This window comes from Vibrio comitans (assembly GCA_024346835.1).
Classification (GTDB): domain Bacteria; phylum Pseudomonadota; class Gammaproteobacteria; order Enterobacterales; family Vibrionaceae; genus Vibrio; species Vibrio comitans.
In genome coordinates this window covers 1,960,399-2,018,069 of sequence record AP024866.1, presented here as the reverse complement: position 1 = coordinate 2,018,069, position 57,671 = coordinate 1,960,399, and the positions used below count along the sequence as shown (strand labels likewise).

The window sequence follows — 57,671 nt, the reverse complement described above, 5'->3', positions numbered from 1 at the left end:
ATTAGTCGATGAGAATCAATACGAAAAATAAAATCGAGAAAATGAATATGACGGCAAGAGGGAGTTGCAAGTGCAAGGAAGAGCAAAAGGGGATAGGTGTGCTTTTTGAGTGTGAACTGTTTGGTGTGGTGACCCTTCAGTGGGCTCCATAATTGGTGCTGTAATCTTGAAAATCATAAAGATGTCCTGAATAAAAAGACAATCCTTTGAAACAAACATAGTAAATCCTGAACTATGTGATCTCGAACTGAGATAACTTCATCTTATAGAGGACGATGAGGATTGCAAAGGATAGATAGTTAACCGGCCAAATAATCATCGGCATAATCATGGTCTGCGATGCAAACATTGTTTTCAATACAAGAAACGCTTGTTAACACAATTCTGACTTGAATAATTGATCAATTAATATACAATTCCGGTCTGAATCTTAGCCTTACATATGACAAAAAGGGATAATAGAACGTCATGGGTAAGCGAACATAAATTTCTATTTGTGAGTAGTATAATTGCCTGTGAAATCGTTATTTTTATTTTTGTCGGCACTAATGTTGTCGAGTGCAGTAACCGCAAAAACCGTCGAAAAAACATCTCAAGTTAACAAGATTGAAGACAAGTATCACACCATCGGTTTAGAAGGTGTGATGGACTTTGATTTGTTCAAAAATGCTTATCTGGCATATGAATCCACCGAGGGTGCGAAAAAGCCAGTACTGACTATTATTGATTATCAGCGTCCGTCAACGGAAAAGCGCTTCTTTGTTATTGACCTTGAAAAAGAAAAGTTAGCCTTTGAAACCTATGTAGCCCACGGCGTAAACAGCGGTGGTAAAACAGCGACTGAGTTTTCTAACATTATGAGCTCTCGGCAAACCTCGCTAGGTGTTTTCTTAACCAATGAAACCTATTACGGTAATCATGGTTACTCTTTGCGCTTAGATGGTGTGAGTGAAGGGTTGAATGACAAAGCAAGAGATCGCCATATTGTTGTGCACGCAGCAGACTATGCGACCAAAGAGTTCATTAATAAGCATGGTTATCTTGGCCGTAGTTGGGGATGCCCGGCACTTTCGCCAGAGGTGAATAAAAAGGTCATCGATATGATCAAGGGCGGTAGTGTTATTTACGCAAGTGCGTAATACTGCGCTCTTTTAGATACAGACCTAGATTGTGTAAGCCTGTCGATTCTATCGGCGGGCTTCGTTGTTTTTTAAGGCTCTGTATCGGTATTGATTCAACCTAATTGACGTCCATTTTCTCAACATGCAATGAGTTTACGAGCAGTTTTAATTCACTCGTTCAATCAAGCTCATAATCAGGCTTTTTAAGTTGATTGTTATGTTATAACATTTCGGCAATTCTACTATGCACGATATTTCATGAAACACTTTAGACTCATTGCTTTGGCTATTGCTATAGTCGCTTTTACGCTTGCTTTGTTACTACCTGAAGCACTGCAATCAACACCCCAGAACAAGCAACCGATCGAAATCTTGATAACGCCAGCACCTGAGGTTGAGCGTGAGCAAACGCCTATTCGTGTTCATTACTTCGTTAAAGTTGGCGATACCCTTAGTGATATCTTCTCTGCGTGGGAGCTACCCTATAGCAACCTACAACAGGTGTTATCAGCGGATGAGATCCCACTGCAACTCGATACGATAAAGCCAGGGGATCACCTTGAGTTTGTTATTGACAGCACAACCAGGCAGATTCTATCTCTGACCTACCATATCAGCTTGGTTGAACGTGCGACTTATACTCAAATCGAAACCGGTGAGTTTGATTACAACTTTATCGAGGAGCAAGGTGAGTGGAGAGAAACTCTGTATTCTGGCACCGTTGAAGGTAGTTTCTCATTATCGGCTCACAAGATTGGCTTGAGTTCTAATCAGATAGCCAATATCACTCGTGTTTTGCACGATAAAATTAACTTTGCTCGTGAACTTAGGGCGGGTGACCGGTTCGATGTGTTGATCAATACACAATACCTAGATGATCACCCGACAGGAAATAGTGAGATTAAGGGCATTTCCTTTAAGTTAGCGAAAAAAGAGGTGGCGGCCTTTTTGGCTGATGACGGTCGTTTCTATGACCGAGAAGGAAATAGCTTGGAGAGGGCGTTTAATCGCTATCCTGTTAATGCACAGTATCGTCGAATCACCTCGTCATTTAACCCTAGGCGCAAGCATCCAGTGACGGGTCGCATTAGCCCTCACAACGGAACGGATTTTGCGACACCCGTCGGAGCAGCAGTGTATTCAACTGGCGACGGAAGGGTAGTTGGAGTGAGGAATCACCCTTATGCAGGAAAGTACCTTGTTATCGAGCATAACAGTGTTTACACCACTCGCTATCTCCATCTTGACCGCTTCTTAGTTAAGCGAGGTGATTATGTTGAGCGTGGGCAAAAGATTGCTATTGCCGGAGCGACAGGACGGTTAACGGGCCCCCATTTGCATTTTGAAGTACTGGTGCGTAACCGCGCGGTTGATCCAATGAAAGCCGATCTACCGATGGCAAGTTCCATCTCAAAAGAAAACAAACAGTCGTTTGCTGCGCGAATTGCTAAGTTTGATAACTTAACTATCTAGCACTGAATCCTCTTTAATTAGTGGCTTTTATTTGTTTTGATGGATTTAATCATACATAAGTGATTAATATAGGGTTGAAGATTCAGGTATGATTCCAATACTTTCAAAGATGCATGTAAATTACTCTATATGACTCAACTATCAATAACACAGCGATGCTCAGCACCGTCAACATTGACCCTAGTGTTGTTGACAGGATTAGCTGCGATGGCAATGAGTATCTTTTTGCCGTCACTGCCTCATATGGCTGAGTACTATGACGTCGGCTATCCCGTCATTCAGCTCTCTATTTCTGGCTACATAGCTATGACTGCGGTCGTTCAGCTTTTTGCAGGTCCTTTATCGGATAGATATGGGCGCCGGCCTGTCGTGCTAGGGGCTATCGTTGCGTTTTCATTGGCAACATTAGGTTGCCTATTGTCCGAAAACATCTGGCTATTCATGCTATTTAGAATGCTTCAAGCTGTGGTTGTTACTGTGGCTATCATTGCGCGAACGGTAGTGAGAGATGTTGATTCTGGGCCACTGGCAATGCGCAGAATGAGCTATATCATGATGGGAATGTCTCTAGTTCCTATGATTTCTCCGACCCTTGGCGGTTTCTTAAGCGAGTATTTTGATTGGCATGCCGCCTTTCTTTTTCTGTTGGCATTTGCGTTGATGGTTGGTGTGCTAGCGTATTTCGATATGGGGGAGACTGCACAACAAATAAACCAGTCGTCTAATACTCGAAATCAAGGATTTAGAACTCTTATTAAGGATAAGCACTTTGTGAGTAACTCACTGGTTACCATGCTGTCCAATGGCGCGTTTTTGATCTTTCTATCGGCAGGGCCTTTAATTGCGACCAAGCACTACGACTTGTCACCGTCTTCGTTTGGCTTATATTTTGCCCTGACCCCAGCAGGTTATTTTCTTGGAAACTATCTGACAAGCCATTTAAGTCAGACCTTTTGTTCAAAAGTGCTGATAAGAATGGGCAGTGGGGTTGCTGCCCTTGGTCTTATAGGCATCATTATTATCGCCAATTGCGGCGCTGACATGCCAAGCGTTTTCTTTGGTTTGATGTTTTTCGTTGGCCTGGGAAATGGATTGATTATTCCTAGTGCGACCATTCGAATGCTGAATGTTGCTCCGACATTAATTGGTTCAGCGTCGGGTTTGGGCGGAGCCATAATGACCGCTGGTGGTGCTTTATTGTCTCTTTCATCAGACATCGCAGTTTACCCAGATTCAGGTATATTGCCGATAACCAGCGTATTACTGGCCTGTTTTGTTGGTGTGCCGTTAATTTTATCCATGCAAGATTAGGTAAACAAAAGGCTAGCGAATGGCTAGCCTGAATGGATTGAATCGAAACGAGTGTCCGTTTGTCTGTTTATGAGTTAGATAATTCGCTAATGCGATTTTTATACATAGATGCTAGAACCGCACTACTCATAATCGTGACTAAGAAACCTAAAGACCAAGTGGTTGCTATCGCATATTCTGTGCCCACCAACACCATCTTTATACCAATAAAGATCATGATGATCGAAAGCGCTGGCTTGAGGTAAATAAACTTATCCAACATCGCTTGCAATACAAAGTACAGAGAACGCAGCCCAAGGAGCGCAAACACGTTGGCCGCCAGTACCAAGAAAGGTTGCTGTGTTACCGCAAAGATTGCAGGTATTGAATCCAAAGCAAACATCACATCCATCACCGCAATGACTCCCACCACAATCAGCATTGGTGTGGCAATCCATTTACCCGCTTGTTTGAATACCAAGCTGTTACCTTGATAGTCATCGGACACTGGTAGGAATTTGCGAATCAACTGTTCTGGGTAAGGATTTATTTCTTCCTCTTCGCCTTTATCGCGAGCCAATTGAATACCTGTCCAAATCAGGAACGCTGCAAATAGGTACAATACCCAGTGATACTCTGCCAGTAGTTTAGCGCCAATAACAATCATAACGGCACGCAATACCAGAGCACCAATAACACCCCATAGTAGCGCTCTAGGCCGCAAGTGTTCCGGCACCTTGTATTGAGTGAAGATGATTGCAAATACAAATAGATTATCAACGCTTAAGGACTTCTCTAATAGATAGCCGGTTAAAAAGGCTATTGTTGCTTTCTCAGAAGAGTACACACTGTGCGGTGCATAGAAATCCCAGAAAAAGTAAATAGAGGCAGCAAATACAAACGCCAACACAAACCAGAAAATACTCCAACCAAGTGCTTTCTTCATGGTTACTGAGCCACCGCGAGTTTGGTAGATGTCCAGTGCAACTAGAACAAGGGTCAGTAGACCAAAGACGCCATACATACTCAGCGACTCTTGCATCGGAGCAGAGGAACTTAATTGGGTAGCATTTAGAATAGGGGACATATTTCCTCCTGAGCAGAAGGACGGGTTTTAGGTGACCTTCCGCAAAACATAAAAACCAACAGGCATACGCGGTATGCTGCTGATCAATGAATGCGTTGGTCTCGTTGGAGTGACTGGATATCAACCAATCACCTTTACTTACCGGTTAAACATGCGCTTAACGGGATGACGATAAGTAAACTTGCGCTAACTACTCCCCAAAACAGGGCCATCATAGGCTTGTTTTGGTCAATAGCCAACAAAAAGTATTTGTGGTTAGCGTATTAAATTTTTGTTTGGTGACGTCCCTCAAACTAAAAGGAATGACAGAGTCACTCTTTAAGCGGAGGCTTTTTTGTTATCTTGCTTGCCATCTTTTTTAGAGTTAGTTAACGGCAACACACTGAATAATCGGTATAATTTTTTCTCCTACTCACCATCTGAAAAATTGAATGAAAACACCTACTGCAAAAGATATCGCAGAAGCTGCCAATATTTCTATGAGCACGGTGTCACGCTATCTCAATCGAACAACTCCTATTGCTGAGCAGAAAATAACGGCCATTGAACGGGCTATATCAGAGTTGGGTTTCATTCCTTTAAATGCCAAGCAGAAAGTGGTGAAAACCAAAGAGAAACTGATTGGTTTAATGATTCCGACATTCGATAGTTCCTTCATTAGCAGCACTTTAGATGGCATGGATCCTGCGATTCAAAATAGTGCCTATCGTCTTGTCATCGAGACGAGCCATTGGGATAAAGCACGAGAAGCGAATGTGATTCAGCGGATGCTTAAACAAGGGGTTGAGGGACTTATTGTTCTTGTTAATAGCTTGTCTGAAGCTGAAATAAAGGTGATCGTTGGTGAGTTGCCCGTTTTGGTTGTTGCTGGTGTAAGCGAAGGTATTTACCCACATATAAGTATTGATAATATCGCTGGTGGACGCTTAGCTACCGATCATCTTATAGGACTTGGTCATAGAAATATTGTTCATCTTTATAGCGGTGAGTTAGGCAATAAGGACTCATTGCAACGCAGCATTGGTTATCGAGAGAGCCTTGAAAGTGCAGGAATAGATCATGATGCGAAGCTGAGTTTAGATGGTGGCTATAGAGCTAGCCGTGCGTCCCGAGCAGTGCAATCATTGATTGATCAAGATATTGAGTTTACAGCAGTTTTTGCGGCTAATGATCTTAGTGCGTTAGGGGCAATTAAAACCTTGCTGCAAAATGGTATCAAGGTGCCAGAGCAAGTATCAGTGGTTGGCTTTGATGATTCGCCAGCAGCGTCCGTGTTCCTACCGAAACTGACAACAATAAAGCAGCCCTTGCCGGAAATGGGAAAAATGGCCATACAACAGATGATGGCTATGATTGCAGGAAAAACGGTGAGCTTTCCTGCTTTAGAGTTAGAGCTGATTGTCAGAGGCAGTACCGATAAGGTTGCCCTTAGTGGCTAACAATCTTCTCTTTGTTTGTCCGTCTTCTTGTTTGAATTACCGCATATCGATCCTAGCCACAAACCCATAATGCATCGTGAAACAAACTCATCAATAAGCACCTTAAGTCTTTGTTTTTAATGGTTAAATTTCATGAAAGATACTGGCGGTTGTACCTCTCACTATTCATAGCATTTTGAACAAATCTTCTTGCAGATAAATATAATGATTTCAGTTAATTAGAATACCTGCAGTCAAAAGCAGCATTGTGGATAGAGCAGAAAACACATTGAAAATAATGCTCTATTCGATGCAGTTTGATTTGTGCGTGTCTAGATAGTCTTAACGGTCTTAAGGGAAGAAATAATGAATCGAATTGCTAAACTGGGTAGTGCGTTATTGATGAGCTCTGTCCTTATAGGATGCACATCAAGCAGCAGTGCTCCTGCAGAAAACCAGAATGTGAATCAAGACACCATGGCAGCATCGGGTAAACTAAATACCTCTGATGTGCCTTTGTATGGCGCAGAGGTTTACAGCAAAGATAAGGTGAAGTTTGGAAAGTTTGTCGTTCGAATGAAAATGGTGTCAAACCCTGGTGTCGTTTCATCGTTCTTTACTTATGACAATGAGTCTTGGCAGGGTGGCATACCTTGGCGTGAGATTGATATTGAAGTGATCGGCAAGAACCCAAATCAATTCCAAACCAATTTAATCACCGGTGACTCAGTAAATCGAATCCACTCTGAGAATATTCATGAGTTGGCGAATATGGATGAATTTCATGAGTTTACCGTTATTTGGACACCAGATGAGATCAGTTGGTTAGTCGATGGTAAAGAAGTCTACACAGAGCGAGCTGAAAATTCTCAGCAGGTTATTGATATGCGCTCTGCTCCGCAAAGCTACCGTATGAATCTATGGATATCAGAAGCAGCTGAATGGGTTGGTAAATTTAATAAGGAAGATTTACCTCTGTATCAATACGTAGACTGGATTGAATATCATAGCTATGAAAATGGCGAATTTGAGCTAGATTGGCGCGATGACTTTACCTCTTTTGACAGTGAGCGTTGGGGCAAGGGAGATTGGGGCTTTGAATCCAACCTCGTTACCTTCGCACCAGAGAACGTGATCATCAAAGATGACATGCTAATACTTGGCTTAACGGCAGGTAGCAAAGGCATTAAATAGCGCCGAATCACCACCGTTTACTTAGATCTTTTGAACACCGCTTTGCCCCTTTGGCTTGGCGGTTTTTTTATCTAACTACCTTTCCTAGAGGTACTGTCTCTGACAATGAGCTCTGCGGGTGGAAATAAAGGCTTACTTGCATTGTTACTCATTATGTCGCAGATATGACTCAGCGCAATCTCACCTATTTCATATAGAGGCTGACGTATGGTGGTTAAGGATGGCGTAAATATCTCAGAGGTATAGAGGTCGTCAAATCCAATGACAGATACTTGCTGCGGGATGCAGATATCATGTTCTTTTAGTGCTTGAATGACTCCATAAGCACTTAAGTCATTGGCAGCAAAGACAGCGCTGAATGAAATCTCATCATTGATAAGCTGAAGAACGGCATTGTAGGCGGATTCAGAATAGTATCCGCCATCGATAATGAGCCTTGGATCGACTTGTAACCCGGCCTCTAGCAAGCTTTGTTTGTACCCATCAAGTCGGTCTTGCGCATCGGGTCCTTCGGTCAAGCGACCATGGGCATGAACGATCTTGGAGTGCCCTAGCTGTATTAGGTGGTTAGTGGCAATCTTTCCTGCAATCACATTGTCGATCTTGAGTATTGGTAGAGAGCCTTTGTCTGAGCCTGCGACAACGAGTATGGGAAGTTCACCGACTAAGTGTTTGATCTCATCTTCATTGAGTAAGCTGACTACTAATATCAGGGCATCTACACCCAAGTCGAGCATCTGCTTAATGATCTTCTGCTCTCGAACCTTACTAAAGCGTGAGCTCTCAATTCGCAAGCTATAGGCGCTACCTTGAGCGCAATGATTCATGCCGTTTAAGATGCTCGCAAAGTAAGAATTATCGAATGTGGGCACCACCACACCAATCCTCATGCTACGAGCTTTGTTGCCAGAGTGTTTTGTGGCCTTTGCGCTAAAGCCGAGTGCCGATATAGCCTGTTCAATAGCTTGGACTTTTTGTTTCGCTATGTATCCCGATTGGTTGTTAAAGCGAGAAACTGTACTCACGGAAACGCCTGCAAGGCGGGCAACATCATAAACGGTAGGCTTTTTCATACAAATAGGTTGATGGCAGGGTTTGAATTGATAGTGACGTACTAATGTATCTTATCGCTGGATAGAAAGTCTTTGATTGTTCTGATTTTTATCTGATTTGCGAAGGTCGTTTATCTATTGGCACAGATAAAAAAGCACCAGAGAATTTCCTCTGGTGCTGGGCTTTTTTGCCAAGCTAATTACGCTGGATCTAGCTCCTTACAAACGCGCTTTTGAACCAGTGGAGGGGCTGGCTCGTAGTGACTGAGGCTCATGGTAAAGGTACCTTCTCCGCCAGTCATTGCTTTAAGTCTTCTCGAATAATCTTGAAGCTCATTGAGAGGCGCTTTAGCCATTATTAAGGTATGGTCAATGCTGATACTCTCACTGCCTTCTACAAGCCCTCTGTTCCCTGCAAGATCACCCGTTACATCTCCCACGCTATTGATTGGAAGCTCTAGAGTGAGATCCACAATTGGTTCGAGAACTATAGGGTTCGCATCCGCAACAGCTTGAAGAAAGGCTTTTTTACCTGCGATTACAAAGGCAATTTCTTTCGAATCAACGGAGTGGTGTTTACCGTCAAATACCGTCACTTCGATGTCTCGTATTGGGTTACCGGAAATTGTTCCTTCATCCAAGCCTTGACGCACTCCTTTTTCAACCGCAGGGATCAGTGAGGTAGGGATGGCGCCACCCACCACTTTATTGACGAATCTAAAGCCTTCACCACTGGCAAGGGGTTTGACTTTTAGCTTCACCTCACCAAATTGTCCGGCACCGCCACTTTGTTTTTTGTGGCGATATAGCGCTTCTGCTTCACGGGTAATTGTTTCAAAGTATTCAACACTTGGCTGGGAGGTATCGACTTCTAGTTTGTAAACCTTGGCCATTTTCTCAAGTGCGACCTTAAGGTGAAATTCGCCCTGTCCAGAGAGTAAGGTTTCGTTACTGCGGTGGCGGTGTTCAATCTTCAAGGTAGGGTCTTCACAGGCGATACGTTGTAGTACCTCTCCCAACTTTTGTTCGTCACCGCGTCTTTTAGGTTTTAGGCATAGCGAGTACATAGGGCTTGGGAAGTCTAAGGTTTTTAAGCTGACGCCATCCTCATCATGAGAGTCGTGAACAATTGAATCAAAGTTGAGTTCATTGACCTTAGCGATTACGCAGATATCTCCGGCCCTAGCATGGTCAATTTCATTACGAGTTTTGCCTTGCAGTTGATAAAGATGTCCAATCTTAAACGCCTTGTTGCTTTCATCGATAAAGAGTTGGCTACCGGTATGCAGGTCTCCTTGGAACACTCTTAAGTAAGCCATTTTCCCCATATACGGGTCAACACTGACCTTGAATACATGGGCAACAGTGTGTTCTAGAGTTTCGCAGTTCACTGGAGTCAATTTGCCGTCTTTCTCCAGCAGAGGAGGGTTGCCTTCATTAGGCATTGGCATGAGCTCACTTAGAGTTTTAAGCAGCAATTCTAACCCTGCGCCTGTTTCAGCGGAGACAAAGCAAATAGGGACGATATGCCTTAGGCGCATCGCTTCTTCAAATGGGTCGTGTAATTGTGCTGCGGTTAGCGAAGAACCTTGTTCTAGGTAAACCTCCATTAGGTCCTCATCTAGCTCTACCACTTGATCAATTAAGGCTTCGTGGGCGGTTTCAACAGCTTGAATAGAGGTTTCGATAGCGTAGTCAGGCTCAAAATAGCAATCGACAACATCGGTTCCATCTTGGTTTGGTAAGTTTAGTGGTAAGCAGTTACTGCCAAAGGTTGTTTGAATCAATTCAAGAAGTTCCGGCAACTGCTTTGCGTGTATGTCTATCTTATTGACAACAATCATCTGGCAGTTATTTCGCTGTTTAGCGAAATCAAACAATCGGCGTGCGGTTTGATTAATCGGGGTATTGGGGTCGATAACAAGCGCCGCGGTTTCTACGGCAGGGAAAACGCTTAGGCTTCTTCCTAGCAATTCATTTTGCCCAGGAGTGTCAATAACATTGAGACGATGTTTTTTGTAGCTCAGGGTGACAGGGGTGGCTTCGATACTGTGCTGATAATAAATGGATTGCTCGTCAAAGTCGGTGACAGTATCACCTCGATCAACACTACCAAGAGCATTGGTTTCATAGCAATGAAAGAGCATCTTCTCCACTAATGTAGTTTTACCCACACCGGCTTGACCGGTAAATACGATGTTCCGAATACGATTGATAGGCATAGTGGCCTCCTTGCAAGATTCTTTTTAGGCATCCTCAAATAAGGGTGTTGAGAATTAACTTAGGCAACAGAAGTTTGGGGCGGGATATCCCGCCTTGTCGTCTTCCAAGTCATCTTGCGAGATAGGAGGCGCATAGGCCGTACTCAATGGAAATTGAACACTGTTATAGCATGAACAATTTCATTAAAGATTGGTGTGATCAGCCTAGTTGTTAAGCAGTTTTCAATTTAATCTAAATCAATGTTTGATGAGATAATTTGCTGGTCGATGCGCGTTAACCCCTTGTTTAGGAGACGAACAAAAAAGATGGGGCTGAGAAGGAAAGTAAAGGGCAGGAAAATAGATACGTTATAGAGTAAACTAGTAAGCCGTATTTACGCTAAACAAGCAGATTCTAAGAAACTTATGCAAGACCCTCGCGAACACTCTACATCGGAAGCCATCATTAAACATGCCACTGCTAAGTGTAAGCAAAACGGTGGATTACTGACTGAAAAACGAAAGAAGATTCTTTTGTGTCTAACCGGATCTCAAAAGGCGTTGTCGGCCTATGAAATCACTGATCTTTATAAAGAGCAGTTTGGGGAGAGTATGTCACCGATGTCGGTTTATCGTATCTTAGACTTTCTTCAAGAACAGGGCCTAGCGCATCGTCTGCAAATTGCGAATAAATACATCTCATGTATGCACATTACTTGCTCTCATAGCCATGAAGCGGCGCAGTTCTTGATCTGTTCTAATTGCTTTAAAGTGAAAGAAGTAAGTATAGATTCAGCTCTTATCAACGAGCTAAGACGAAACGTTGCTGACGCTGGCTTTGTATTTGCCAGCGAGCAGCTTGAAGTGAATTGCCTTTGCGAAGATTGCAAAGCGCAATAGCGGCCGGTTCAACCTTTATAGATTCCTGATATTGACCGACGTTTCAACGCTGTCCCTTGATATTGAATGATTAGCTCTCGCTAAATTATTCGCAGCGAATGCTATCTTTAACACCAGAAGGTACAGCCAAGTTTTCACACTTAGGAATAGTGCGCGCTTTGCCCTCTTGAGCGTTATTCGTTTCGATGTAGTGGTCTACATCACCCGTACCTTCTAACTCAATGAGCGCTTGATTGTGCTCAACTGCATGAATGGTTGCTTGTTGCTGAGACTTGAGTGTTGTTACGTGCGCTTCACTTTTCACAACGTCAGTAGACTCTACTTGGTTGTTAGTGCTTGCTACCGCAGCGCCAGCAATAAGCGCAGACGTAATGATGCTTATTTGGATGGTTTTGATAATCTTATTCATAGGGTATCTCCTAGTTAAACTTCATATGCCCTGCAAACGGCTTGCAGTGTTTTGGCGTTGACGGAAGATTACCCTGTTGGTTAAAAAATGTTTAATCGCTGACGCAGGATAGGATCCTACAAAAAACGGCCCGAAGGCCGTTTGTGATTTTTATTTCCAAATTCAGCTTGTTCATTCCAAATAACAGTCTTTTCGATCATCGAGCCACAGTTCATGTCGCTTCATAACCTTAGAAAATAGAGAGCTTTGTAGGTAGCTATTTAGCCAATTTCGCAGGTTGGGATAGGGGCCTTGACGAAAACGCTGTTTTTCAACTTTGGCGAATTTGCGCATAAAAGGGAATAACGCAATATCCACTAGGCTTTCATTTTCTGAAAACAAAAAGGCATGCTTGGCCAACCTTTCCTCAAGTGAAATTAAGTAGTCTTCACACGCTTGACGGCATTCATTCAGGTTGTCGTTGTGGTAGCGTTTAGCGCAGCTGTAAGACTCAAATAAAGGGATAAAAGTGTACTCAAACTCGGCAATGAAAGAGAGCATCAAAGGTAATGCTTGAGGGTCTTCTTGGTATAATAGGTCATCAGGATCATCTTGTTTCAACGCCCAGAGCATAATATCTAGGCTCTCCTCTAAGACGAGGGTTTGGTGTGTCTCTTCATGTTGTAAAACCAACACAGGTACACTCCCTTTAGGGGAAGCGATCAGCATTTCCTTTGGCTTGTTGTCGAGTTTAATTGCTCGGATGAACACCTTTTGCTGGGCTTTGATAAGCGCTGTTCTTGCTCTCATAGCATAGGGGCAATGTTGCAAAGAATAGAGTATCGGTATGCATTTCATATAGTTAAGTTTAGTAAAGAAATTGCTCAATCTACCTTTTCGCTGCAAAGTTTTGTCTTACTATGAACACAACTAGAGTTTTATGAGTTAGCAAGCTTGACTAACTATTCACCAACTCGTTAGTATTAGCGCACCATTTCTTTCGGAGATTACGCCAATATGAATAACTAAACCTGTCATCCATTTCTCATTTTATTTTTGGATTTACAGGGTTAGTAGGCGTAGCTCACTTACCGATATTTCGTTGTACCAGACATTAATCTAGCTTCTTCACGCTCGCGTATTTTGGCATCGATCTCATCTCAAAACTGCATTTATAATTGCACTTGCTGCGACTGTTGTCCCTGTCTTACAGGAGGCAAATTATGCCAGTACTACAGGCTAGTAATATTAGCCATCAATTTGATAACGGCGATACGCCATTGCAACACCTTTCTTGTTCTATGAATCAGCGCCGTGTCGGCATAGTCGGGCGCAATGGCGTCGGAAAGTCGCTATTTGCTTCTATATTGAGTGGGGAGATAACGCCATCTGATGGCAAGGTTAGCTTACCTTCTTCACATGCAGTTTATCGCCAGCAACCTTCAGAATTACTCTTAAGCGACAGCACCATAGCGCAGTTTTTGGGCAAAGATAAAGCGCTTGAAGCACTTGGTAAGATTGAAGCAGGTGACAGCTCAGAGCACTGGTTCGAACTCGTTGCAGATCAATGGGATCTTGCTCTTCGACTGCAGAGCCAGTTGCAAGAGATAGGTTTGCCCCCTCGGGTGGATGCACTTTGCTCTGTTCTCAGTGGAGGGCAATTAGCGCGATTACAGCTTTGGCAATTGTTCGAGAAAGATGTTGAGCTTCTCATTCTCGACGAACCCTCAAATCACTTGGATGCAAATGCCAAACAATGGTTGATTGAATCTATGCGCTCTTTTAATGGGGCTATTCTACTCATCAGTCACGACCGTGAATTGCTTCGTGAAATGGAGGAAATCTGGGAGTTATCTGGCCTAGGTCTTACCGTGTTTGGTGGTAATTATGACCACTATGCTGAGCAAAAACGCTCGGAGTTAAAGGCTGTAGAGCGTCATCTAGCGAACGTGCACAAGCAAAGCAAACGTTTAGAGGAGCAAGCGCAGCGTAACCGCGAAAAGGCAGAACAAAGAGCGGCGCAGGGCAATAAACAGCGGAAAGAGGGAAGTCAGCCAAAGATCTTGCTGGATGCGAAAAAGGATCAAGCAAGCGCTCGAGCCTCAAATCGCAGCAAGAATGAGCAGCTAAGGCAAGCTCACTTGCACGATAAAACGCAAACATTGAAATTAAGAAAAGAGCAACTGGAGAGTCAAAGGCTATACCTTGCCGATAGCCAAAGTGGCTCACGGAAGGTGATTTCGCTGCTTGAGGGAGTACTGCCATTTAGTTGTGAAGAGCCTGTTACATTGCAAATTTGTGCGGATGATAAGGTTCATCTCATGGGGGGGAATGGAAGTGGTAAGTCGACGTTATTGAAGACATTGCTTGGTGATTTAGCACTTAAACAAGGCGAGCTGCAGATTAATACGCCGGTGTATTATCTCGACCAGCACTTTGGTGGCATTGATGTCGAACTTTCTATATTTGACAACTTAATGCAGCAATGTGCAGGTATGCAGGAAAGTGATGCTAGAACCTTACTGGCAGGTATTGGGTTTCGCCGTGATAGCGTATTTCGCTTGGGCAAGGCGCTCAGTGGTGGCGAGAAGATGAAGCTTGCTATGCTGATTGTGAGTCACCAACCAACGCAGCCGTTACTCTTACTTGATGAGCCTGACAACCACCTAGATCTTGATTCCAAGATGATGTTGGCTACCGCACTACAGGGTTATAAAGGAGGGTTTATTTTGGTCAGTCATGACCAAGACTTCTCTAAAGAGTCAGGGGTAACTCGGCAGATCCATCTTTAAATATAGACTTATCTAACATGGGACTAAATTCCCTAACATGGATAATAGAGGCAACAGGAAGTGTTGCCTCTTTTTTATTGGCTCTTAAATGTATGTGTAGAGTGATTTCGGAACGATTTGCTACAGTGATAGCTAATAGGTTTGATTATCAGAGTTTAAGAGGGTGCGCATGCTAGAAAAGGACAATACAGGGCTTATCGTTGTTGATGTTCAGGGAGAATTAGCTCGGCTAGTGCATGATAGTGAGGCTTTGATTTCCAATTGCATGAAGTTAATTAAAGGTGCACAGGTATTGGGCTTACCTGTGATTGTACTCGAGCAAAACTCTCAGAAACTAGGTTCTACAGTTGAAGAGATTGTGGCGCTTATTGATGACTTAAAACCGATAGAAAAGTGGGCTTTTAATGGCTGTGAATCGGCTAACTTAGTTGAAGTAGTTAAAGCTCATAACCTAGATACTTGGTTGGTCTGTGGCATCGAAGCACATATATGTGTGTATCAAACCGCAATTGGGTTAGCAGGGCTTGGGTATAACGTTGAACTGGTCAGTGATTGCGTTTCTTCTCGCACTCTAGAGAACAAGCATCTAGGGATCACTCGGATAAAAGAGAGTGGCGTTGCAGTGACAGGGTTAGAGATGAGTTTGTATGAACTCGTTGGGGATTGTAGAGCTTCAGAATTTAAGTCGATCTTGGACCTGATTCGTTAGTTGCGCCTCTGCATGGGCGACATGAGTGGTGCTAATAAGAAACGTAAAAAGGATTGGCAAAAGCCAATCCTTTATTATTCAAACTGTGCTTTAGATTAAGAGTAATCAGAAGCGTAAGTTTCTTCATAAGTGTGTGAGTAAAACTCAAACAAGTTACCAAACGGGTCTTCTAGGTATACCATTTTTTGAGGCTTGTTATCGTCTTCTGGGTGGTAGCGCATGATGTCCATACGAACCTTACCGCCGTATTGCTCTGTACGTGCAATTGCACCTTCAAAGTCGTCAGTTTGTAGACAGAAGTGGAAGATGCCCAGACGAGAGAAATCAACTTCGTGACGCTCTTGGCGTTCTTTCATTTCGAACAATTCCACACCAATGCCATCGGTAGTAACAAGGTGTGCGATGTTAAAGCCTTTAAAGCCTTCACCGAATACAGCGATACACATACGTCCGATAGCCGTTTCGCGCTCTTCGATAACTTTAGTGTTGTTCATTACGATTTTTAGGCCTAGCGCTTTGGTGTAAAACTCAACCGCTTTGTCCATATCGCCAACCATGATACCTACGTGATTCATTTTCATAATCTGCTCCAATCTCTTAGTAATTAGTTTCGTGTTTTGCGTCGATGGAGAGAGTATATGGAAATCAACTTATCACCTGAAATTATCATATCTTATTTAAATGATAAATTTTTGTATGGTTACCGGGTTGTCATGAAAGTGATAGTGCGACAGCGATAGTCGCGCTACGTAATAATCGTTTATGAATTCAGTGATTGGAGTTCGACTCAGTGAATATGCTCAAGCCAGTGATTCGTTGAAGTCATAATAATAAGAAGCAATTTCTTTAAGTAATCCTTGTTGATGGATGCACCCTACTTAACAGGATGTATAGAATGAGTTAAGCCAAAGCTTTCTTTTGGTCGCCTTTAGAGAGGAGCTCGTCCTGCAAGTGAGCGTAAAGCTTTCAGTATTAATGAGTTAAAGTAATGATCTGTATCTATAATTTGCAGTCAATACTGCACTCGACTTCTAGCAATCAGGTATTCACATGTATCTCAGTACTTCTTTTTTGACAGAAACATTCACGGTACTAGGAGCCGTTGCTTTTGCGTTATCTGCTGTTTTGGCGGCCAACGAAAAGCGTACAGATGTTTTTTCGGTGGTCGTGCTGGGCGTAGTGACCGCTGTGGGTGGAGGAACGATACGAGATTGCTTACTTGGTGTTCCAGTGTTCTGGGCAGAGGCCTCATTTTTTATCTGGATCGCGATTATTAGTAGCTTAATAGGCTTTGTTTGTGTGCCGTTATTGAAGAGGAGGTTTGTTAATCGCTTGTATTTGTATATAGATGCGATTGCGATTGCGATGTTTTCAATACAGGGCGTAGAGAAAGCGTGGGATCTGAATTTTGGTTTGCCTTTAGGGCCAATCATTATGGGGGTAACAACCGCTATTGGTGGCGGGGTAGTACGTGACTTGTTGTTGCAAAGGCCTACGCTATTTCTCAATAAAGAACTGTACGCGATTCCCGTAGCGCTAGGGTGCAGCCTACATGTGACTGTATTGGCGTTGGCACCTTCGCTCTCTTATATCAGCTCCGTGTGTGCTATTGCGGCGGTAATATACATTCGCTACCTTTCCATCAATAAGAGTATTGAAGTGCCACAATGGGCCGTGTTCAAATAATGCCCCAAATCATAAAATCCATTGATTGTTTTGCTGTTGTAGGTAATGGAATAAAGGGGTAACTCCGGGTTTTAACGTCTTTCTGACACTCCTTTTTGCAGAGTGGGTATGTTGCGCCGAGACTGAAATCGATAGCACAACAACATGACTAATACAGCTTCTGACAAGGGTAGACACTCTCTTTCACCTCGAAAAATCATAGTGGGTGTCACTCTCATTCTCGCGGCCTGCTGGGGAACGTTCCATTACAGCGCCTCGCATATGGTGCAGCAGCGCTTTTCTGGCCCCTTATTTGAATTGCCGACCGTGGTTTATGCGAGGCCAATGACCCTGAACATTGACTCATTGATGAACCCACAAGAAGTTATCGATGAGCTCAAGATACTCAATTATCAATTAGTCGAGAAGCCCACGCACAGCGGTGAATATAGCGTTTCTGGAAGTAGCATTACTTTTGTGCGTCGCCCGTTTGAGTTTGCCGATGGATTCCGTGATTTGCAGCGGGTAAAAGTCGTTTTCAATCGTTCACGTATCCAATCGATGATGGATGTTGATAGCGGAGTGGGGTTAGGTGTGTTCCAGCTAGAGCCTAAAATGATGGGGCTAATGGGGGACGATGGCAATCAACATCGACTTTATCAGTCTTGGAAGGAGATGCCTGAAGGGTTGGTTCAAGGGTTGCTATTAACAGAAGATAGAGCGTTTTTTGAGCATGACGGCATTTCTTTCACTGCGATAGCAAGGGCATTCTTTACCAATGTTAAGGCGGGACGAACAGTCCAAGGTGGTAGCACGTTAACCCAACAACTGACAAAGAACCTGTTTCTTAGTAGTGAACGCAGTTTGAGCCGTAAGATTCGAGAAGCCTATATGGCGCTATTGATTGATTCCCGTTTTAGCAAAGACGATATTCTTGATGGTTATGTGAATCAGATATATTTGGGACAGCAAGGCGCAGACGCAATTCATGGTTTTGAGCTAGGTGCGCAGTTCTACTTTAATCGACCATTGAAGGAACTAAGGGTAGATCAACAAGCCTTGTTGGTTGGCTTAATAAAAGGACCGTCTTATTACAATCCTTGGCGCTTCCCCGAGCGAGCCAAGTCACGCCGTAATATTGTGCTTAAATTGTTGGCAGAAGATGGGCACCTTGAGCAACAAGAGTATGACGCGGCTATTAAGCGCGACCTAGATATTCAAGTACGTGGTCATGTTAATCTGCGTCGTCCTGCCTATTTCGATTTAGTCTCCCAAGAATTAGATACCCTATTGCCGAACAAGAATATTAAGGGTGCGCGCATCTTTACAACCCTTGACCCTCTTTCTCAAAAGCAGGCGGAGAACAGCATTTTATCAAGATTACCTTCGTTGGACGGTATTGCTGGTACTGAACTTGAGGCCGCATTAATTAGTATGGATTACAGTGATGGGGCTATTCGCGCGATTGTTGGTAATCGAAACCCTAATTTTGCAGGTTATAACTATGCTCGAAATGGTAATCGCCAAGTTGGTTCTGTAATTAAGCCAGCAGTATATATGGCCGCGCTCACTTCCCCAGAAAAATACAATCTTGCCAGTGTTCTTGAGGACAATCCATTGACGATCACTCAGCCTAATGGAAACCAGTGGAAGCCTCGGAATTACAGTCGTGAATTTTGGGGAGAGGTGTCTCTATACACGTCTCTTGCGCACTCACTGAATGTACCTACGGTTAATCTTGGCGTTGAGTTGGGATTAGAAAACGTAGCAGACTTTATCGAACAGCTTGGCGGGCTTGAAAATGAAGTGAAGCCGCTACCATCAATGGTGTTAGGGGCTTTTGAGATGACTCCGATATCAGTGACCGAGCTTTATCAGCCAATTGCTAATAAAGGCTTGCGCCAGCAGGCGTATCTTATCAGCGACGTTGTTGGGGCTAAAAGCCAAGTTGTGTACAAGCACAAGTTGGCTCCTGAGCAGGTTGCGCCTGAGCAAGCTGCAGAGCTGACGGTTGCGGCAATGCAAGGGGCTGTACAAGAGGGCACCGCAAAATCATTGGGAGCGATGGGGAATCAGTATAAGTTAGCCGGTAAAACGGGTACCACGAATAATAATCGAGACAGTTGGTATGTCGGGATCGACGGACGTGAGCTAGTCACTATTTGGCTTGGTCGAGGCGACAATGGCAATACCAAATTGACGGGTGCAACCGGTGCACTGTCTGTGTACAGCGACTACGTAAAGCAGCGTGGACCTGTAGTGTTAATCCCTGACTTTGCGAATGATGTTGAGATGGTAAATTTCAGCCGTAGAGGAAAGGGAAAATTGTCGGCAAGTTGTGGTCGCGGCTCCGTGAGTTTACCTGTGTGGGGCGCGGGTCAATACACCTCTTCTGGGTGTGTTGGGGATGAGATATCCAACTTTTTTAAGAGTTTGTTCAACTAGCATTGAGTTCACTTATCAATGCAGAACATTCTGTTTAATCGTCACGACAAATAGCCTGAATTGTTAAAAATTGAGGGGCAAGAGATTATGCCCTTTGATTTTATTTGGGTTATTTGCAATGCAAAAGTCGTTTTCTCTTATCGATAAACCAACCTTTTTGGGTGCTCTATTTCTACTGCTAAGTGTGGTTATCCCACTTATCTTATTTCCGGTTCAAGGAGCGGACTGGATAGCGCTCGCTAAGTCTTTCATGACTGACAAGCTAGGGGTCTTATATCTAGCTCTGGGTATAGCGGCAATGTGCTTCATGATCTACACCATTTTCAGCGATCTTGGGCAGATCAAGCTAGGAGAGGTGGATGAGAAGCCTGAGTTTGGTACTGGGTCGTGGGCCGCAATGCTGTTCTGCGGGGGTATTGGTGCCAGTATTCTTTATTGGGGCTGTATAGAGTGGGCGTACTATTATCAAACTCCGCCTTTCCAATTGGCCGCAGGAAGTGAAGAAGCTATTCGCTGGGCTGCGACCTATGGTCTGTTCCACTGGGGACCTATCGCATGGTCAATCTATCTTATCCCCGCTTTGCCTATTGCTTACTTTTTCTATGTTCGTAAACAGCCAGTTTTAAAGATCTCTAGCGCCCTGATGCCGGTGCTCGGTGAAAAGCGAGCGAATGGCAGTATCGGTAAATTCATCGATGTGTTGTTTATCTTTGGCATGTTAGGGGGCGCAGCCACAACCTTAGGTTTAGCCGCACCGCTTATTAATGGTGGTTTACATCATATGTTTGGCATCCCAAACAACACCCTAAGCCAGGTGGCGGTTTTACTTCTGTGTACTGCGATATTTGGCTATTCCGCTTATGCCGGTTTAGAGAAAGGGATCAAGCTTCTTAGTAATATCAATTTCTGGGGGGCGATGGGATTACTGCTGTTTGTATTAGTTGCAGGGCCGACAGTCTTCATATTAGAAACGGGACTAGATTCAATTGGTCGAATGCTGTCGAACTTCTTTGTGATGGCGTCTTGGGCTGAACCTTTTGGTGGTTATGGTGAGTTTACTGATACTCATTTCCCGCAAGACTGGACCATCTTCTATTGGGCATGGTGGCTTGTGTTCGCACCTTGTATGGGCCTATTTATCGCGCGTATTTCTCGTGGAAGAACCATCAAACAGATGGTCGTAGGCTCTATCTTCTATGGTTCATTGGGCTGCTTCTTATTCTTTATTGTGCTTGGTAACTACAGTTTATCTCTGCAACTGACTGGCGAGTTGGATGTTGTCAGTATTCTCAACCAATCAGGCGCTCCAGCGGCTATTTTCGCGACCTTAGATACCTTACCAATGGGCACTATGGTGATTGGCGTTTTTACGCTGCTGTGCGTCATCTTTACTGCCACCTCTTTTGATTCCATCTCTTATATTTTGGCGTCTGTGGTGCAAAACGATGTGACTGAAGAACCGATGCGTTGGAACCGCCTATTTTGGGCGTTTACCTTGTCTTTCTTACCAACGGTATTGATGTTTATGGGGGGCTTATCGACTCTGCAAACTGCGGCTATCGTCGGCGGACTGCCACTGTTGTTTATTTCCGTTATGTTGATGATTTCGTTTGTGAGAGCGGCAACACTGGATATACGCCACCAATCTGAATATGAAGAGCCGACGATCAATATTGAAGATCTCCCTGAAATGGATCCGTGGTCAGCAGAAGGTATGGCACTGGCCCAGTTTGAGTGCTTTAAAGATTTAGCACAACAAGCGGCTGAGGAAGAGCGTGAGGCAATGGCAAGTTTGATGAGCATGCGCAAGCAGATTCGCGCCTATGCATTGGAGCATCATAACGAGGCTCACTGTGCCGATCATCATTTACCAGAAGAAATGCAGCAGCAGTTGCTGAGACTAACAAATGAACTGACAATGGCAAAAGAGAAGAAGCAATCCATGTCAGAGCAAGCTCAAGAATCAAGAATGACATTTAATGCCATTATCTTAGAAGGTTTATCTGCAAATATGGTAACTTCCTAGGCACATAGCAGATGTTGTAGGCCGAGTCGTGATGACTCGGCTTCTTTTTAATACTTAGTGACGATAACTCAATGTCTCTTTAGTAAGATTAGCGTTTATGGACTGGTCACCCTTCATGCGCTGCCATAGGGTGCTAAGGTGTTCAAAGCCACGCTGACTTGGGTAACGCTGTGGGGCATCCATTAAAACCCAATTGCCAGCGTCATCACGCTGGGCATAAATAAACTCAAAGGAGAGGTTATTAGCCATACCTAGTCGCAAATCTGAGACGATGAGGGCATCTTTCTCTTCACGGTAATTCAGGTAGTTGTGTGAGAAGGCTTTTAGTCCTTTGAGAGTCTCGGGTTTTTCTTCAAGAGGCCATGTACCCTTAGGGCGAGCAATAAACTCAATATCCTCATTTTCGTCTAGCAAAGACGCCAGTCCTTCCCAATAGTAGTGTTCGTCCATAACTACGACTCGCCAAAGTACGGTATTGAAGGGGGTAGGAGTGATCATGACCTGCTTGTTGGGCAGACCTTGCTGGGCTAGGTTTTGATCTACTCGGTTTGCGATGTACTGCTGCGCGGCAAAACCCCAACCAAGATATAGAGTGGAGAGAACCAACACGCTTTGACACCACTTAGCGCCGTTCGCTTTTGAAAACAGAGCGACAATAATGGCCACCAGAAGAGGCACAGTATACAGCGGGTCAATGATGAAGATATTGCGGAGCTCAAAGTAGCCTTCGAACGGCCAAATAAGCTGTGTCCCGTAAGTAGTCATAGCGTCTAGAAGTGTGTGAGTGATCAGTACACTCAGCGTTAGCACTGAGACTCGTTTGAAGCTCCAGAATGCATCAGGACGAAATCGACAGTACAGCCAAGACAATAACAGCGCAAACGGAGGGAGCAGCAACAGTGAATGCGAGAACCCACGATGCTTGATGGTGTTGCTGACAGCGTCCCCATAATCGAGCACTACATCAAGGTCTGGCAGTGTGCCTAGGGCCGCGCCAACCAATAGTACCTTGGCGTTACATTGTTTTCCTGCAACAGCGCCTGCAATGGTTGCGCCTAATGCTGCCTGAGTAATTGAATCCATTGGTATCCTTTTATTTATTAACTTGCTTACTATGCCATTTTTTACTCTGGACAATGACCCTAGGATCAAGCAGAAATATTGGGTTAGTTTGAGCCGAATTTGCTAGGGCTACGAACTACGCTCAACATGGCTTCGCTGGCTTTAGATACATAGTGCTCTTTGCTCCAGATAGCGGCGAGTTCCCAGCGAATATTTTGTTTTATAGGTACAAAACAGTAATCTTGGTCATCCAGTCGCTTGCAAATAGGTTCAGGCATAAAGCTGACGCCCATTCCTGTTTTTACCATAGCGGCCAGAAAGTCCCACTGACTGCTTCTGACACCAATCTTTGGTGCGAATCCATGTTCGAGGCACATTTCGGTAATCACCTCCGAAATAATAAACTCGGGGTTATACAGATAAAAAGGCAGCTCCTTCAACTCAACAATATCGACTTCATTTCTATTTTGCCATTGCTTAGTGTTAGGCAACACAGCAAGAATGGGGTAGCTGCCAATTGCCCAGGTATTAAATCTAGAATCGGGTTTGGTCAGCATGGTGATTGAAATGTCGATCTTCCCCTCAAGTACAGCATTCTCTAGTTTGCGACTGCCACTTTCTACGATGGACACCTCAATGTTTGGGTATTGAAGAGAGAATTGCTGGATCAGATGGGTATACAAATGGCCAACCATAGGCGGGATACCTAAGGTTATTTTGCCTTGTTTTAGCTGCTGCAAGTCACTGAGGCGTACCTCTAGTTCTTTTTGCTGAAAGAGTATCGACTGTGCATATTGAAATACGATCTCACCGGCATCCGTTAAACCTAACTCTCTGCCATTTCGGTAGATCAGTGCCTGTCCATACGCATTCTCTAAAGACTTGAGAGCCTTGCTTATCGTAGGCTGAGTCACAAAAAGCTGCTCAGAGGCCTTAGTAAAGCTCTTAGTGTCAACAAGAGTGACAAAGTATTGAAGCTCTTTCATTGTCATTTTTGCATTCCTTTTAGGAATAGTTTGTGATGATTTTATTCATTGGAGTTTAGTTGAGCAATCTTTGATAATTCAACCAACAAAAACGGCTTCGTACTTTGCAATGAACACTTCAAAACTAAAACACATCGGTATCACTATCGGGCAAGTCATGATCTTGTGCTTTATCTGGTTACTTTCTGATTGGTTGGTAACAGCTTGGCATATCCCGTTGCCATCTAATGTGTTTGGAATGTTCTTCCTTTTGCTGCTGCTTTTTACCAAAGTAGTTAAGGTGCAGTGGCTCAAGGCTGGCTCCAACTGGCTGATCGCTGAGATGTTGCTGTTTTTTATTCCAGCGGTCATCGCCATTGTGAATTATCGAAGCCTATTTCAGCATCAGGGGTTAAAGATTGCGTTGGTGATTGGCGTGAGTACTGTTTTTGTTCTTTCCGTGACGGCAATGGTGGTGGATGTTGTTTATCGTTATGAACTTAAAAAATTAAGAGGAAATCGATGATGCACACTTATCTGGCTATCTTCTGCTTTGCTTTAACAGTATTTGGGTACTATTGCACAAAATCATTGCACGGCCGATTCAAGAAGGTGTGGCTCATTCCTTTGGTCTCTGTACCAGTTTTAGTTGTAGCGGTGCTGTTATTAGCGGGAATCAGCTATCAAGACTACATTCAGGAATCTCACTGGTTGATCTGGATGTTAGGGCCTGCCACAGTCGCTTTTGCTATTCCGGTGTATGAAAATAAAAGGCTGATCAAACATCATTGGTTATCCATCTCAATAGGTGTCATCGTCGCGGTTGTAACTGCACTGCTTAGCACCATATTGCTGAGTAAAGGATTACATCTTTCCGAATTACTTCAAAAAAGCCTCGCGGTTCGCTCTATTACCACCCCATTTGCGGTAGTTGCCTCTAAGGCGATTGGTGGTCAGCCTGATCTCACCGCAATCTTTGTGGTTATGACAGGGATTGTGGGCATTGTGGTGGGTGAGAGCATGTTGAGCTTATTTCGGGTTCGCTCACGTCACGGTAAAGGGGCGGGCCTTGGTGCTTGCGCTCATGGTTCGGGTACGGCCATTGCCTATGGTATCCATTCGAAAGCAGGCACTATCGCAAGTTTAATTATGTTGTTTTCAGGTGTCGCAACTGTGCTTATCTCACCGGTTATAGCATTGATGGTGTAAAGCCTTGCTACCTTAACTGAAATGAGAGTAACGTTGGAAATTCTAGGGTTCAGTTCGCGCCAACTGAGGTGTTGCACCAGTCACCGATTTTCTCACAACGAGCTTGCCATTTAGGGAAATGGACTCAACTAATTGAGAGTTTTGAAGTTGGTTGAGTAGCAATGCGACTGCTTGCTTTGCCATTTCTTGAACGGGACTTTCGACCGATGTAAGTTGAGGTGAGGAATGCTGTCCCATTGGACTGTTACCAATGCTCACTACTGAAATCTGCTGAGGGACGTTTTTACCATATTCTTTTAGGGCTTTTATGGCACCAAGGGCCATTTGCTCATTAAAGCAAACAATAGCCGTGAACTTAGCTTTAAGATTGAGCAACTGCCGACATGCTTGATAGCCACCCATGAATTGATAGTCACTGATTGAAAGCAATAATGGGTTGAAGGTTAGCTTGGCTGCATACAAAGACTCAATATAGCCTTTCACTCTGGCTTGCCCACTTGGATTATCTGTTGGACCACTGATGCAAGCGATATGCCGATGTTCTTTGGCAATCAGGTGTTGCATTGCGATGCTGACAAGTTGCGATTGGTTTATAGAAACAGAAAGGTATTTTTCTTTAATTGAATGACGATTCATGACCACCAAAGGAACCGCTATTTCCTTGTTTAGTCTCTGGAGGTGTTTGTCACTAAGTGTGCGACTGTAGAGCAATACGGCATCGCTTTGATGTTGCAGGTTTAGTATCGAATCATATTCACTTATCGGGTCGTTCCGGCCACTCACAAGTAAAAGACTCTTTTGATGAGTTTGTAATTCTTTTGAAATAACGGGTAATAGTGCTCCCCACTGCGAATGATTTGACTCAGGGAAAACCACCGCTACTGCATTGGTTCTTTTTGTAGCTAACGCTTGCGCTGTTTTGCTTGGGGTAAAATTTAATGTCGCTATAGCTTCCAGTACTTTGTCTCTACTTTGCGGAGAAACCGATTCGTTTCCATTGATGACGCGAGACACGGTCGCCTTGGAGACACCCGCCAGTATGCTGACTTCAACAATCGTACTCATAGCGTTTTCCCAACTTCTTAACTGCGATACTTGCTTTTTGCTTGTGGAAAATAGCGCCAGTTGATCGGGAGTAATCAATAGGCGCTATTTGTCGAATAGGCAGTTTTTGAAACTGACCAAGGAGAGATTTTGCTCCTTAATCACATAGTACGATTAAGAGAATTAGCTAAGTAGGTCATTTGGGGACTTTTTAGAGGTGCATACGTTGGAACTAGAGTCTTATCTATTCGAGTAAACCTTTGTTTTTATGTCTTATTTGAGTCGGTGTTTTGTTGGCAATAGCCTTAATTGCACGATTGAAGTTGGACACGTCACTATATCCCATACGCCAAGCAACACTGCTGATACTGTCATCGGATTCAGTTAAAAGTTGAGTCGCTTTATTCAAAATGGCCTGCTTCTTTAACTCCTTAAAGGTGGTGTTATTATCTTTGAGATAGCGATATAAGGTTTTTCTGGTAACGCCAAATAGTGAGGCTAACCATTCGATCTTGAAGCTTGGCAGATGACAGTACGTTTCAGCCAACAATTTAATTTCTTGGATATTACGAGAGTGTAATGAGCGACTCACCAAAGGTTCAAAGCGTGATAAAGATGGCAATTGAATTTTAAGATAAGGCTGGTTGTAAGCAACTTCGCTACCTTTGAGTAGCAGAGATTCATACTGATATCCTTGATGCAAGGCTGTCATCATATTCACTTGAATAGGCATCCAGTCTTTGCCCAACCAGTGGCGACATAAATGCAGTAACATTGAAATGCGGAACCATTCAACGGCGGCATATCCTGGAAATGTCACCGAAAGGTTACCTCGATTACATAAACACCAGTGCCCATTTATTTTTTCTAACCAATAGGTGTTTTGTCGAGTTAAAAGGTGAGAGTGCGTTATGATCGCAGTTAGGGCGTGTTGGAAAGTATCATCGGGTGTGAAGAAACCACGTTTGTCGCGAAGTAAACTTTCCGCCGCCTCTTGCCCTACAATGATGGGCATATCAGGCGCGCATAGTAGGGTTATCTTTTTTATAAATAAGGAAAAGTTTTTTATCGGGATCCACTTCTCGCTACCAGAGTAACTCACTGGTAAATCAACACTCTCTGCTATGGTTTGCCAATCAATCTTGTTTCGCTCTAAATAGGGAATGAAGAAAAGCATTGAATCGGTAGCTGTTAATAGAAGTGAGTGAGAGTCTTTGCGCATCGAGGATAGAGTGTAATCAGGGTGAAAGGATGAGTCGGGTATGCTGCTTTTTCGTTTAATGATGATAAGAGCTCCACACCGAGTGTAGAGCTCTTTGGAAAACGGCTTAGAAGCTGTAACGCATACCTAGCATTACTTCGTCTTGGTCGTTGTCGCCGATACCACCTTGACCCTCGTCAAGTAGGTTGATCTTGTAGCTAGCAAAGAAGGCAGCATCACCCATGTAGCGAGCGTATTCTAGACCAACGAAGTTAATATCAAGCTCTTTGATATCTTCAGCGTGGAAGTAGCTGTAGGTGAGGTTTACGTTGTTTTGTCCAAACGCATAACCAACATAAGCGTCAGCGGCATTGTATTGAGAGCCTTTTACTCCTTCAGCGGAGATATCACCACCTTGGTAAAGCGCTGCTACCCACAAACCATTTTCATGGGTATATTTTGCTGCTGCCATAAACGCGTCTGTGGTATCGGTGTCATTGCCGTTACCGTAGGTCTCATCACTGGCAGCGTAACCAATACCTACATCTAGGCCAAACGGCAGTGCGTACGCGATTACAGCGCCATAGCCATTACTTTTTGCTGATTCACTATCAGAGTTAAAGTTACCGTCAACTTGTACTGTCAGACCTGAGTTTGTCGTCCACTCATAACGCAATACATTTTTAGCTCTATCAGCGGTAGCGACACTGTATTCGTTAATGTAACCACTGTAAGTTTCTGCAGCATCGGTCCAATCTGTTAGATAGGTTACTGCATTGTTTTGGTGGCCGTAATAGAAGTTACCAATGTTGGTTTCTACACCGGCGTATAAGAAACGAGTGTTAACGGCAACATCATCTTTTTCACCATCTTCATTTTCTGTCAGCTCGAATTCATATTTACCAAAGAAGGCGATCTCTTCAGACAGCTTTTGAGTGCCATCAACACTTAGTCGAACGCGAGAAGCATCAGCATAAGTGCGACCGTTGTCGTCTGTTTTGTTGGCATCAGAGAAGTTGCCTCTGACTTCGGCGCGGCCGCCGAAGTTTAAAATAGTATCATCGCTTTGATAAACGGTTGCTGCCGAAGCTAAAGTGGAGGCGAAGATGCTAGATACTGCGATAACTGATAGTTTTAATTTCATAATAAAACCATGATTTCCTTTTCGTATAAAATCCCATGAAACTGTCATAGGAATAATTAATTATTATTTTTTAATAGCATTAGCTATTGCTTTTTATTGAGCTATTACGTTTTGTTAAACGATGAAAAGCACGAAGCGGATTTTTTATTAATGAAGAGAAATAGTACAATCGCGTTTGAAGGATTGAATCCTCGTATTCAGGTATAGCTATGAAAAATAGGGATAAGTTGTATGATTTTGATTTGCTATTTGAAGCGAATTTAATAGGCGGAGGGTATTAGAATTAAAGGGTCTGCTTAATTATTAATCTCATGTGCATGGGTGGATTATGCTGTTTAGCGGTATTTAATATAAATCGGTATATAAATATAGATATAGATATTGCCTATAAAATAACAATCTATATTACAAGGTGCATAAAACAGTAATTAAGTAGAAGCTTTATTTCGTAAGTTCTCAGTGTTAAATTTTGGAATTAATAGCCAGATTAGTGCCAAAAGAATAATGGCATAACTCATTGCAAGTCCTATAGAGAACAATACAAGAACACATAAAATTGTCGAAAATATCGCAAGGACCTTTCCCTTCCCGTTTAGTAGCTTAATTGCGCTGAGCATAGCGAACAGGTAGATCACCACAAAAATGCCATTGGCGAGGGTCAAGAATACCTCGATATTGATATTTGAAAGCTCTCCAAACACACACGATAGTGCGAGAGTAATGCCAACAATAACCGTTGCCACAGATGGCACACCCTTGGTAGATATTCGCGCTACTTGGCTAGAAGGTTTGTACTCTCTTGCCAGAGCCCAAATCATTCGAGATAAGCTTTGAGTGTATAGATTTATGGTGGCAAAGCATGCTAAAAACCCCGTTAAACTGATTACCCAAGTGAGTCCTGAACCAAATAGTAAATTGGAAAGATAAGGCACAGAGGTGGTATTCAGCTCTTGCGTTCCAAAGGCTTGATGCTTGAGCACAACTAAAGAAAACAAATAGTAAACGGTACCTGCAATGAGACAACCCACTAAGATGGCGATAGGGTAGTCTCGCTCAGGTCGCTTAAACTCTTCACCCATATGCGCAAAGGCCTCAATGCCCACAAAGCACCAGAACATCACAGCCACAGCGCTGCCAATCGCGGGAAGGTTACTGATAGAGAAAGAAGCAGGAACGCTATCAGAAGGCGAAACATCACTAAACCAGACAAAAAGTCCAACCAATACCAATATGCCAATGGCAATACCTGTTTGGAATTGGCTAGAGATCTTACTCCCAGAAAAGTTAACCATCATTAAAAGTCCAACTACTAGCAGTTGAGCGATGATGGGCTGCGCGAGAACGTTGGGCAGAAATTGCTGAGCAAACCCTCCTGCAATGGCTATAGCAGCCGGCACACCAACAGGAATAACACTGATAAACAGTAGGGCAATGGCTTTTTCAAGGCGTGAGCCGAAAGCTTGTTTTACAAAGTAAGAGGCACCACCAGCATTGGGATAACGCTTGCCAAGGGCGGCAAAGGTGAAGGCGATCGGGCACACCGCAAAGATGAGCAACCACCATGCCCAAAGCATGTCTTGTCCTGCAATGCTTGCCGCAATAGCAGGCACCATAAAAAGCCCAGTACCAAGCAGGGTGGTGGACATCTGACCTATGCCACCAATCAATGTTATCTCTCGTTTTAACCCTGACATAGCCTTCCTAGTTATGCTTTTTTGTACTTAAAATAGAACAAATAATGGTTAGCTTATAGCATTGGCACGCTCTAGCAATTCGCTTCGCGTATACTCTTCCGCTACTTTCCCTTCAGCGATTAAATCAAGCACCTGATAATCACTAAGATCAGAGAACTCTTTGTTCAAATAGTCTCGAAAAGCTTGCTCATTAGGCCACTTACCCCGAACGATGTAGCCATCATCCTTATCAAAATCTTCGGTCTCAAAAAAAGAGAAATCAGTCATGCCAATGTTATGACAGTACAGTACTAGATACACAGTGATCCTTAAGAAAAATCCATTAAGTCATACATTTAAAGGGATTTGTATGACGGACGCAACTGTTGAATGAATATAAGTAAATTCAGTCAAGGGGAGGTAAATGTATCGAGTGGCGTAAAGTGATAATACTATCTTTGAGTAATCAGATAAAATTCCTTGCATTTGTAATCGTTAGTTTTGCTCTTTCTTATTGATAATTAGGCGACAAAAACATGAACAAACATTTTCTACCTCCTTTAGTATTGTCTTTGATAGCCACATCCATAGTCGGTTGTGGAGATAGTTCTTCCGATGATGGTGAGCAACCCATTACAACGTCAATATCAGGCAAAGCAATCGATGGTTATATTGAAGGCGCTACGGTTTTTCTAGATCTCAATAATAATGGAGTAGAAGATGATGGTGAACCTTCAGCTATTACTGACAGCTCAGGCGGCTACGAGTTAGCTTTAAGCGATTTTCAGCAGCAATGCCTAGAAGCTGTGCCGATCAAAGTGATGGTTCCTGAAGGTGCCGTTGACTTGGATACTGGGGTGGTGGAAGAACCCTATATGATGACTATCGCGCCTAATTCAGCAACCGATAATGGATTTGATAATGTTCATATTACGCCTCTAACTTCAACTGCTTGGCAAGGAATGTACAGTTTACTAGCGGTCGAGCATGACTACTCCAAATATAACTGTGAGCAAATATTAGAGAATCAAGAGTTACTAGAGCAGATTCGAGTTGTGTATGATCAAGCACTATTTGATATGAGCGAGGCGTACAATTTATCTAAGGAGCAGATATTCTCTGACTATATAGCTAGCAACGATCCGGAAGCTCACGCGCTTGCTGTCAAAATGGTAGAAGGCTTGCAGCGCTCATTTAGAGAAACAACCGAGCTACTGGCTAAAGGTAATGATGTATGGATGTATCAGTACATCTACACAGCGGGCAGTCCTGAATACAGTTGGTATGTGGACCGAGGATTTGATTGGATTCTAGATTATGGAATGAATAACAGTACAAGTACCGGTGAAGTTCAAGGCAGAGAAGGTTTCATTGATGACTTTTCAGTCTCTCAAACTGAGTGGAAGCGGAGTGTTGTGTTCTCTAATTTAGCAGAGGGTGAAAGTGAAGGGATCTTCTTAAAAGAGGGTACCTACTTAAGAACTGAGACAGACGAGCAAGGTACTGATAGTTTAACTTGCGAGTTACTAGTAAATATCGAAGATGAATGGGAATCGACAAATAGAGATTTCTTTCGTTATGAACGTTCAACACAGCCTAGTATTGTAAACTCTGAAGAGGACTGCAAATTTGAGCAGTTTGACAATGCTCTTGTTGTTAGGGAGTTTGTAGCACGAGATCAAAATGATCAAATGATGTCGATGGAATATCAAATTGACACCACTGGCCTATCTTCATTGATGCAATATGATATCACAGAGCACACTCTGATAATGAGTGAAATAGATAGTTGGAATATTGCCTGGAGTCAACAAGATAGCTTCGCCCCAATGCCTGTATGGATGCAAAAATCATTGGTGGAATACGCTGATGGTAAGACCATTACCACCACGCGTGATTTGAACGGCTATCAAAAGCGCAGAGTACAATACCCTGATGGTACGTATATCGATGAATGTCCTGATTATGTAGTAACACCACCTGAAGTGCCTAGCTTTAGTCAGGAAGCCTGCGAATTAATCTAGTTATTTCAATAATTTCTTCAATGGGGTACTTCGGTGCCCTTTTTTATACCAAATCGATGTCTTAACCCACAGCCCAAAATTAGTTCTACTCTAGAGCGTCTCCGCTTTGTCCGGCTTATGTTCCAACTCGAATAAATCCTAAACAGAACTGTAAGAGAACCGTAAATTCTCTTTCTCATTAACAACTTACACATTTTACCGTTTTACTATCCGTGCAAATTGTTGCAGTGGAAGTAATATGAAAAAGTTAATGAGTCTTTTGTTGATCGCAGGTATGAGTGCATCGTTCGTTGCTAAGGCTGAGACGGGGATTGGTGTATCGGTAGGTAAGCCGTTTTGGGGACTGGATGTGGCGCACAATGGCTTTCGAATGAATGTGAGCTTGGATGACCAGTTTGGTATTGGAGCGAACAAAACCTTTGCGGTGTCGGGAACACCCATGTATCTATTTATTGGTGGGCAGTATGTGGATAGAAACCAGCACTATGTCGCGCTGACTCCTGGCATAGGTGCTGAGTTTCGGGTTAAGCCTGTAGGGTTTTATGTTGACCTTACTCCGGCTATTTATCTTGATGAGTTGGATGTTGAGTTGGAAGCAAGAGCAGGGATTAAGGTGTATTTCTGATTGAGTAGCACTTCATTGATGGGCTAACCTGAACTTAACTATTGGCACTGCGTAGAAATGGTCATTGTCGTTGTGAGGAAATGATCATGAAAACTGTTATTTTATCTGCTGTGTTGAGCCTCTCTTTTGTTTCAAACTCGTTTGCTGGTACGACTCCATGGCTGCCTTGTTATGTCAATGGCGAGTACATTGGCAACATCATGATTACTGAGTGTCGCAAACAAAGCGGGAAGCTTTATAAGAACGAAAAGTAGTAAAGTAGCCAAAAAGAGAGAGCCTAGAAAATCTTATGTTCTAGGCTCTCGTGTTTATTACATCAAGGCATATCAGATGTCAGTGCAAGTCATTGGTCTAGAGACGTATCCTACGGCATCCTCTGCGGTCACTCATAAATTGGGAAAGAACTTCCTTGAGCTTACTGATTGTCGTATTGCTACTGCTGCTTTGGTCTCCAACGCGAAACTTTCTAATTGGCTTCTTGTCGCCCTTCATCTTCTTTATTGTGGTGTTCTTAGCCGCGTTGCTGTTCGGCTAAAACTGCCGTTAAGCGGTACGGTACAATTGTCCTGTAAGACCGTTCTGTTTCGCTTCGATTATATTGCGCGCTAGCTCAGAGAAACCAAATCCGCCGTCTTTGCTTAAGATTACGCTAGGCCTGTGCATTAGGTCTGGCAACACTTTTTGAATATTGCGCACCCCAAATGTAGTGGGGAGCCAAGCGAACATCGCCTCATCGTTTTGAGAGTCACCGATATAAACGACTTTGTTTAGGTCGATGTCATTACAAGAATAATGAGCCTTTAGGTACGCTTCGCTAGTCACGCGTTTACTGTGTTCGCCAATCCACACATTCAGATGAATTGAACTAAGAGAGGCGTTAACGTTATTGCCATTAATCACCAAACTCCTCGCTTTCATCAGTAACTCCTTAGCGACTTGTTCACTAACGGGTTCTCGGTCTTGGCTGAGGTTAATGGCTACATCGCAGAAACGAAATGGCTGGTCCGCTGCAAAATCGACTCCCTCATAATCTTCCAAGATGTCGGCGAGAGCTAATTTCAGCTCAGCTTGTTGAACCTGCATTTGAATGAGAGGGATCTTTGATTCAGTTTCGAAGCCAGATTCGGTTTGGCTCATCCAAAATGCGCCATTTTCTCCAATAGCACCGTGAACGGGCCATACTTTGGCAATTTGGTCGCACCAACCGGCACACGCACCAGTAACGGCGACTACCTTAATGCCGACATCTTTCAAATCGTAGAGAGCTTTGAGAGTGACATCAGGAAGTTGTCCCTCCCAAGTCAACGTATCATCTACGTCAGTCAGTAACCATTCGATGTTTGCTAATTGTTGTTGCTCAATCGAGTGCAGTGACTTAAGCATTCACCACCTCTTTTACACGCTCTTGTTGAGAGGAAAACTCTATGCGCTTCTCACTCTCAGAATCAAATAAATGTAAATGCTGGTGGCTAAAGGTTAGGCCTAGTACATCACCAGATTTAATGTCTTCGTGTCCATCCACTCGAACGACGAGCTTTTGTTCACTGCTGTCTATGGTGTTGCAGTAAAGCAGAAGATCAGCACCCAATGCCTCTATCAGTTCAACCTTGACCGAAAACTTCGGGTTAGTTTTCTCAACGAATAGATGTTCGGGGCGAAGCCCTACTTTCACTTGTCCTAAGGCGAGATTCTGGGTCGCTATAGTTGTCAGTGAGTCAGCAACGTGCATGCCTAGCTCGCTGATTTGTCCATCTAGGATATTCATAGCCGGTGAGCCCATAAAGGTCGCCACAAATAGCGAGGCAGGGGCATCATAGATCTCTAATGGGGAGCCGACCTGCTCTATATCACCCTTGTTCAGTACCACCAGTTTATCAGCCAGAGTCATGGCTTCTACTTGGTCATGGGTAACGTAAACGGAGGTCGTATTAAGGCTTTTCTGCAAGCGTTTGATCTCAAGGCGCATTTGAACACGCAATTTAGCATCCAAGTTGGATAGAGGTTCATCAAACAAGAAGACCTTAGGCTTGCGAACAATTGCACGCCCCATTGCAACACGCTGTCGTTGTCCACCAGATAGCTGTTTAGGCTTGCGGTCCAGTAAATGGGCGAGCTCAAGCATTTCTGCCGCTTGGGTGACTAATTGATGGATTTCTTTCTTGGGTGTTTTTCGATTTCGCAGTCCATAGGCCATGTTGTCGTAGACCGACATATGTGGATACAGTGCGTAGTTTTGAAAAACCATCGCGATATCGCGCTCGCCGGGCTCTCGGTCATTGACCACCTTGTCATCGATACTGAGTTCGCCACTTGAGATTTCCTCAAGGCCGGCCAGCATGCGTAGCAGGGTAGATTTACCACAGCCACTTGGACCTACGAGCACAACCATTTCACCATCATCAATAGAAAGGTTAAGGCTATGGATTGCTTGATATCCGTTTGGGTAACGCTTTGCGATATTTGAAAGAGTTAGGGTAGACATAATTTATTTCTCCGAGTCCACTAGGCCTTTAACAAAGGCTTTTTGCATCGCAATAACAACGATAACAGGGGGTAGCATGGCGATAATGGTGGTGGCCATGATTTTGTTCCATTCAATCACGCCATCAACGACGCCGAGCATCTGCTTGATACCCATGACAATGGTGTAGTAACTGGCGTCTGTGGTGATGAGCAATGGCCACAAATATTGGTTCCAACCATAGATGAAGGTAATCACAAACAGAGCCGCAATATTGGTTCGCGATAGGGGCAGTAATATGTCAAAAAAGAACTTGATAGGGCCTGCGCCGTCAATGCGGGCAGCTTCTACTAATTCTTTAGGTACAGTCAGAAAAAACTGCCTAAACAAAAACGTGGCGGTTGCACTGGCAATCAGTGGAATAGTCAGTCCGTAGTATGAATTCAGCATGTTGAGATTGGTCACTACCTCAAAGGTAGGCATGATTCTCACTTCTACTGGCAACATTAGGGTGAAGAAAATCAGCCAAAATGCGAGCATTCTTCCTGGGAAGCGAAAGAACACCACAGCGTAGGCTGATAAAATTGAGATAGTCAGCTTGCCAATGGTAATGCACATTGCCATCACAAAAGAGTTCAGCAGCATTTGTGGGATAGGTAGGGTGCTGTTGTTGTATGCCTCTTTGCCTGAAAGTAGGTCTCTGAAAACACTGAAACCAAGGTCGCCAAACCACAGTGGGGTTCCAGTGGCAAACTCTGTATTGTTATGAGTAGTCGCCACCAGAGCAATCCATACCGGCAGGGCGATGGAAACGATGCCAACAATCAAGACTAGGTGACATAAGAGTTTGAATAGCGGTCGTCTTTCTACCATTAGTAAGCCACCTTCTTTTCTACATATTTAAATTGAATCACAGTGAGCAGGGCAACGAGTGCCATCAATATCACGGACTGTGCAGCAGATGAGCCTAGATCTAGGCCGATAAAACCATCGTTATATACCTTATAAACCAGCGTTGAGGTGCTGTTACTTGGCCCCCCTTGGGTCATGGCATGAATGACAGCAAAGGTGTCGAAGAAGGCGTATACAAAGTTCACCACTAGCAAGAAGAAGCTGGTAGGTGAGATAAGCGGAAAGCTGATGCTAACGAAGCGCTTGATTGGCCCACTTCCATCAATGGCGGCAGCTTCGTGCAAAGACTTAGGTACAGACTGCAACGCAGCTAAGAAAAATAAGAAGTTGTAGCTGATCTGCTTCCACGTGGACGTAATCACTACCATCCACATCGCGTGATCGCCATTTAACGTTGGATTCCAGCTCACGCCAAAAGTTTTTAGCACGTCAGTGATGACGCCAATTGTTGGGTCAAAGAGAAACAGCCATAGGGAGCCGGCTACAACGGGCGCAACGGCGTACGGCCAGATCAGAAACGTTCTGTAGAAGGTCGCACCACGTAGAATTTGCTCTGCAAATGCCGCTAGCACCAGTGCCGAAGCCAACGCCAATACAGCTACGCACACGCTAAACATCATGGTGGTAGAAAAAGAGTCCCAGTACAGTGGATCATTGAATAGTCTGATGAAGTTTTCCAACCCCACAAATTCGCGACTGATGCCAAAGGCATCCTCGAGTTGAGTGGATTGGAAAACCGCCTGTCCTGCAGGCCAGATAAAAAAGACTAAGGTGATAATCAGCTGAGGAGCTATCAAGGCTACGGGGAGCCATTTGTGTTTAAACACAACTTGAGATGACATAGTGGTAAATCCAAAAGGCGCCACCCACGATTGGATGGCGCAGTACTAAGTTACTTTTGTGTGCGTTCGAAACGACGCAGTTGCTGATCGCCGCGTTCAACAGCGGTGTTCAAAGCGGTTTTTGCTGATTTTCTGCCAGCCCAAACTGCTTCCAACTCTTCGTTGATGATGTCGCGCGTTTGTAGGAAGTTACCAAAGCGAATACCTTTCGAGTTTACCGTTGGTTCGCTAGAAGTCATTTGTAGTACAGCCGTGTCTGTGCCTGGGTTTTTCGCATAGAACCCTTGCTCTTTTGTTAGCTCGTACGCTTCTTTTGTGATTGGTAGGTAGCCAGTAAACTGGTGCCATTCAGCCTGAACTTCTGGGCTAGACAGGTAGCTGAAGAACTTAGCTACGCCTTTGTATTCTGCATCTGAGTGACCGCGCATAACCCAAAGAGATGCGCCACCGATAATGGTGTTCTGTGGATCTGAAACCAAAGTGTCATCGTATGGAAGTTCAGCTACACCAATTTTAGTGTCTTGCATGTTTTCTTGGATTCCAGCAAGACCTGCTGAAGAGCCCATAGTCATAGCACATTCGCCAGTGTAGAACAGTGGCATACCGTCTGACTGACGACCGCCATATTTGAAGATGCCTTCTTCAGACCATTTTCCTAGCTGTTCAATGTGCTTAACAAAGGGTTCTGAGTTAAAGCGATAGTTAGTATCAAAGCCATCGAAGCCATTGTTGTTTGTCGCAACAGGGATGTTGTTACGAGCTCCAAAGTTTTCTACCTGTACCCAAGACTGCCATGTAGTTGTGAAGCCACATTGCTCACCTGAAGCGATCAACTTGCGAGACACGGCTTCCATCTCTTTCCATGTTTTTGGTGCTTCCTTGATGCCAGCTTTCTCAAACATATCTTGGTTGTAATACATCACAGGAGTAGAGCTGTTAAATGGCATGGATAGCATTTTGCCATCGTTCGAGGTGTAGTAACCTGTCACAGATGGTAAGTAGTCATCTGCATCAAAAGGTTCTTTTGTGTCTTCCATCAATTGGTAAACAGGATAGATGGCTTGTTGTGCACCCATCATAGTGGCAGTACCTACCTCAAACACCTGCACGATAGCCGGTTGTTCTTTGGCACGAAAAGCTGCAATAGCGCCTGTCATAGTTTCAGCGTAGCTACCTTTGAAAACGGGCTTAACTTCATATTCAGATTGGCTAGCGTTAAAGTCAGCGGCAATCTCGTTTACCTTTTGACCTAGAGCGCCACCCATAGCGTGCCACCATTCAACTTCTGTTTTAGCTTGAGCGTGAGCACTGACTAGTGCAGTTGCGAGTAAAGCGCCTGTTAGGTGCTTGATAGACATAACGTTTCCCTTTTTCGTTGGCTGAAAGAAAGCGAATGTTCGATTTTGTTCATATTCGCTTTTCTGTGTTCAAGTGAAAGTTAAACGAGATAAATGACGCTTCCGTGACAGAAAAATGAACTTATTTGAAACTGAATAATTTAAAAAATGTGACATATTTCAGTCATAAATCGCTGACACTCTGCAAGTGAACTAATATGAACACAGAGTGAACTCAGATGAAAAAGGAACACAAAACGACCGCTCACCGTGGCGTCTCTAGCCTAGCTCCCGAGAACACAATGGCTGCTTTTAAGCTTGTTAAGGAGCAGGGAAGCCAGTGGATTGAGATTGACGTGCAATTATCCGCTGACGGAGTGCCAATGGTTATCCATGATCAGACGGTAAACCGCTGTACTAATGGGCGTGGCAAGGTGAGTGAGATGAGCCTGTCTCAACTGAAGATGCTAGATGCAGGAGGATGGTTTGGCGACATGTATGTTGGTGAGCGCATACCTACACTCGCAGAGACGCTTATGTATGTTAAAGAAGCGGGGCATGATCTTAATATCGAGCTTAAGGTGTACCCCGGAGATAATGTGCATGCTCTGTGCGACAAAGTGAAGCTGGTGATTGATGAGTCAGAAATTCCGCTTTCACAGATTTTATTCTCGAGCTTTGACAATGAAGCGCTCCATCAGATGATGCGCATATTGCCCTTGGTGAGAAGAGGCCAACTTTGGCAAAAAATCCCAGATGATGCTTATTCATTGCTGCATAAAATCGAGGCTTATAGCGTTCATTGTGATTACCGTTTTTTGACCGAGCAAAAGGCGCAATTGATAAAAGAGGCGGGCTATCAATTGTACTGCTACACCCCAAACTTTCCTGAACTTGTCGAGAAGCATTGGCAGTGGGGCGTAGATATGATGATAACGGACGACCCCAAAGCCTATGCCTTAACCGCGGACTAATATGCAGAACCTGAGTTTACGCCAACAACAAATGCTCGAGATGATCTCCTCTCAAGAATATTGCAGTGTAGAGGGGCTTTCAGAGCATTTTTCTGTCACTACCCAAACCATTCGCCGAGATATCAATGAACTCTGTACCTTGGGATATGCACAGCGCCATCACGGTGGCGTGGGATTACCGGCGACACTTGCAAACCGCAGCTACATTTCTAGGGTGGGTACCAATCAAGATGAAAAGCGCGCTATTGCTCGAGAAGTGGTGCAGAGAATCCCTGATGGCTGCACTGTATTTCTTGGAATAGGCACAACCATTGCGGCCATTGCAGAGCAACTGTTTAATCATACTCAGTTGCGTGTAGTCACCAATAACTTTCAAGCCGCTCATATCCTATCTCAGTACGATCATATTGAAACTTGGATGCCAGGGGGAAGGCTCCGAAGCACCGATGGAGATATAGTCGGTGAAGAAGTAAGCCGATTCTTTGAGCAGTTCGTAGCTGATATCGGCATAGTGAGTTGTGCATCGGTATCCCAAGTGAGAGCGGTGTCTTCTCACTTGTCCGAAGCTTACTCGAAGAATGAAATGGAGATTGCGATGGAGCATGAGCTTCGAGAGGCTCAGGTTAGCCAAGCGATTTTGGCAAACTCCCAACAGAAATGGCTAGTCGCAAACAGCAGCAAATGGCACCGAAAGGCCAATGCCCGTGTCGCCGAGCTTGATTATTTTGATCATGTATTTGGTGATAGAACTAAGGGTTTATCCTAGTCTTGCTTAGACGGTATAGGTCATGCTTATCCCTAACCTCGCAATGTGATAGACGGCAAGCAGTGCATAGTAACCCGTTGCTAGTATTCAGTTGTTTGCTGAGTGGTGATGCTAGCGTGTTCCGCCTTTAGACAATTAAGTCTGCACATCTTTTTGCCACAGATGTTAAGGCACATTTGCCAAATTTTCTGTTTCGATTCGCTGTTCAAGCATTTGACCTGAGAAGCGCACAAATGGCCATCTAAGATTAGCCTTTCAATATGTTCAGCACTTATCTCTATTTGCACTGTGTTTGGATTCCAGTCCATAATACGCCCTAATCATGGTAATGATAATTATTCTCAAATAGTACCATGGTAATTAAGAACAAAAAACCATCGATTTATTAATGTCTTGGGTTGGTGTCATTCACAATTGCTGTAAGCCTGATTATCGACGGTTAACTGTCAACTGTCAGATAATTGACGTACCGAATCTCTTACCACCAATGTGCTAGGAACAATTACTCGCTGAAACTCCTTATGCTTACCCATAATAGATTCAATTGAGAGCTTGGCGGACTCGACGCCAATCTGATAGGCATCCTGACGAACCACTGAGACGGGAACCTTAAACAGCTCTACCATAGGTATTTCGTCAAACCCTAACACTGAGGCCTGCTCTGGCACTTGAATGTCAGCACTATTAAACGCCAGTAACAGCTCGGCGGTAATGGCTAGGTGTTGAGTGAAAAAAGCAGTGGGAGCTACTGGCATATTTAGCAATTCAATCGGGTTTGTCTCAAACCCTTGCTCTCTATCCCAATAGAGGATGGAATTGGCGTTTACTTCCATTCCATGCTTTTCAAGTGCATCGATATACCCCTGATAACGCGCTTGACGAGACTGGCTCTCAGAAAATTCTTGGGCGACAAAACAGATGTTGCGATGACCCATTTCAATTAAGTGTTCAGTAGCTTCAAATGCAGCCTGTTGATAATCGGAAAGCACTAAGTGGCTTTGGCAATCGGGATACTCCAATTGAAATTGCACTATAGGCATGCCACTGGCAATAAATTGATTGATGAGCTCAGAGTTTTGCCCTGAAGAGGTAATGATGATGCCATCTACGCACATTTGTTGTAGCGATAATAGGGCGCGCTTTTCTGCCTCGGCATCAAAGTCACTGTTATATATCATCACATTGTAATGGTGTTTTTTGCAGTAATCGTCGATACCGCGCATGACGCGACTGGTGTTGAAACCCGCGATATCACGTACAACGACGCCAATGGTTTTGGTTTTCTCTACTTTGAGGCTACGTGCGATTGGGTTTGGCACGTAATTCAGCTCTTTAATCGCAGATTCTATTTTTAACTTGGTTTGTGGCGACATATGACCAAAGCGACCGTTTAGATATTGTGAGACCGTACTCTTTGATACACCGGCCTGTGTCGCTACATCGACAATTCTTACTTTTTTCATATTCGCTTTTAAACTGTTAACCAAGTCAAACTAGAGAGTTGACATTCTATTCTGAGATCTAGATGATAGCAAGTAAATCGGTTTACCAAAACGTTTTAGTAAACCGATTTACTATAATTAAAAAACTGAATATAAACCGAATAAGAACTGAATGAGAGATTAAGATGATAATCCAAGATGTAAAAGTATTTGTAACCAACCCGGGTAGAAACTTCGTCACTGTTAAGGTAGTCACCGATGAAGGCGTGTATGGATTAGGCGATGCAACAGTCAATGGTCGTGAGATGGCTGTGGCAGCTTATCTGGAAGAGCATGTTAAACCGTGTTTGATCGGTCGCGACCCGCACATGATTGAAGATATTTGGCAATACTTATACATGGGTGTGTACTGGCGTCGTGGTCCAATAACCATGGCTGCTATTGCTGCCATTGATATGGCGCTTTGGGACATCAAGGGTAAGGTTGCAGGCCTACCTGTCTATCAATTACTCGGAGGGAAATGCCGAACTGGGGTTAAGCTGTACGCTCATGCTAATGGGGAAACCATTGAAGATACATTAGACAAAGCAGAGCAATGTATAGAGCAGGGATTCAAGGCAGTGCGCCTGCAATCGGCGATCCCTGGATTGTCAGAAACCTATGGTGTTCTTGGCGATAAGAAGGATTACTTTGAATTACAAGGCAACCGCCCCCTGCCACCAGAGCAAGATTGGTCTACGAGTAAGTACTTTAAACTGGTACCTGAGCTATTTGAAAAAGCCAAGGAGCGCTTCGGTGACCAAGCAGAGTTCTTGCATGATACACACAGTCGCCTAACGCCAATTGAGTCAGCAAAACTGGGCAAGATGCTAGAACCGTACAACCTTTTGTTCTTGGAAGATGCCTCTATTGCGGAAAACCAAGAAAACTATAAGTTGATTCGTCATCATACGACAACGCCTCTTGCTTTGGGTGAAACCTACAACACCATTTGGGACTGTAAGGACTTAATTCAGAATCAGTGGATTGATTACATCCGCACCGCAGCAACGCATGCGGGTGGCATTACTGGGATGAAGAAGATTTCAGATTTTGCAGCAGTTTACAACGTAAGAACGGCGCCGCATGGTGCACCAGATCTATCGCCAATCTGTTTTGCTGCTCATATGCACCTTAATATCTCCACCCATAACTTTGGTATTCAAGAGTTTGTTGGCTTTAGCAACGAGACGTGTCAGTCCATTTTCAAGCACGATATGAAGCTAGATAACGGCATGATCTTAGTCAGCGATGCACCAGGACTCGGTGTGGAATTTGATGAAGAAGAAGCGGCGAAATACGAGTACAAGCGCTCATACTTGCCTGTAAGCCGACTAGAAGACGGCACTCTTTGGCATTGGTAAGTGACAAGTAGCGGATTTATTAGAATTATTGGAGAAGAAATGAAACAGAAAGTATTGGTGTATGGTACTGGTTTTGCAGGCCAAGGACATGCCAAAGCATTTAGAGATGCTGGCGCTGAAGTTGTGGGCATCGTTGGCCGTACAGAACACATTGTCACTCAGGTTGCCAAAGACCTCGATATCCCTTATTCAGGTACAAACTGGGCATTGGCGTTGGAGTTATGTAAGCCGGATATTGTTTCTATCGCAACGCCCGGTGGGGCGCATGTAGAGCCAATCAAGGAGGCAATCCAGTTTGGTTGCCACATTCTATGTGATAAGCCGCTTACTGAAAGTGGCGAAACAGCGTTAGAAATCTATCGTCTAGCGAAAGAGAAAGGCGTTAAGACGGCATTTGCATCTAGCTTCCGTTACATGCCTGAGATCATGCATGCTAAACAGCTGGTGGCCGCAGGAGCGATTGGTGAGCCGACGGAAGTGGAATGTATTTCTCACTTCAATTTAGATAGAAATATCCCATTTGGTTGGTCGCACCGTACAGAGGCTGGTGGCGGGCGATTGAATAACAACTTCACGCATTTGCTATCGATTGTGACCTCTGTGGTTGGTGACAATATTCTATCCATTAGCGGTGAGGTGCGTAACGATATGCCAAAAGCGCCAGTCGTTGAGGGTGTACACAACTTTACCGAACGTCGAAACTTTATCCCTAAAGACATCAATGACCCAAATCTTGAGTGGCGTGATTGTGATGTAGAATGGTCTTATACCGTAATGGCGCAAATTGAGAGCCGTGTTCCAGCTGCAAATCCAGTCTCTGTGCTGTTTAAGCATGGCGGTCTAACCCCTCGCTTTAACGAAGACCATATTGTGTTCCATGGCAGTCAGGGTTCTATTTATATCAAGGGACACTATGGTGATGGACCTCTGTCTCTGTGGAAGGAAGGGCAATGGCAAGAGATTCCATTACCTACCGATATTACTGAGCAGCTTCCTGCAATAGAGTGTGAGACGCAGCGCAGCTGGACACACCTTGCCACTCAGTTGGTGAAGGACGTGAGTGGCATTGAAGTCGAGCCGTATCAGACGTTTGAAGATGGCTGTAGATATCAGCTGATCATCGATTTGATTCGTAAGAACGATCGCTGGGTGGATGTTACAGATCTTCTGTAATTGATTGCCTAAAAAGGACTATTGAAAACGCAGAGCCAGCTATTGCTCTGCGTTTTTACATTCCACGTTACGTGAAGTAACTCAATTCCTATACTGAAATTCCTTCATAACCGATATGAAGTATTCGATGTTGTTTCCTGCCGTCACTTAAGAGATATTTTAGACGTCCAGACATCTTACAAGGAGCGGCATCATGACAACGACACACATTCTTGGCTACCCACGAGTTGGCGAGAAACGCGAGCTTAAATTTGCACTAGAACAATATTGGAACGGAGAGTCCGACGTCAAAGCACTGCAAGAGGTTGCTTCGGGTATCCGTAAAAACAACTGGGCACTTCAGCAAGATAATCAATTGTCGTTTGCTACAGCGGGCGACTTTGCATGGTATGACCATGTATTGGGTACCAGCTTATTGCTTGGGCATGTACCAAAGCGTCATCGAAATGGCTTTCCGGATCTTGATACCTTATTTCGTATCGGTCGAGGTCAATCTCAAGCAAGTTGTGGTTGCTCTGGGGAAGCAGCATCCGATATGACTAAATGGTTCAACACCAACTATCACTATATTGTTCCAGAGTTCTCTGCTGATGATAGATTTGAGCTGAGTTGGCCGCAGTTATTTGACGAAATCAATGAGGCGCAAAAACAGGGTCATAAGGTTAAGCCCGTTTTATTAGGACCTCTAAGTTACCTTTATCTAGGTAAGGAAGTAGAAGACGGGTTCGATCGCCTGACGCTTCTTCCAAGATTACTCTCTGCCTATCAAGCGATCTTTGCCAAGTTAGAAAAGCTTAACGTCGAGTGGGTCCAAATCGACGAGCCAATTCTATCTTTAGAGCTGGATTCAAAGTGGCTTAGTAGCTTTAAGCTGGCATACCAAGTAATAAGAAGTGACGTTAAAGTGCTTCTGACTACCTATTTTGATTCCGTTGTGGATGTTCTGCCTACGATTACTGAGCTTGCTATTGATGGCTTGCATGTAGATTTGGCTAGCTCTCCGCAGCAGTTGGCTGAAGTTGTCGAAGCTCTACCAGAAAACTGGGTGCTTTCGGCGGGAGCAATTAATGGTCGAAACGTATGGCGAGCTAATCTTGTAGAAAAGCTTGAGAGCCTAACGCAAGCAAAAGAAAAGCTCGGTGAGCGCTTGTGGATTTCGACCTCTTGCTCACTGCTGCATAGCCCAGTGGATCTGGAGCTTGAGACGAATTTACCCGAAGAAACAGGGACATGGTTTGCGTTTGCTAAGCAAAAAGTGTCAGAAGTTAAGTGGCTTGCTAAGGCGCTAGATGGTGACAAGGAAGCTATTGAATATTGTGAGCAATACAGCCAGCCTATCATCAAACGTCAGCAATCGACGTTGGTCAACAAGGCTAGCGTTCAAACTCGATTGGCTAATCTCACTCTCGCAGATGCCGAGCGCAGTGCAAAGTATGCTGAGCGCGCACACCACCAAAAAGAAGTGATTAAACTACCATTGCTGCCAACGACGACCATTGGCTCGTTTCCACAGACCAGCGAAGTGAGAAAAACCCGAGCTGCCTTTAAGCGAGGTGAACTAACCGAGGCGCAGTATCGCGAAATCATTCAGGGTTTTATAAAAGATACGGTTGAGCGTCAGCAGGCGATTGGTCTAGACGTATTGGTGCATGGTGAGGCCGAGCGTAACGACATGGTCGAGTACTTTGCTGAAAACCTCGCGGGTTTTCAAACCACCCAGTTTGGTTGGGTACAAAGCTATGGCTCTCGCTGTGTGAAACCGGCCATTGTGGTGGCTGATATTGAGCGAGAAAAGCCGATCACCGTCGATTGGACTCAATATGCGCAGTCCCTTACTAATAAGCCGATGAAGGGCATGCTCACAGGTCCCGTGACTATCCTTTGTTGGACATTCCCTCGTGAGGATATTACGAGAGAGGCGATCACTAATCAGCTGGCGTTTGCCTTGCAAGATGAGGTTGCAGACCTGCAATCAGCAGGTATCAATATTATTCAGATTGATGAGCCAGCAATACGAGAAGGATTACCGCTAAAGAGTAGGGATCATCAAGAGTATCTCAACTGGGCAGTGAATGCGTTTAAGGTATCAGCAGCAAGCGCTAAACCAGAGACACAGATTCATACTCATATGTGCTACAGCGAGTTCAATGAGATTATTGACTCGGTGGCAGCATTGGATGCGGACGTGATTACTATAGAAACCTCACGCTCAAACATGGAACTGCTGAACGCCTTTGAAGAGTTCAATTACCCTAATGAGATTGGGCCGGGTGTTTATGATATTCACTCACCAAACGTGCCAAGCGTTGAATGGATAGAGCAGTTGATTGAAAAGGCCGCAACGCGTATTCCCGTAGAGCGCTTATGGGTAAACCCAGACTGTGGTCTTAAAACGCGAAACTGGCAAGAAACAGAACAATCGTTAAAGAACTTGGTCGAAGCGACTGCGCGCTTGAGAGAGAAACTCGCTTAGGCTAGCTTTTGCTAATGTTTTGAATCTAGGGTTAGCTTCGGCTGGCCCTTTTGTTGTTACACGTTAAATCCTCCTACCAGTCACATTATTTGTATGACAAATAGCCAAGAGCGTTATTTCCATAGTAGTATTGTGGAATTGAATAACCTTGAGATATGCATGGTTATTCTTATTCAAATAATAAAATTCCCGCAGGACGGGGTGAGTGCTTAGGAGTTGGCCATGGTTCAGATTGTCATTGATGGTAAATATCGAGTAGTAGAGCAAGGTATGACGCTACTTGAGGCTGCAAATGTGTGTGGAGTAGAGATCCCCTCACTTTGTGGAGCGAACAAAAGTGATGAGAAAGTACCGTGTGACTTATGTGTCGTAGAGGTTGAAAGTGGCGGCGTGCAACGCTCGTGTGAACTTGAGGTTTATAATGGTTTAAGTGTTGTGACTCAGTCTGAGCACCTTAGTGAGCATCGCCGCCAAGCGCTAAATCGCATCATGACCGATCACTATGCTGACTGTGAAGCGCCATGTAAAACTGCGTGTCCTGCAGGTGTTGATATCCAATCTTACCTCTATCACATCGCGCAAAATGATCATCAAAAAGCCATCGAGGTGATCAAGCGCACTCTACCTATGCCTCTCTCTATTGGGCGAGTTTGTCCTGCATTTTGTGAAACTGAATGTCGCCGCGGCCTAGTGGATGACACTATAGCGATCCGCCAGTTAAAACGTCACGCCGCCGATGCCGATCTTGAGGCTCAAGAGGCTTATATTCCGCCAAAGAAAGACGATAAGAATAAACGTATTGCGGTTGTAGGCAGTGGCCCCGGTGGATTGACGGCTGGGTACTATTTATCGAATGAGGGCTATGAGGTCACGGTATTTGAGTCCATGCCTCACGCGGGTGGTTGGCTTCGTTACGGTATTCCTGAATATCGATTGCCTAAAGATATCCTAGATAAAGAAATTGAATTGATGTGTCGTAATGGCATGTCGGTAGAGTGTGGCAAGAAGCTGGGTGAAGATTTTACGCTTTCCTCATTAAGTGAGGAATACGATGCGGTCTGCCTTGCAGTAGGTGCGTCCAAAGCGGTTGAGATGCATTATGCAGGTAGTGAACTTGACGGTTGCTATCTAGGTGTTGACTACTTAAAAGACTATGTCACAGAGAAAAACTACACCACAGGGCAAAAAGTTGCCGTTATTGGCGGTGGTAATACCGCTATAGATTGTGCCAGAACTGCTGTGCGTGATGGCGCCGATACCACCTTGATATATCGCCGTACTCGAGCTGAAATGCCCGCAGAAGACTACGAGATAGAAGAAGCTGAACACGAAGGTGTTAAGTTTCACTTTCTAACCAACCCAGCAGAAAACATTGCGGATGAAGAGGGTCGAGTGACCGCCATTCGCCTTGAGAAAATGGAGTTGGGCCCGGCGGATGCTTCGGGTCGTCGCAGTCCAAAGGCGACGGGGGAGTTCTTTACAGAAGAATTTGATACGGTCATTGCTGCCGTTTCACAAAAGCCTGACCTGAGCTTTATGGACAATGAGCAATTAGAGATCCCGCTCACCCGCTGGAACACCGCAGATGTGAATCCAGAGACCATGCACACAGGTACAGGGAATATCTTCAGTATTGGTGACTTTCGCCGCGGCCCTGCGACAGCGGTAGAAGCTGTTGCGGATGGTCGTATTGTTGCAAAGGCCATAGACCGTTTCTTTGAAGGGGATATGGATAACATTCCTGCTACGCCATTTAACTCTCGGAAGGGGAAAACCGTTAAACAGGTTGATCCTCTTCACTTCCAAAATATCCAAAAAGTCGCACGTAGCATTATGCCAGAGCTGACGAGCACTCAACGTGAACAGAGTTTTGCGGAGGTAGAGCTGGGCTTTGATAATGCAGAGGCGATGGCGGAAGCGGCTCGCTGTCTGGAGTGTGGCTGTCAGGCAAATACCGACTGTGACCTTCGTGATTACTCAACAGAGTATGGAGCAGAGCAGTCATTTAAAGGTATTGTAGAGATTAAGTCGGATGCTGACTGGCAGGCAATGCGAAGCAGTGACTCTCGCAGTAAGTTCTGTGTGGATAATAGTTCCGAGTTTATCGTATTTGATGCCAACCGCTGTATCAGTTGTGGTCAGTGTGTGCAGGCTTGCCGTGAGCAGTCTGTACATGGTGTTCTCAGCTTTATGACCAATCAAGATGGCCGTCCGGCAGCTCGTCCAGAATGTCGTCCTAACTTCGGCCCTAATCAAACTTTGATGGGCGATTCAGCCTGCGTTCAATGTGGCGCTTGTATTCAGGTGTGTCCAACCGGTGCGATGATGGATGGCCGTGACCGAGCGCAAGGCCGAATTGAAAACCTCAAGGTTGTGGATACTATCTGTACCTATTGTGGTGTGGGTTGTAAGGTCAGTATGCATGTCGATGAAGAAGCGAATGCCATCCGCTATGTTAAGGGGGGAGATTCACCTGTTAACGAAGGCATGCTGTGTGTGAAAGGTCGCTTTGGGTTTGATTTTGTTGGCAGCGATGCGCGCTTAACAACCCCTTTGATTCGTAAAGATGGATGGCTACAGCCAGCGACATGGGATGAGGCAATTGAGCTGATTGCAAGCAAGTTTGGCTCGATTAAACAGACCTTTGGTGGCAATGCATTGGCTGGGTTTTCTTCGGCAAAAACCACCAACGAAGACAACTACGCTTTCCAGAAATTAATCCGTCGTGAGTTTGGCACCAACAATGTTGATCACTGTGCGCGCCTTTGCCACGCTTCAACAGTAACAGGCCTAGAGGCTTCATTGGGCAGTGGGGCAATGACCAATGATATCCCGAGTATTAAGCACTCCGATGTTATCTTTGTTATTGGATCTGATACAACCGCTGCGCACCCTATTATTGCCTCCCACATTAAACAAGCAATTAGACACAACGGTGCTCGCTTGATCGTCGCTGACCCTAAGCGCATTGGACTTGCTGATCATGCTGAGCTCTACTTAGCACAGCGACCTGGCACAGATGTGATGCTTCTTAACGGAGTGATGCAACAGATCATCAAGAACGGTTGGTACGATATGGACTATATCGAAGACCGCGTTGATGGCTTTGATACCTTGTTGCAAGAGGTGATGTCTCCGAACTATGCCTTAGATAAGGTGGAGTTGGTGACCGGTATCAAGGCTGAAGATGTCTACGCTATGGCTCGCACCATAGGCACAGCAAAACGTACCGCAGTTTATTACGCTATGGGTATTACCCAGCACACTACAGGACATGAAAATGTGCGCTCTATTGCTAACCTACAATTGTTGTGTGGCAACATTGGTATAGAAGGTGGCGGTATTAACCCGTTGCGCGGACAGTCTAATGTTCAAGGTGCGTGTGATATGGGGGCTCTACCAAACAACTTCCCAGGCTATCAAAAGGTGTATAACCCGCTTGTTCATCAAAAGTTCGCGATTGAGTGGAATGCACCTAATCTACCTACTGAAGCAGGTTTAACTCTAACAGAGATCATCGATGCAGCCTGTAAACGTGAGGTTCGCGGCTTGTATGTCATGGGCGAAAACCCAGTATTGAGTGACCCAGATCAGGCTCACGTACTTGAAGGATTAGAGGCGCTAGATTTCTTGGTAGTACAAGATATCTTCTTAACCGAAACAGCAGAATATGCAGATGTGGTGTTGCCATCGTGTTCGTTTGCTGAAAAATCGGGTCACTTTACTAACACTGAGCGACGTGTTCAGCGCTTGAATCCAGTGGTGAACCCACCGGGTGAAGCGCGTGAAGACTGGGTGATTATCCAAGATATCGCCAACGCTATGGGCGGTGCATGGGACTATAAACATGTCAGTGATATTACCTATGAGATCACTCGTCTAACACCGCAATACGCGGGATTGGGCTGGGACGCGATTCCTGCTGCGGGTAAGCACTGGCCTAGTAACAAGAACAACCCTCAGGGCACTCGTATCATGCACAAAGAGCAATTTACGCGTGGTAGAGGGCAGATGGAGGCCATCCCATTTAGGTATGCTGCAGAGCTTCCCGATGAGGATTATCCTCTTATCCTGACTACAGGCCGTATTCTAGAGCAGTTCCACACAGGAACCATGACTCGTAAGACAAAGGGATTGGATAATCTGGCCGGTCCAAGAGCGATGATCAGTGTGGCAGATGCAGAAGAAATGGGTATCGGTAATGGTGAGATGCTCAGTGTTTCCACTCGTCGCGGCACCATTGATATTGCGGCCTTTGTGACCAAACGAATTCAAAAGGGAGTGGTGTTTATTCCGTTCCACTTTGCTGAGTCACCTGTGAATCGCTTAACCAATACTGCAAAGGACCCTCACTCAAAGATCCCTGAGTTTAAGGTTGCAGCGGTTAAAGTGACGAAAAAGTGTGAAGAAGCGGTAAGCTAAAAGTACGCTCCAGAAAAATCAGAATATTGGCTTTTCTGGAGCTTTGTTAATTGCTACTTGTCAAAATACTTGGCTATTTGTCTTGCATAGCTTTCTTCTTGGTTATTCCCGTCACCACTTGAGAAGAATGCGACAACTAGGTCTTTACTTGGCGAGATGTACAACCCTTGACCGCCGACACCCGATTTAAACAAGTCACCATCTTCAAAGATGGCATCGAATTGGAATGCGTTTCGGATACCTGAGTCATCGTAAAAAGAACGGCTTAACTTCTGCCCAACAAAACCTTTATCGTAGGCGTTTGGGTTACCTGAGTTTTGAATCAGCTTGATGACTTCGGGATCGACACCCTTGTGACCTGCAAGTTTCGGTGCCGAAGGTGTTAGCATCATGCCATACTTCGCCATGTCTTCGAGCGTGGAGTTCATAGAAAAGAAATGCAGTGAATAACCACCGTGGGGAGATACCGCAACAAAGCCATCATTGTTTGCACCCATGTATTGCCACATATGCTGAGAAACAACTTCGTTCATTGGTTGGTTCATGACGTTCTCTACAATGCGACTTACAACGAAGGTGTTGATGGAGTTGTACTCGAACTTCTCTCCTGCTGGAGCTCTGCGATGCATTTGAGCAATGACATCTAAAGGCATTTCATGGTTAATTGCTTCATTGTCAAACAAGCCAATCGTCGCCGCCCATTTGAACCAAGGCTGATCTGGGTTCGTGCGCGAGTCGTCGTTTGGTTCATCATGCTCCGAGGCGTTTAGTCCAGTCGCCATATTGGCGGTGTCATAGACGGTCACCGTATCCCAATCGCTTCCTTTTAGCTCAGGAATGTATTTAGATACTGGTGCTTGAGGATCGACTTTACCTGTAGCCACAAGGTTTGCGAGTTCAATACCGGAAGTGATTTTACCGTTAGAAAACCAGTTGTGCTTGTCTGTTTTACGCATAGTGTTATATCGTTCAAACACAATTTCGCCTTTTTTTACCACTAAAAATCCATCAACAGGGTAGTGGTCTAAGTGTTCATCAAGGCTTAGGTTTCTTCCATGCACCTTAGCGGTAATGTTGCTGATTTCGTCATTTAAGGCGTACGGGAATTCATACACTTGTCCGTCCCGTGAGATCTGCGCAGTAGGAAAAAAGCGGCTCATGTTTTGCCAGGCAAACGTTGATTGAGGCAGAGGGAATTGGATTTGAACTCTATTCCCTTTTTCTTGGAAAAACTCGCTGATTTGGCCAATTTCTTGAGGAGTCGTTACCTCGTTGATAATAGGTTTTGCCATTGCTACTCCTGAGGTGACTGCTGCAATTGATAGAGCGACATTTTTTTTCATGAGATTAAAAGCCTTTCGGTTTGGTTTTCTGGGTTAGTTAAGAACCGTATATCCGCGACCTACCATGCAATTTCGCATAATGTCGCGTTCGGCAAGTTCATGTTGTTCTTCGTTGTATTTTTTCTCAGCGCCGTGAGACAGGGCGCCACCAATGATGCCAATACCTGCGCCGACCTTTGCCCCTTTCGAACCGCTCCCTCCAGAGATAGCGCCACCGGCGGCCCCCAAAGCCGCCCCTTTTGCAGTTGAACTCACCAAGTCATGGCCTAGAGAATCGGTTTGTTTCTGTTCAGCCTGCTGGCTATAGGTTTGGCACTCGTATAGGTCTGCATGGTATTTTTCTTGATCGACGTTTTTGGTGTCGACGATGATGTTTGCGTAGGTCGCTAGTGGCAAAGTCGCTAGTAGCGTTGTCATCGCTTTTGTCAGTCGTTTCACATTACGGTCTCGATTAAAAGATGATGCGAATAGGTTAAGCGCTAGCACGAGCTTGTATAAATCGTCATTGATGGACTTAATCATGCAAATCTGGGCGTTAGGGTGCTACTTTTACAGTGATCAATTAGCGACGTATGTGAGTATCTAGTTTGATAAGGAAATAATCAGATAAGGAAAGAATGGATGGAATACGCCTGCGTGCGACTGATACTTGGCGATCAATTAAATATCCAGCACTCCTGGTACGAGCAGGTCGATGATGATGTTTTGTATGTGATTGCAGAGCATCATCAAGAAGCGACGTACACGAGTCATCATATTCAAAAGGTTTGTGCCTTCTTTGCCGCTATGTCTAACTTTGCTCAGATATTGCGTGACAAAGGCCATCAAGTTTTGCATCTGACTCTAGATGACACTAAAGAGTTCTCGACACTGGTTGAATTACTTACGCATCATATTGATGAGGTGAAGGCGTCGCGTTTTGAATTTCAAAGGCCGGATGAATACAGACTCCTTACACAGTTACTCGCAGCAAAAATACCTAAATGCGTGAACAAAATGGTGGAGAGCGAGCACTTCTTATTACCGTTTGATGATATCGCCGAGCAGTTTCCTCAAGGCAAGCATGTGCTGATGGAGCACTTTTATCGCCGAATGCGCAAACGTCTTAATATCTTGATAGAAGAGGGTAAACCGCTGGGAGGGCAGTGGAACTTTGATAAAGAGAACCGTAAAAAGCTGACCGTCAAAGACGTGACTCTGGTTCCTGAGCCTTTAATGTTTGCAACAGATGTACGCGATATTGTGCAGCGATTGCAAAGGCATAAAGTCGCGACCATAGGGCATTTACAAGGAGATTTGTTGTGGCCTATCTCTCGCGAGCAGAGCTTGCAGTTACTGGGTTATTTTTGTCGAAGTTGCCTACCTAACTTTGGGCGCTTTCAAGACGCTATGACTGAAAAGACAGACCATGCATGGAGCCTTTATCACAGCCGCCTTTCTTTTTCGCTCAATAGCAAATTGCTATCACCGTCAGAGGTATTAACGGCTGCGGTAGAGGCGTTTTTTCAATCTGATGGTGAGATAGATATTGCTCAGGTAGAGGGTTTTGTGCGACAAATACTAGGGTGGCGCGAGTACATTCGTGGAGTATATTGGGGTAACATGCCAAGCTACTCAAAGAAAAATGCCCTAAGCGCGAACAACACCTTGCCTGATTATTTCTGGACAGGAAAAACTAAAATGTCCTGTCTTCGAAGTAGTATTACGCAATCGCTAGATTATGCGTACGCACACCATATTCAGCGTCTGATGGTCACTGGCAATTTTTGCTTGATCACTGAGATAGACCCAGACCAAGTAGACCAGTGGTACTTAGGCATATACGTTGATGCTATTGAGTGGGTAGAGATGCCGAATACACGAGGAATGGCCCTATTTGCAGACGGTGGGGTAGTCGCAACCAAGCCGTATGCAGCGAGTGGCGCTTACATTAACAAGATGAGTGACCACTGCAAGGATTGCTATTATGACGTCAAAATCAAGGTGGGAGAGCGAGCCTGTCCGTTAAACAGTTTGTACTGGCGTTTTATGAATAAACACAAAGAAAAATTGTCGAAAAATCCGCGCACGCGCATGATTTTTAGCTCCTGGGAGCGGATGGATGATGATCTTAAGCAGCAAACTCTACAGCAGGCTGAAACCTACCTTAACCAACTTGAGAACCTCTAAATTTGCCCCTTTCCAGTGCGCAATTAGTTCGTAAGCTTGGGGCGGATTAAGGGCGCTTTACATAGTGCAGCGAGTTATCCCGGCAAGTACTGATAATTATGACTTATATCATTGGCTAATAGTCGAGCACGGTCAGAATTTTTGCAGGCCTAAGCCTGAATGTGATAATTGCCCATTAAGCAGGGTATGCCAGAGAACGGATGTAGATGTGCCATCTTAAAATGAAAGCATTATGGCTTTCGAAGATGGCACAGTAGTACTTTAGAGTTGGCTAGTGATTAGTAACTAGGCTGTAGGGTAGTCGTGGTAACCCAGCTGTTCTGAGATTCGCTTACCTGCGTTTTGTAGCATTTTCACATACTCAGGTTTACGCTCGATATCAAAACGAATCGTAGGGAAAGACACTGATACTGAAGCAATGATATTGCCAAAGCGATCATAGATAGGCGCTGCAATACAGCGTAGTCCAGGCTCTTGCTCTTCGTTATCTTCACCAAAGTGTTGCTTGGCAACCAGTTCCACTTCACCCATTAGTTGCTGCGCATTTTCATGGGTTTTGTCGGTATGCTTGATGAACTCTACATTCTCTAGAATAGCTAATGCTTCTTCATGACTTTTACCCGCTAACAACACCTTGCCTATCGCTGTACTGTAAAGAGGGTTACGGCGACCGACACGAGAATGCATACGTAGATTGTAGCTAGAGTCTATTTTATGAAGGTAAATGATTGCGCCTTCATCCAGAGCACCAAGGTGAACCGTTTCGTTGGTTTGATTGGATATCTCGCGCATCTCTTTGTCAGCAATATCAATCAAGTCAACGTACTCTAGGGCTTTTGCGCCAAGCTCAAATAATTTAAGCGTAAGTGCGTACTTGTCGGCTTCTCCTTCCTGGGAGACAAAACCAAGCATCTTCATCGTTTGCAAGAATCGATAGGTGGTGGCCTTTGACATCATTAAGCGCTGTGAAAGCTCAGATACACCAATCTCTTTTTGCTCAGCTAGAGCCTGTAAAATATTGAACACCTTTAGAACCGATGAGACGGCTTCAGGCTGAGTGGATTTTTCCATCCTAGTCCTTGTTTTTTATTACTGCATTTTTTCGCAAAGTATACAGGCAAAAAGTGACTGAGTCAGTTATTTCAAAAATGCTTTTCATTATTTTGAAACCGAACAGATTTACAGAGTATTTTATGTGACCTGTTTATAACAATCAGGTGAAACACTGTTTTAAAAATGTATAATGATGGACTGTTAGGTTATTTGTAGTGTTGGTAAGAGAGTTGATGTCAGATCTTCATTTTTGGGGACAAGTATTAGGGTTTGTGAGTTACGCCATAGGTGTTTCGACGTTTTATCAAAAAGATGATAAGCGCCTAAAGATCATGATGATGGTGTTCAACATTAATCACCTGTTCCACTATCTGTTGCTAGGGTCGATGATGTCTGCACTAAGTGCTTTGCTCTCAGCGATGAGAACGACAACGGCACTGTTCACCTCTTCAAAATTGGTCGCATTTATCTTTATCTTTGCTTCAGGTTTACTTGGCTACACCCTAGCGGAAAGCTGGGCCGATATATGGCCAATCTTGGGAACCGCTATTGGTACTTATTCGGTATTTGTCCTCAAGGGAATTCCAATGCGCATAGGATTCTTGTTGGGCGCATGTTGCTGGTTAACTAACAATATCATTGTCGGTTCAATCGGTGGAACACTATTAGAAATGACCCTGATTGGCTTTAACCTGTTTACTATGTATCGCCTGTATAAAGAGGCACAGATGTCGAGCGCTACCGCTGAGCAAGTTCAATAGACTCGATGATTAAGTGTCGATATAGTCGATGATAAAGAATTAACACCTGACATTTTAGGAGTAGCAATGAAAGTTATCCGCTTGCCTGTAATTATGCTCCTTGCCAGCATGTCAATTACCCCCTTTGCGCTTGCACAGCTAAACATTACCGATATTGCGCAAGGTGGAATGGAGGCATGGAAAGTCAAGGATATTGCCGCACCAACTCGTTACAATGTCACTGACTATAAAAACCGACCTGCAATACAGGCTCGAAGTGATAATGCGGCTTCAGGCCTTGTTCTCAATAAACGTATCGATCTTCTTGAAACCCCTTACATGAATTGGTCATGGCTAGTAAAGCAGTCTCTCCCAGAGCTTCAAGAAACTACCAAGCAAGGTGATGATTTTGCCGCGAGAGTTTACGTGGTAATTGATGGTGGGATGAAATTCTGGAATACAAAATCAATAAGCTATGTTTGGTCAAGTTCTCCAGTCGGTGAGAAAGTTTGGGATAACCCCTTTGCAGGGGCCAACGTAAAAATGCTCGCCGCGCGTGGCAGCGAGTCTGAGACCAAGCAGTGGTATGAGGAAAAACGCAATATCTATCAAGACCTCATTGACTACTTTGGCGACAAGGGAAGTGATAAAGCCAATCAGAAAAGCTATCGCTATATCGACATGGTCGCAATCATGACCGATACCGACAACAGTGGCACCCATGCCGAGTCTTATTATGGTGATATCATTTTCTCATCACGATGATTGTGCGGTTATCTGCAGTCGGCTGTTCACTTTTTTACTTAGCGCGAAAATGACCACTAGGGTAGAGGTATAGACGATCAACTGCATTAAGCTGGGTTTCTCCGTATAGCCAAACACCACATGCATGATTAACGCCAGCCAGTTGCTATGGTGATCAAAATACGGCGTCGTATTCCAAACCTGCGGAATGAGTGAAGGCACTAGGCCGATCGAAGATAACTTAGAGACGGCATTCGCCGCCATGCCAGCCGACAAAAAGGTCATGACCAATGCAAACACATCAAACACCTTACCAATATTGACGTGAATAAGACCAAAGTACATCAGCACACCAATCACAATCGCCTCTAGTGCACCGAGTACACTACCTAAGATTATGGAGTGAACAGAGACTGACGACTGGCTCATGAGTCCTAGCAAGAATAGGACTACTTCACTGCCTTCTCGCACTACTGTAAGAAATGCGACCAGAGAGAGGGATAGAAGAGGAGAAGCGACATCAGAGATATCTAGATTAGATAGTTTATGACTTAGTCTTTTACCTTCAGATTTCATCCAGATGACAGTCCAAGCAATAAGTAGGCTGGCCATAATGAGGATGATAGCTCCAGTGAGCTTTGCCTTTAGCAGCGATGCGATAAAGGAGTTTGAAATTGCCACGCTAGCTAGCAATATAGAGACCAAAACC

General features: G+C 44.4%; 49 protein-coding genes (1 of these 49 running past the window's edge). 26 read left to right on the top strand and 23 right to left on the bottom strand.

Annotated features, from left to right (window positions below; translation table 11 throughout):
• Positions 1 to 548 precede the first annotated feature (548 nt).
• From OCU46_RS09215 to OCU46_RS09205, 3 genes are all read left to right on the top strand, one after another.
• The gene (locus OCU46_RS09215; protein ID WP_141268796.1) at positions 549 to 1,139 is read left to right on the top strand and encodes a murein L,D-transpeptidase catalytic domain family protein; all 591 of its coding nucleotides are present in this window, start codon (positions 549 to 551) and stop codon (positions 1,137 to 1,139) included.
• A 240-nt stretch (positions 1,140 to 1,379) separates the two neighbouring features.
• A complete protein-coding gene (locus OCU46_RS09210; protein ID WP_141268635.1) occupies positions 1,380 to 2,594 on the top strand; it encodes a peptidoglycan DD-metalloendopeptidase family protein in 1,215 nt (404 codons plus the stop codon).
• A 129-nt stretch (positions 2,595 to 2,723) separates the two neighbouring features.
• Positions 2,724 to 3,905, top strand: coding sequence for a multidrug effflux MFS transporter (locus OCU46_RS09205; RefSeq protein WP_141268633.1), 1,182 nt, complete (start codon positions 2,724 to 2,726; stop codon positions 3,903 to 3,905).
• A 67-nt stretch (positions 3,906 to 3,972) separates the two neighbouring features.
• Here the strand turns inward: OCU46_RS09205 and OCU46_RS09200 are convergent, their stop codons facing one another.
• The gene (locus OCU46_RS09200) at positions 3,973 to 4,971 is read right to left on the bottom strand and encodes a TerC/Alx family metal homeostasis membrane protein (RefSeq protein WP_141268631.1); all 999 of its coding nucleotides are present in this window, start codon (positions 4,969 to 4,971) and stop codon (positions 3,973 to 3,975) included.
• A 431-nt stretch (positions 4,972 to 5,402) separates the two neighbouring features.
• Here OCU46_RS09200 and OCU46_RS09195 point away from each other — a divergent pair, with 431 nt between their 5' ends.
• Both OCU46_RS09195 and OCU46_RS09190 read left to right on the top strand, forming a co-directional pair.
• Complete coding sequence (locus tag OCU46_RS09195) at positions 5,403 to 6,410, top strand: LacI family DNA-binding transcriptional regulator (protein WP_141268629.1); 1,008 nt, start codon at positions 5,403 to 5,405, stop codon at positions 6,408 to 6,410.
• A gap of 345 nt (positions 6,411 to 6,755) precedes the next feature.
• Positions 6,756 to 7,583, top strand: a complete 828-nt coding sequence (locus OCU46_RS09190) for a family 16 glycosylhydrolase (RefSeq protein ID WP_141268627.1) — start codon at positions 6,756 to 6,758, stop codon at positions 7,581 to 7,583.
• Between the two features lie 71 nt (positions 7,584 to 7,654).
• Here OCU46_RS09190 and OCU46_RS09185 read toward each other — a convergent pair whose 3' ends face one another.
• Positions 7,655 to 8,656, bottom strand: coding sequence for a substrate-binding domain-containing protein (locus tag OCU46_RS09185; RefSeq protein ID WP_141268625.1), 1,002 nt, complete (start codon positions 8,654 to 8,656; stop codon positions 7,655 to 7,657).
• A 179-nt stretch (positions 8,657 to 8,835) separates the two neighbouring features.
• Positions 8,836 to 10,857, bottom strand: a complete 2,022-nt coding sequence (gene fusA, locus OCU46_RS09180) for an elongation factor G (protein WP_141268623.1) — start codon at positions 10,855 to 10,857, stop codon at positions 8,836 to 8,838.
• A gap of 405 nt (positions 10,858 to 11,262) precedes the next feature.
• Here fusA and OCU46_RS09175 point away from each other — a divergent pair, with 405 nt between their 5' ends.
• Positions 11,263 to 11,736: a Fur family transcriptional regulator gene (locus OCU46_RS09175; protein ID WP_141268621.1), complete on the top strand. Its 474-nt coding sequence runs from the start codon at positions 11,263 to 11,265 to the stop codon at positions 11,734 to 11,736.
• A gap of 85 nt (positions 11,737 to 11,821) precedes the next feature.
• Here OCU46_RS09175 and OCU46_RS09170 read toward each other — a convergent pair whose 3' ends face one another.
• The gene (locus OCU46_RS09170) at positions 11,822 to 12,145 is read right to left on the bottom strand and encodes a hypothetical protein (RefSeq protein ID WP_141268619.1); all 324 of its coding nucleotides are present in this window, start codon (positions 12,143 to 12,145) and stop codon (positions 11,822 to 11,824) included.
• Positions 12,146 to 12,316: 171 nt separating this feature from the next.
• On the bottom strand, positions 12,317 to 12,982 hold the full coding sequence (locus OCU46_RS09165; protein WP_167495321.1) for a glutathione S-transferase: 666 nt from the start codon (positions 12,980 to 12,982) through the stop codon (positions 12,317 to 12,319).
• A gap of 365 nt (positions 12,983 to 13,347) precedes the next feature.
• Between OCU46_RS09165 and OCU46_RS09160 the strand changes: the two genes are divergently transcribed.
• Both OCU46_RS09160 and OCU46_RS09155 read left to right on the top strand, forming a co-directional pair.
• On the top strand, positions 13,348 to 14,916 hold the full coding sequence (locus OCU46_RS09160; protein WP_141268617.1) for an ATP-binding cassette domain-containing protein: 1,569 nt from the start codon (positions 13,348 to 13,350) through the stop codon (positions 14,914 to 14,916).
• 169 nt (positions 14,917 to 15,085) lie between these two features.
• A complete protein-coding gene (locus OCU46_RS09155) occupies positions 15,086 to 15,625 on the top strand; it encodes an isochorismatase family protein (protein ID WP_141268615.1) in 540 nt (179 codons plus the stop codon).
• A 95-nt stretch (positions 15,626 to 15,720) separates the two neighbouring features.
• Here OCU46_RS09155 and OCU46_RS09150 read toward each other — a convergent pair whose 3' ends face one another.
• A complete protein-coding gene (locus OCU46_RS09150) occupies positions 15,721 to 16,206 on the bottom strand; it encodes a VOC family protein (RefSeq protein ID WP_141268613.1) in 486 nt (161 codons plus the stop codon).
• Between the two features lie 469 nt (positions 16,207 to 16,675).
• Here OCU46_RS09150 and OCU46_RS09145 point away from each other — a divergent pair, with 469 nt between their 5' ends.
• The 3 genes from OCU46_RS09145 to OCU46_RS09135 all read left to right on the top strand — a co-directional run bounded on the left by OCU46_RS09145 (position 16,676) and on the right by OCU46_RS09135 (position 21,761).
• A complete protein-coding gene (locus OCU46_RS09145; protein WP_141268611.1) occupies positions 16,676 to 17,311 on the top strand; it encodes a trimeric intracellular cation channel family protein in 636 nt (211 codons plus the stop codon).
• 144 nt (positions 17,312 to 17,455) lie between these two features.
• Positions 17,456 to 19,735: a penicillin-binding protein 1B gene (mrcB, locus tag OCU46_RS09140; protein ID WP_141268608.1), complete on the top strand. Its 2,280-nt coding sequence runs from the start codon at positions 17,456 to 17,458 to the stop codon at positions 19,733 to 19,735.
• Positions 19,736 to 19,853: 118 nt separating this feature from the next.
• Positions 19,854 to 21,761, top strand: coding sequence for a BCCT family transporter (locus OCU46_RS09135; RefSeq protein ID WP_141268606.1), 1,908 nt, complete (start codon positions 19,854 to 19,856; stop codon positions 21,759 to 21,761).
• 54 nt (positions 21,762 to 21,815) lie between these two features.
• Here the strand turns inward: OCU46_RS09135 and OCU46_RS09130 are convergent, their stop codons facing one another.
• Together OCU46_RS09130 and OCU46_RS09125 are read right to left on the bottom strand one after the other, a co-directional pair.
• Entirely contained in the window at positions 21,816 to 22,844 is a 1,029-nt protein-coding gene (locus OCU46_RS09130) for a metal-dependent hydrolase (protein WP_141268604.1), read from the bottom strand.
• Between the two features lie 83 nt (positions 22,845 to 22,927).
• On the bottom strand, positions 22,928 to 23,815 hold the full coding sequence (locus OCU46_RS09125) for a LysR family transcriptional regulator (RefSeq protein WP_141268602.1): 888 nt from the start codon (positions 23,813 to 23,815) through the stop codon (positions 22,928 to 22,930).
• Positions 23,816 to 23,918: 103 nt separating this feature from the next.
• Here OCU46_RS09125 and OCU46_RS09120 point away from each other — a divergent pair, with 103 nt between their 5' ends.
• Together OCU46_RS09120 and OCU46_RS09115 are read left to right on the top strand one after the other, a co-directional pair.
• Positions 23,919 to 24,314: a CidA/LrgA family protein gene (locus OCU46_RS09120; protein WP_141268600.1), complete on the top strand. Its 396-nt coding sequence runs from the start codon at positions 23,919 to 23,921 to the stop codon at positions 24,312 to 24,314.
• Positions 24,311 to 24,997 (top strand): LrgB family protein, encoded by a 687-nt coding sequence (locus tag OCU46_RS09115; protein WP_208733510.1) that lies wholly within the window; start codon positions 24,311 to 24,313, stop codon positions 24,995 to 24,997. The genes OCU46_RS09120 and OCU46_RS09115 overlap by 4 nt, the downstream gene beginning before the upstream one ends.
• Positions 24,998 to 25,039: 42 nt before the next feature.
• On the opposite strand, the gene OCU46_RS09110 is transcribed toward OCU46_RS09115, so the two are convergent.
• From OCU46_RS09110 to OCU46_RS09090, 5 genes are all read right to left on the bottom strand, one after another.
• Positions 25,040 to 26,062: a LacI family DNA-binding transcriptional regulator gene (locus OCU46_RS09110; RefSeq protein WP_141268598.1), complete on the bottom strand. Its 1,023-nt coding sequence runs from the start codon at positions 26,060 to 26,062 to the stop codon at positions 25,040 to 25,042.
• Between the two features lie 223 nt (positions 26,063 to 26,285).
• Positions 26,286 to 27,056: a helix-turn-helix domain-containing protein gene (locus OCU46_RS09105; RefSeq protein WP_244311329.1), complete on the bottom strand. Its 771-nt coding sequence runs from the start codon at positions 27,054 to 27,056 to the stop codon at positions 26,286 to 26,288.
• Between the two features lie 313 nt (positions 27,057 to 27,369).
• Entirely contained in the window at positions 27,370 to 28,386 is a 1,017-nt protein-coding gene (locus OCU46_RS09100) for a porin (RefSeq protein WP_141268595.1), read from the bottom strand.
• A 428-nt stretch (positions 28,387 to 28,814) separates the two neighbouring features.
• Positions 28,815 to 30,080 (bottom strand): L-methionine/branched-chain amino acid transporter, encoded by a 1,266-nt coding sequence (gene yjeH, locus OCU46_RS09095; RefSeq protein ID WP_141268593.1) that lies wholly within the window; start codon positions 30,078 to 30,080, stop codon positions 28,815 to 28,817.
• 48 nt (positions 30,081 to 30,128) lie between these two features.
• Positions 30,129 to 30,380 carry a hypothetical protein gene (locus OCU46_RS09090; protein WP_141268591.1) on the bottom strand — a complete coding sequence of 84 codons (252 nt, stop codon included), beginning with the start codon at positions 30,378 to 30,380 and terminating at the stop codon, positions 30,129 to 30,131.
• Between the two features lie 215 nt (positions 30,381 to 30,595).
• On the opposite strand from OCU46_RS09090, the gene OCU46_RS09085 reads away from it, so the two are divergent.
• The 4 genes from OCU46_RS09085 to OCU46_RS09070 all read left to right on the top strand — a co-directional run bounded on the left by OCU46_RS09085 (position 30,596) and on the right by OCU46_RS09070 (position 33,243).
• Positions 30,596 to 32,083 (top strand): hypothetical protein, encoded by a 1,488-nt coding sequence (locus OCU46_RS09085; protein WP_141268589.1) that lies wholly within the window; start codon positions 30,596 to 30,598, stop codon positions 32,081 to 32,083.
• Positions 32,084 to 32,321: 238 nt separating this feature from the next.
• Positions 32,322 to 32,708 carry a hypothetical protein gene (locus OCU46_RS09080; RefSeq protein ID WP_141268587.1) on the top strand — a complete coding sequence of 129 codons (387 nt, stop codon included), beginning with the start codon at positions 32,322 to 32,324 and terminating at the stop codon, positions 32,706 to 32,708.
• An 86-nt stretch (positions 32,709 to 32,794) separates the two neighbouring features.
• Positions 32,795 to 32,962 carry a hypothetical protein gene (locus OCU46_RS09075; protein WP_167495320.1) on the top strand — a complete coding sequence of 56 codons (168 nt, stop codon included), beginning with the start codon at positions 32,795 to 32,797 and terminating at the stop codon, positions 32,960 to 32,962.
• A gap of 155 nt (positions 32,963 to 33,117) precedes the next feature.
• A complete protein-coding gene (locus tag OCU46_RS09070) occupies positions 33,118 to 33,243 on the top strand; it encodes a hypothetical protein (RefSeq protein ID WP_280176832.1) in 126 nt (41 codons plus the stop codon).
• An 8-nt stretch (positions 33,244 to 33,251) separates the two neighbouring features.
• Here OCU46_RS09070 and OCU46_RS09065 read toward each other — a convergent pair whose 3' ends face one another.
• From OCU46_RS09065 to ugpB, 5 genes are read right to left on the bottom strand one after another with little or no spacing between them, the layout of a single operon-like run.
• Positions 33,252 to 34,091 (bottom strand): HAD-IIB family hydrolase, encoded by an 840-nt coding sequence (locus OCU46_RS09065; RefSeq protein WP_141268585.1) that lies wholly within the window; start codon positions 34,089 to 34,091, stop codon positions 33,252 to 33,254.
• Positions 34,084 to 35,190, bottom strand: coding sequence for a sn-glycerol-3-phosphate import ATP-binding protein UgpC (locus OCU46_RS09060; RefSeq protein ID WP_141268583.1), 1,107 nt, complete (start codon positions 35,188 to 35,190; stop codon positions 34,084 to 34,086). Before OCU46_RS09060 ends, OCU46_RS09065 begins: the two co-directional genes overlap by 8 nt.
• 3 nt (positions 35,191 to 35,193) lie before the next feature.
• Positions 35,194 to 36,042 carry a sn-glycerol-3-phosphate ABC transporter permease UgpE gene (ugpE, locus tag OCU46_RS09055; RefSeq protein WP_141268581.1) on the bottom strand — a complete coding sequence of 283 codons (849 nt, stop codon included), beginning with the start codon at positions 36,040 to 36,042 and terminating at the stop codon, positions 35,194 to 35,196.
• Positions 36,042 to 36,923: a sn-glycerol-3-phosphate ABC transporter permease UgpA gene (gene ugpA / locus OCU46_RS09050; RefSeq protein ID WP_141268579.1), complete on the bottom strand. Its 882-nt coding sequence runs from the start codon at positions 36,921 to 36,923 to the stop codon at positions 36,042 to 36,044. Before ugpA ends, ugpE begins: the two co-directional genes overlap by 1 nt.
• Positions 36,924 to 36,973: 50 nt before the next feature.
• Positions 36,974 to 38,281: a sn-glycerol-3-phosphate ABC transporter substrate-binding protein UgpB gene (gene ugpB, locus OCU46_RS09045; RefSeq protein WP_141268577.1), complete on the bottom strand. Its 1,308-nt coding sequence runs from the start codon at positions 38,279 to 38,281 to the stop codon at positions 36,974 to 36,976.
• A 218-nt stretch (positions 38,282 to 38,499) separates the two neighbouring features.
• Between ugpB and OCU46_RS09040 the strand changes: the two genes are divergently transcribed.
• Both OCU46_RS09040 and OCU46_RS09035 read left to right on the top strand, forming a co-directional pair.
• Positions 38,500 to 39,234: a glycerophosphoryl diester phosphodiesterase gene (locus tag OCU46_RS09040; RefSeq protein ID WP_141268575.1), complete on the top strand. Its 735-nt coding sequence runs from the start codon at positions 38,500 to 38,502 to the stop codon at positions 39,232 to 39,234.
• A 1-nt stretch (position 39,235) separates the two neighbouring features.
• On the top strand, positions 39,236 to 40,000 hold the full coding sequence (locus tag OCU46_RS09035; RefSeq protein ID WP_141268573.1) for a DeoR/GlpR family DNA-binding transcription regulator: 765 nt from the start codon (positions 39,236 to 39,238) through the stop codon (positions 39,998 to 40,000).
• Between the two features lie 446 nt (positions 40,001 to 40,446).
• Here the strand turns inward: OCU46_RS09035 and OCU46_RS09030 are convergent, their stop codons facing one another.
• Positions 40,447 to 41,463, bottom strand: coding sequence for a LacI family DNA-binding transcriptional regulator (locus tag OCU46_RS09030; protein ID WP_141268569.1), 1,017 nt, complete (start codon positions 41,461 to 41,463; stop codon positions 40,447 to 40,449).
• A gap of 164 nt (positions 41,464 to 41,627) precedes the next feature.
• Between OCU46_RS09030 and manD the strand changes: the two genes are divergently transcribed.
• The 4 genes from manD to fdhF all read left to right on the top strand — a co-directional run bounded on the left by manD (position 41,628) and on the right by fdhF (position 50,913).
• Complete coding sequence (gene manD / locus OCU46_RS09025) at positions 41,628 to 42,845, top strand: D-mannonate dehydratase ManD (RefSeq protein ID WP_141268567.1); 1,218 nt, start codon at positions 41,628 to 41,630, stop codon at positions 42,843 to 42,845.
• Positions 42,846 to 42,884: 39 nt separating this feature from the next.
• On the top strand, positions 42,885 to 44,018 hold the full coding sequence (locus OCU46_RS09020) for a Gfo/Idh/MocA family protein (RefSeq protein WP_141268565.1): 1,134 nt from the start codon (positions 42,885 to 42,887) through the stop codon (positions 44,016 to 44,018).
• 190 nt (positions 44,019 to 44,208) lie between these two features.
• Positions 44,209 to 46,491 (top strand): 5-methyltetrahydropteroyltriglutamate--homocysteine S-methyltransferase, encoded by a 2,283-nt coding sequence (metE, locus tag OCU46_RS09015; RefSeq protein ID WP_141268563.1) that lies wholly within the window; start codon positions 44,209 to 44,211, stop codon positions 46,489 to 46,491.
• A 222-nt stretch (positions 46,492 to 46,713) separates the two neighbouring features.
• Positions 46,714 to 50,913 (top strand): formate dehydrogenase subunit alpha, encoded by a 4,200-nt coding sequence (gene fdhF / locus OCU46_RS09010; RefSeq protein ID WP_141268561.1) that lies wholly within the window; start codon positions 46,714 to 46,716, stop codon positions 50,911 to 50,913.
• A 53-nt stretch (positions 50,914 to 50,966) separates the two neighbouring features.
• Here fdhF and OCU46_RS09005 read toward each other — a convergent pair whose 3' ends face one another.
• Together OCU46_RS09005 and OCU46_RS09000 are read right to left on the bottom strand one after the other, a co-directional pair.
• Complete coding sequence (locus OCU46_RS09005) at positions 50,967 to 52,256, bottom strand: serine hydrolase domain-containing protein (protein ID WP_141268559.1); 1,290 nt, start codon at positions 52,254 to 52,256, stop codon at positions 50,967 to 50,969.
• Positions 52,257 to 52,289: 33 nt separating this feature from the next.
• On the bottom strand, positions 52,290 to 52,685 hold the full coding sequence (locus OCU46_RS09000; RefSeq protein WP_141268790.1) for a glycine zipper family protein: 396 nt from the start codon (positions 52,683 to 52,685) through the stop codon (positions 52,290 to 52,292).
• 192 nt (positions 52,686 to 52,877) lie between these two features.
• On the opposite strand from OCU46_RS09000, the gene OCU46_RS08995 reads away from it, so the two are divergent.
• A complete protein-coding gene (locus OCU46_RS08995) occupies positions 52,878 to 54,425 on the top strand; it encodes a cryptochrome/photolyase family protein (RefSeq protein WP_141268557.1) in 1,548 nt (515 codons plus the stop codon).
• 285 nt (positions 54,426 to 54,710) lie between these two features.
• Here OCU46_RS08995 and kdgR read toward each other — a convergent pair whose 3' ends face one another.
• On the bottom strand, positions 54,711 to 55,496 hold the full coding sequence (gene kdgR, locus OCU46_RS08990) for a DNA-binding transcriptional regulator KdgR (protein WP_141268555.1): 786 nt from the start codon (positions 55,494 to 55,496) through the stop codon (positions 54,711 to 54,713).
• A 215-nt stretch (positions 55,497 to 55,711) separates the two neighbouring features.
• On the opposite strand from kdgR, the gene OCU46_RS08985 reads away from it, so the two are divergent.
• Positions 55,712 to 56,239: a YgjV family protein gene (locus OCU46_RS08985; protein WP_141268553.1), complete on the top strand. Its 528-nt coding sequence runs from the start codon at positions 55,712 to 55,714 to the stop codon at positions 56,237 to 56,239.
• 66 nt (positions 56,240 to 56,305) lie between these two features.
• The gene (locus tag OCU46_RS08980; RefSeq protein ID WP_141268551.1) at positions 56,306 to 56,983 is read left to right on the top strand and encodes a DUF3047 domain-containing protein; all 678 of its coding nucleotides are present in this window, start codon (positions 56,306 to 56,308) and stop codon (positions 56,981 to 56,983) included.
• Here the strand turns inward: OCU46_RS08980 and OCU46_RS08975 are convergent.
• Positions 56,975 to 57,671, bottom strand: the 3' portion of a protein-coding gene (locus tag OCU46_RS08975; RefSeq protein ID WP_141268549.1) for an FTR1 family iron permease. It continues 128 nt past the right edge of the window; only the last 697 of its 825 coding nucleotides appear in the window; its start codon lies off the right edge, out of view; its stop codon occupies positions 56,975 to 56,977. The two genes, OCU46_RS08980 and OCU46_RS08975, sit on opposite strands and share 9 nt — an antisense overlap.

Coding starts and splice junctions, on each gene's coding strand:
- OCU46_RS09215 (WP_141268796.1), top strand. CDS start 549: ATGTTGTCGAGTGCAGTAACCGCAAAAACCGTCGAAAAAACATCTCAA.
- OCU46_RS09210 (WP_141268635.1), top strand. CDS start 1,380: ATGAAACACTTTAGACTCATTGCTTTGGCTATTGCTATAGTCGCTTTT.
- OCU46_RS09205 (WP_141268633.1), top strand. CDS start 2,724: ATGACTCAACTATCAATAACACAGCGATGCTCAGCACCGTCAACATTG.
- OCU46_RS09200 (WP_141268631.1), bottom strand. CDS start 4,971: ATGTCCCCTATTCTAAATGCTACCCAATTAAGTTCCTCTGCTCCGATG.
- OCU46_RS09195 (WP_141268629.1), top strand. CDS start 5,403: ATGAAAACACCTACTGCAAAAGATATCGCAGAAGCTGCCAATATTTCT.
- OCU46_RS09190 (WP_141268627.1), top strand. CDS start 6,756: ATGAATCGAATTGCTAAACTGGGTAGTGCGTTATTGATGAGCTCTGTC.
- OCU46_RS09185 (WP_141268625.1), bottom strand. CDS start 8,656: ATGAAAAAGCCTACCGTTTATGATGTTGCCCGCCTTGCAGGCGTTTCC.
- fusA (WP_141268623.1), bottom strand. CDS start 10,857: ATGCCTATCAATCGTATTCGGAACATCGTATTTACCGGTCAAGCCGGT.
- OCU46_RS09175 (WP_141268621.1), top strand. CDS start 11,263: ATGCAAGACCCTCGCGAACACTCTACATCGGAAGCCATCATTAAACAT.
- OCU46_RS09170 (WP_141268619.1), bottom strand. CDS start 12,145: ATGAATAAGATTATCAAAACCATCCAAATAAGCATCATTACGTCTGCG.
- OCU46_RS09165 (WP_167495321.1), bottom strand. CDS start 12,982: ATGAAATGCATACCGATACTCTATTCTTTGCAACATTGCCCCTATGCT.
- OCU46_RS09160 (WP_141268617.1), top strand. CDS start 13,348: ATGCCAGTACTACAGGCTAGTAATATTAGCCATCAATTTGATAACGGC.
- OCU46_RS09155 (WP_141268615.1), top strand. CDS start 15,086: ATGCTAGAAAAGGACAATACAGGGCTTATCGTTGTTGATGTTCAGGGA.
- OCU46_RS09150 (WP_141268613.1), bottom strand. CDS start 16,206: ATGAAAATGAATCACGTAGGTATCATGGTTGGCGATATGGACAAAGCG.
- OCU46_RS09145 (WP_141268611.1), top strand. CDS start 16,676: ATGTATCTCAGTACTTCTTTTTTGACAGAAACATTCACGGTACTAGGA.
- mrcB (WP_141268608.1), top strand. CDS start 17,456: ATGACTAATACAGCTTCTGACAAGGGTAGACACTCTCTTTCACCTCGA.
- OCU46_RS09135 (WP_141268606.1), top strand. CDS start 19,854: ATGCAAAAGTCGTTTTCTCTTATCGATAAACCAACCTTTTTGGGTGCT.
- OCU46_RS09130 (WP_141268604.1), bottom strand. CDS start 22,844: ATGGATTCAATTACTCAGGCAGCATTAGGCGCAACCATTGCAGGCGCT.
- OCU46_RS09125 (WP_141268602.1), bottom strand. CDS start 23,815: ATGACAATGAAAGAGCTTCAATACTTTGTCACTCTTGTTGACACTAAG.
- OCU46_RS09120 (WP_141268600.1), top strand. CDS start 23,919: ATGAACACTTCAAAACTAAAACACATCGGTATCACTATCGGGCAAGTC.
- OCU46_RS09115 (WP_208733510.1), top strand. CDS start 24,311: ATGATGCACACTTATCTGGCTATCTTCTGCTTTGCTTTAACAGTATTT.
- OCU46_RS09110 (WP_141268598.1), bottom strand. CDS start 26,062: ATGAGTACGATTGTTGAAGTCAGCATACTGGCGGGTGTCTCCAAGGCG.
- OCU46_RS09105 (WP_244311329.1), bottom strand. CDS start 27,056: ATGCCCATCATTGTAGGGCAAGAGGCGGCGGAAAGTTTACTTCGCGAC.
- OCU46_RS09100 (WP_141268595.1), bottom strand. CDS start 28,386: ATGAAATTAAAACTATCAGTTATCGCAGTATCTAGCATCTTCGCCTCC.
- yjeH (WP_141268593.1), bottom strand. CDS start 30,080: ATGTCAGGGTTAAAACGAGAGATAACATTGATTGGTGGCATAGGTCAG.
- OCU46_RS09085 (WP_141268589.1), top strand. CDS start 30,596: ATGAACAAACATTTTCTACCTCCTTTAGTATTGTCTTTGATAGCCACA.
- OCU46_RS09080 (WP_141268587.1), top strand. CDS start 32,322: ATGAAAAAGTTAATGAGTCTTTTGTTGATCGCAGGTATGAGTGCATCG.
- OCU46_RS09075 (WP_167495320.1), top strand. CDS start 32,795: ATGAAAACTGTTATTTTATCTGCTGTGTTGAGCCTCTCTTTTGTTTCA.
- OCU46_RS09065 (WP_141268585.1), bottom strand. CDS start 34,091: ATGCTTAAGTCACTGCACTCGATTGAGCAACAACAATTAGCAAACATC.
- OCU46_RS09060 (WP_141268583.1), bottom strand. CDS start 35,190: ATGTCTACCCTAACTCTTTCAAATATCGCAAAGCGTTACCCAAACGGA.
- ugpE (WP_141268581.1), bottom strand. CDS start 36,042: ATGGTAGAAAGACGACCGCTATTCAAACTCTTATGTCACCTAGTCTTG.
- ugpA (WP_141268579.1), bottom strand. CDS start 36,923: ATGTCATCTCAAGTTGTGTTTAAACACAAATGGCTCCCCGTAGCCTTG.
- ugpB (WP_141268577.1), bottom strand. CDS start 38,281: ATGTCTATCAAGCACCTAACAGGCGCTTTACTCGCAACTGCACTAGTC.
- OCU46_RS09040 (WP_141268575.1), top strand. CDS start 38,500: ATGAAAAAGGAACACAAAACGACCGCTCACCGTGGCGTCTCTAGCCTA.
- OCU46_RS09035 (WP_141268573.1), top strand. CDS start 39,236: ATGCAGAACCTGAGTTTACGCCAACAACAAATGCTCGAGATGATCTCC.
- OCU46_RS09030 (WP_141268569.1), bottom strand. CDS start 41,463: ATGAAAAAAGTAAGAATTGTCGATGTAGCGACACAGGCCGGTGTATCA.
- manD (WP_141268567.1), top strand. CDS start 41,628: ATGATAATCCAAGATGTAAAAGTATTTGTAACCAACCCGGGTAGAAAC.
- OCU46_RS09020 (WP_141268565.1), top strand. CDS start 42,885: ATGAAACAGAAAGTATTGGTGTATGGTACTGGTTTTGCAGGCCAAGGA.
- fdhF (WP_141268561.1), top strand. CDS start 46,714: ATGGTTCAGATTGTCATTGATGGTAAATATCGAGTAGTAGAGCAAGGT.
- OCU46_RS09005 (WP_141268559.1), bottom strand. CDS start 52,256: ATGAAAAAAAATGTCGCTCTATCAATTGCAGCAGTCACCTCAGGAGTA.
- OCU46_RS08995 (WP_141268557.1), top strand. CDS start 52,878: ATGGAATACGCCTGCGTGCGACTGATACTTGGCGATCAATTAAATATC.
- kdgR (WP_141268555.1), bottom strand. CDS start 55,496: ATGGAAAAATCCACTCAGCCTGAAGCCGTCTCATCGGTTCTAAAGGTG.
- OCU46_RS08985 (WP_141268553.1), top strand. CDS start 55,712: ATGTCAGATCTTCATTTTTGGGGACAAGTATTAGGGTTTGTGAGTTAC.
- OCU46_RS08980 (WP_141268551.1), top strand. CDS start 56,306: ATGAAAGTTATCCGCTTGCCTGTAATTATGCTCCTTGCCAGCATGTCA.